The sequence below is a fragment of the Rahnella victoriana genome (genome assembly GCF_021276285.1).
GTDB lineage: Bacteria > Pseudomonadota > Gammaproteobacteria > Enterobacterales > Enterobacteriaceae > Rahnella > Rahnella victoriana.
Window position 1 is genome coordinate 691117 of sequence record NZ_CP089919.1, and the last position, 57671, is coordinate 748787.

The 57671-nt window shown below is 49.2% G+C and carries 50 protein-coding genes and 1 tRNA gene (2 of these 51 only partly in view); 15 read left to right on the top strand and 36 right to left on the bottom strand.

All coding sequences use genetic code 11. The features are described from left to right. Positions 1-418, top strand: partial view of a Holliday junction resolvase RuvX gene (gene ruvX / locus J9880_RS03370; RefSeq protein ID WP_095924798.1) — the 3' portion only. The gene continues 11 nt to the left of window position 1, outside the view; the window shows 418 of its 429 coding nt (coding positions 12-429); the start codon falls outside the window, past its left edge; the stop codon is at positions 416-418. Here the strand turns inward: ruvX and J9880_RS03375 are convergent. Continuing rightward, positions 409-1431, bottom strand: coding sequence for a type IV pilus twitching motility protein PilT (locus tag J9880_RS03375; RefSeq protein WP_095924797.1), 1023 nt, complete (start codon positions 1429-1431; stop codon positions 409-411). The two genes, ruvX and J9880_RS03375, sit on opposite strands and share 10 nt — an antisense overlap. Before the next feature lie 22 nt (positions 1432-1453). Between J9880_RS03375 and J9880_RS03380 the strand changes: the two genes are divergently transcribed. The 6 genes from J9880_RS03380 (at position 1454) to hemW (ending at position 5692) form a co-directional block, all read left to right on the top strand. After that, on the top strand, positions 1454-2173 hold the full coding sequence (locus tag J9880_RS03380; protein WP_119826910.1) for a YggS family pyridoxal phosphate-dependent enzyme: 720 nt from the start codon (positions 1454-1456) through the stop codon (positions 2171-2173). A 71-nt stretch (positions 2174-2244) separates the two neighbouring features. Next, a complete protein-coding gene (gene proC / locus J9880_RS03385; RefSeq protein WP_119826912.1) occupies positions 2245-3066 on the top strand; it encodes a pyrroline-5-carboxylate reductase in 822 nt (273 codons plus the stop codon). 22 nt (positions 3067-3088) lie between these two features. Next, the gene (locus J9880_RS03390; protein WP_095924794.1) at positions 3089-3643 is read left to right on the top strand and encodes a YggT family protein; all 555 of its coding nucleotides are present in this window, start codon (positions 3089-3091) and stop codon (positions 3641-3643) included. Next, positions 3628-3933 carry a DUF167 family protein YggU gene (yggU, locus tag J9880_RS03395; RefSeq protein WP_095924793.1) on the top strand — a complete coding sequence of 102 codons (306 nt, stop codon included), beginning with the start codon at positions 3628-3630 and terminating at the stop codon, positions 3931-3933. The genes J9880_RS03390 and yggU overlap by 16 nt, the downstream gene beginning before the upstream one ends. A gap of 21 nt (positions 3934-3954) precedes the next feature. After that, complete coding sequence (locus J9880_RS03400) at positions 3955-4563, top strand: XTP/dITP diphosphatase (RefSeq protein ID WP_131694117.1); 609 nt, start codon at positions 3955-3957, stop codon at positions 4561-4563. Continuing rightward, on the top strand, positions 4556-5692 hold the full coding sequence (hemW, locus tag J9880_RS03405; protein ID WP_131694118.1) for a radical SAM family heme chaperone HemW: 1137 nt from the start codon (positions 4556-4558) through the stop codon (positions 5690-5692). The genes J9880_RS03400 and hemW overlap by 8 nt, the downstream gene beginning before the upstream one ends. A 59-nt stretch (positions 5693-5751) precedes the next feature. Here hemW and J9880_RS03410 read toward each other — a convergent pair whose 3' ends face one another. From J9880_RS03410 to trmB, 4 genes are all read right to left on the bottom strand, one after another. Next, complete coding sequence (locus J9880_RS03410; protein WP_095924790.1) at positions 5752-6486, bottom strand: YggN family protein; 735 nt, start codon at positions 6484-6486, stop codon at positions 5752-5754. Between the two features lie 24 nt (positions 6487-6510). Further along, positions 6511-7437 carry a glutaminase B gene (gene glsB / locus J9880_RS03415; RefSeq protein WP_095924789.1) on the bottom strand — a complete coding sequence of 309 codons (927 nt, stop codon included), beginning with the start codon at positions 7435-7437 and terminating at the stop codon, positions 6511-6513. 75 nt (positions 7438-7512) lie between these two features. Beyond that, positions 7513-7839 (bottom strand): YggL family protein, encoded by a 327-nt coding sequence (locus J9880_RS03420; protein WP_095924788.1) that lies wholly within the window; start codon positions 7837-7839, stop codon positions 7513-7515. Next, positions 7839-8558 carry a tRNA (guanosine(46)-N7)-methyltransferase TrmB gene (trmB, locus tag J9880_RS03425; protein WP_232770073.1) on the bottom strand — a complete coding sequence of 240 codons (720 nt, stop codon included), beginning with the start codon at positions 8556-8558 and terminating at the stop codon, positions 7839-7841. Before trmB ends, J9880_RS03420 begins: the two co-directional genes overlap by 1 nt. A 223-nt stretch (positions 8559-8781) precedes the next feature. Between trmB and mutY the strand changes: the two genes are divergently transcribed. From mutY to mltC, 3 genes are all read left to right on the top strand, one after another. Further along, complete coding sequence (gene mutY / locus J9880_RS03430) at positions 8782-9858, top strand: A/G-specific adenine glycosylase (protein ID WP_131694119.1); 1077 nt, start codon at positions 8782-8784, stop codon at positions 9856-9858. Positions 9859-9893: 35 nt separating this feature from the next. Continuing rightward, positions 9894-10166 carry an oxidative damage protection protein gene (locus J9880_RS03435; RefSeq protein WP_095924785.1) on the top strand — a complete coding sequence of 91 codons (273 nt, stop codon included), beginning with the start codon at positions 9894-9896 and terminating at the stop codon, positions 10164-10166. A gap of 83 nt (positions 10167-10249) precedes the next feature. Further along, on the top strand, positions 10250-11329 hold the full coding sequence (gene mltC / locus J9880_RS03440) for a membrane-bound lytic murein transglycosylase MltC (protein WP_095924784.1): 1080 nt from the start codon (positions 10250-10252) through the stop codon (positions 11327-11329). A 66-nt stretch (positions 11330-11395) separates the two neighbouring features. Here the strand turns inward: mltC and J9880_RS03445 are convergent, their stop codons facing one another. The 4 genes from J9880_RS03445 to speF form a co-directional block, all read right to left on the bottom strand. Further along, entirely contained in the window at positions 11396-13549 is a 2154-nt protein-coding gene (locus tag J9880_RS03445) for a polysaccharide biosynthesis tyrosine autokinase (RefSeq protein WP_232770074.1), read from the bottom strand. Further along, positions 13539-13991 carry an arsenate reductase/protein-tyrosine-phosphatase family protein gene (locus J9880_RS03450; protein WP_119826920.1) on the bottom strand — a complete coding sequence of 151 codons (453 nt, stop codon included), beginning with the start codon at positions 13989-13991 and terminating at the stop codon, positions 13539-13541. The genes J9880_RS03445 and J9880_RS03450 overlap by 11 nt, the downstream gene beginning before the upstream one ends. An 11-nt stretch (positions 13992-14002) precedes the next feature. Beyond that, on the bottom strand, positions 14003-15142 hold the full coding sequence (locus tag J9880_RS03455; RefSeq protein WP_131694121.1) for a polysaccharide export protein: 1140 nt from the start codon (positions 15140-15142) through the stop codon (positions 14003-14005). 332 nt (positions 15143-15474) lie between these two features. Then, positions 15475-17637 (bottom strand): ornithine decarboxylase SpeF, encoded by a 2163-nt coding sequence (speF, locus tag J9880_RS03460; RefSeq protein ID WP_095924774.1) that lies wholly within the window; start codon positions 17635-17637, stop codon positions 15475-15477. A 659-nt stretch (positions 17638-18296) separates the two neighbouring features. On the opposite strand from speF, the gene J9880_RS03465 reads away from it, so the two are divergent. Further along, positions 18297-18372, top strand: a tRNA-Phe gene (locus tag J9880_RS03465). Positions 18373-18721: 349 nt separating this feature from the next. Here the strand turns inward: J9880_RS03465 and J9880_RS03470 are convergent. The 23 genes from J9880_RS03470 to J9880_RS03580 form a co-directional block, all read right to left on the bottom strand. Then, positions 18722-19816: a GDP-mannose 4,6-dehydratase gene (locus J9880_RS03470; protein WP_232770075.1), complete on the bottom strand. Its 1095-nt coding sequence runs from the start codon at positions 19814-19816 to the stop codon at positions 18722-18724. Positions 19817-19906: 90 nt separating this feature from the next. Next, complete coding sequence (locus J9880_RS03475) at positions 19907-21061, bottom strand: glycosyltransferase family 4 protein (protein WP_232770076.1); 1155 nt, start codon at positions 21059-21061, stop codon at positions 19907-19909. Between the two features lie 205 nt (positions 21062-21266). Next, positions 21267-22643, bottom strand: a complete 1377-nt coding sequence (cpsG, locus tag J9880_RS03480) for a phosphomannomutase CpsG (protein WP_232770077.1) — start codon at positions 22641-22643, stop codon at positions 21267-21269. 14 nt (positions 22644-22657) lie between these two features. After that, positions 22658-24079, bottom strand: coding sequence for a mannose-1-phosphate guanylyltransferase/mannose-6-phosphate isomerase (locus J9880_RS03485; RefSeq protein ID WP_119826930.1), 1422 nt, complete (start codon positions 24077-24079; stop codon positions 22658-22660). Between the two features lie 118 nt (positions 24080-24197). Further along, on the bottom strand, positions 24198-25187 hold the full coding sequence (locus tag J9880_RS03490; protein ID WP_232770078.1) for a glycosyltransferase family 2 protein: 990 nt from the start codon (positions 25185-25187) through the stop codon (positions 24198-24200). 8 nt (positions 25188-25195) lie between these two features. Beyond that, a complete protein-coding gene (locus J9880_RS03495; protein ID WP_232770079.1) occupies positions 25196-26659 on the bottom strand; it encodes a lipopolysaccharide biosynthesis protein in 1464 nt (487 codons plus the stop codon). Between the two features lie 18 nt (positions 26660-26677). Next, complete coding sequence (locus tag J9880_RS03500) at positions 26678-27694, bottom strand: polysaccharide pyruvyl transferase family protein (RefSeq protein ID WP_119826942.1); 1017 nt, start codon at positions 27692-27694, stop codon at positions 26678-26680. Positions 27695-27698: 4 nt separating this feature from the next. Further along, positions 27699-28937 (bottom strand): glycosyltransferase, encoded by a 1239-nt coding sequence (locus J9880_RS03505; RefSeq protein ID WP_232770080.1) that lies wholly within the window; start codon positions 28935-28937, stop codon positions 27699-27701. A 47-nt stretch (positions 28938-28984) separates the two neighbouring features. Further along, entirely contained in the window at positions 28985-30007 is a 1023-nt protein-coding gene (locus tag J9880_RS03510; RefSeq protein ID WP_232770081.1) for a glycoside hydrolase family protein, read from the bottom strand. Between the two features lie 85 nt (positions 30008-30092). After that, the gene (locus J9880_RS03515; RefSeq protein ID WP_232770082.1) at positions 30093-31280 is read right to left on the bottom strand and encodes an O-antigen ligase family protein; all 1188 of its coding nucleotides are present in this window, start codon (positions 31278-31280) and stop codon (positions 30093-30095) included. 136 nt (positions 31281-31416) lie between these two features. After that, the gene (locus tag J9880_RS03520) at positions 31417-32406 is read right to left on the bottom strand and encodes a glycosyltransferase family 4 protein (protein WP_232770083.1); all 990 of its coding nucleotides are present in this window, start codon (positions 32404-32406) and stop codon (positions 31417-31419) included. A 13-nt stretch (positions 32407-32419) separates the two neighbouring features. Then, positions 32420-33577 (bottom strand): glycosyltransferase, encoded by a 1158-nt coding sequence (locus J9880_RS03525; protein WP_232770084.1) that lies wholly within the window; start codon positions 33575-33577, stop codon positions 32420-32422. Between the two features lie 99 nt (positions 33578-33676). Then, complete coding sequence (locus tag J9880_RS03530) at positions 33677-35845, bottom strand: polysaccharide biosynthesis tyrosine autokinase (protein WP_232770085.1); 2169 nt, start codon at positions 35843-35845, stop codon at positions 33677-33679. 18 nt (positions 35846-35863) lie between these two features. Beyond that, entirely contained in the window at positions 35864-36298 is a 435-nt protein-coding gene (locus tag J9880_RS03535) for an arsenate reductase/protein-tyrosine-phosphatase family protein (protein ID WP_232770086.1), read from the bottom strand. A gap of 2 nt (positions 36299-36300) precedes the next feature. Beyond that, positions 36301-37434, bottom strand: coding sequence for a polysaccharide export protein (locus J9880_RS03540; protein ID WP_232770087.1), 1134 nt, complete (start codon positions 37432-37434; stop codon positions 36301-36303). Positions 37435-37531: 97 nt separating this feature from the next. Continuing rightward, on the bottom strand, positions 37532-38962 hold the full coding sequence (wbaP, locus tag J9880_RS03545) for an undecaprenyl-phosphate galactose phosphotransferase WbaP (RefSeq protein ID WP_095924757.1): 1431 nt from the start codon (positions 38960-38962) through the stop codon (positions 37532-37534). Positions 38963-39134: 172 nt separating this feature from the next. Continuing rightward, positions 39135-41225, bottom strand: coding sequence for a YjbH domain-containing protein (locus tag J9880_RS03550; RefSeq protein WP_232770088.1), 2091 nt, complete (start codon positions 41223-41225; stop codon positions 39135-39137). Next, positions 41225-41977, bottom strand: a complete 753-nt coding sequence (locus J9880_RS03555) for a capsule biosynthesis GfcC family protein (RefSeq protein WP_232770089.1) — start codon at positions 41975-41977, stop codon at positions 41225-41227. Before J9880_RS03555 ends, J9880_RS03550 begins: the two co-directional genes overlap by 1 nt. Further along, a complete protein-coding gene (locus J9880_RS03560) occupies positions 41974-42630 on the bottom strand; it encodes a YjbF family lipoprotein (protein WP_119826959.1) in 657 nt (218 codons plus the stop codon). The genes J9880_RS03555 and J9880_RS03560 overlap by 4 nt, the downstream gene beginning before the upstream one ends. A gap of 74 nt (positions 42631-42704) precedes the next feature. Beyond that, entirely contained in the window at positions 42705-42920 is a 216-nt protein-coding gene (locus J9880_RS03565) for a hypothetical protein (RefSeq protein WP_095924753.1), read from the bottom strand. A gap of 286 nt (positions 42921-43206) precedes the next feature. Further along, positions 43207-43893, bottom strand: a complete 687-nt coding sequence (locus tag J9880_RS03570) for an EAL domain-containing protein (protein ID WP_232770090.1) — start codon at positions 43891-43893, stop codon at positions 43207-43209. Positions 43894-43977: 84 nt separating this feature from the next. Continuing rightward, entirely contained in the window at positions 43978-44601 is a 624-nt protein-coding gene (locus J9880_RS03575) for a helix-turn-helix domain-containing protein (RefSeq protein ID WP_232770091.1), read from the bottom strand. 934 nt (positions 44602-45535) lie between these two features. After that, the gene (locus J9880_RS03580) at positions 45536-48250 is read right to left on the bottom strand and encodes a cation-transporting P-type ATPase (RefSeq protein ID WP_232770092.1); all 2715 of its coding nucleotides are present in this window, start codon (positions 48248-48250) and stop codon (positions 45536-45538) included. 291 nt (positions 48251-48541) lie between these two features. On the opposite strand from J9880_RS03580, the gene J9880_RS03585 reads away from it, so the two are divergent. Genes J9880_RS03585 through J9880_RS03595 form a run of 3 tightly spaced genes read left to right on the top strand, consistent with a single transcriptional unit; the run spans position 48542 to position 53663 of the window. Then, on the top strand, positions 48542-49636 hold the full coding sequence (locus tag J9880_RS03585) for an efflux RND transporter periplasmic adaptor subunit (RefSeq protein ID WP_095925283.1): 1095 nt from the start codon (positions 48542-48544) through the stop codon (positions 49634-49636). Beyond that, positions 49636-52701 (top strand): efflux RND transporter permease subunit, encoded by a 3066-nt coding sequence (locus J9880_RS03590; protein ID WP_232770093.1) that lies wholly within the window; start codon positions 49636-49638, stop codon positions 52699-52701. Before J9880_RS03585 ends, J9880_RS03590 begins: the two co-directional genes overlap by 1 nt. Next, complete coding sequence (locus tag J9880_RS03595; protein ID WP_131694420.1) at positions 52698-53663, top strand: acyltransferase; 966 nt, start codon at positions 52698-52700, stop codon at positions 53661-53663. Before J9880_RS03590 ends, J9880_RS03595 begins: the two co-directional genes overlap by 4 nt. A gap of 52 nt (positions 53664-53715) precedes the next feature. Here J9880_RS03595 and J9880_RS03600 read toward each other — a convergent pair whose 3' ends face one another. Both J9880_RS03600 and J9880_RS03605 read right to left on the bottom strand, forming a co-directional pair. Further along, positions 53716-53970, bottom strand: a complete 255-nt coding sequence (locus J9880_RS03600; protein WP_131694419.1) for a hypothetical protein — start codon at positions 53968-53970, stop codon at positions 53716-53718. Positions 53971-54104: 134 nt separating this feature from the next. Next, a complete protein-coding gene (locus J9880_RS03605; protein WP_095924744.1) occupies positions 54105-55466 on the bottom strand; it encodes an APC family permease in 1362 nt (453 codons plus the stop codon). A gap of 608 nt (positions 55467-56074) precedes the next feature. Here J9880_RS03605 and J9880_RS03610 point away from each other — a divergent pair. Next, the gene (locus J9880_RS03610) at positions 56075-56890 is read left to right on the top strand and encodes a helix-turn-helix transcriptional regulator (protein WP_232770094.1); all 816 of its coding nucleotides are present in this window, start codon (positions 56075-56077) and stop codon (positions 56888-56890) included. Here J9880_RS03610 and J9880_RS03615 read toward each other — a convergent pair. Together J9880_RS03615 and J9880_RS03620 are read right to left on the bottom strand one after the other, a co-directional pair. Then, a complete protein-coding gene (locus J9880_RS03615; RefSeq protein ID WP_095924742.1) occupies positions 56880-57515 on the bottom strand; it encodes a LysE family translocator in 636 nt (211 codons plus the stop codon). The genes J9880_RS03610 and J9880_RS03615 overlap by 11 nt on opposite strands. Beyond that, positions 57512-57671, bottom strand: the 3' end of a protein-coding gene (locus J9880_RS03620; RefSeq protein ID WP_232770095.1) for a hypothetical protein. It continues 1133 nt past the right edge of the window; only the last 160 of its 1293 coding nucleotides appear in the window; its start codon lies beyond the right edge, outside the window — the gene reads right to left on this strand; the stop codon is at positions 57512-57514. The genes J9880_RS03615 and J9880_RS03620 overlap by 4 nt, the downstream gene beginning before the upstream one ends.

A 57671-nucleotide genomic window follows, 5' to 3' on the forward strand; every position in this document is an offset into this window, starting at 1 on the left:
CACGGTTTTCGCGTTTGATTTCGGCACTAAAAGTATCGGCCTTGCCATCGGTCAGGAAGTGACCGGCACCGCCCGCCCGCTGACCTCGTTCAAAGCGCAGGACGGCACGCCGGACTGGCAGAAGATCGAAAAATTGCTGAAAGAGTGGCAACCGGATCTGGTGGTCGTCGGCCTGCCGCTGAACATGGACGGCACCGAGCAACCACTGACCGCCCGCGCCCGCAAGTTTGCCAACCGTCTGCATGGCCGGTTCGGCGTTCAGGTTGAACTGCACGACGAGCGCCTGAGCACTGTTGAAGCGCGTGCGGATTTGTTCGATCGCGGCGGTTTCCGTGCTCTGGACAAAGGCAGCGTCGATGCCGCCTCCGCCGTCATTATTCTGGAAAGCTGGTTTGAGAAACAATGGAGTCAGTCCTGATCGGCGGCCAGTAATCCGGCGTTTTGCCGCTGCTGGCGGCTTTGGGCGAATGTCTGCATTCCGGCCTGCGTGCCGGTTTGCAGGATATCCGCCAGCTGATGTGTCTTGCCTTCGCGAATCAAATTGCACACCGCAGGCGTGGACGTCAGCACTTCAAACAGCGCCACTCTGCCCGCTTTTTTACCCTCCTTTGTTTGCGTCACGGCCAGTTTTTGCGCCACCACCGCGCGCAGGCTGCCCGCCAGTTGCGCGCGGACAAACGCCTTCTCTTCTGCCGGAAACACATCCACAAGCCGGTCAATCGCCTGCGTGGCATTGCGGGTATGCAGCGTCGCCAGCACCAGATGGCCGGTTTCCGCCGCCGTCAGCGCCAGCCGGATGCTTTCGGTATCGCGTAATTCCCCCAGCAATAAGACATCCGGATCCTCGCGCAAGGCACCGCGTACTGCCTCGCCAAACGAACGGGTATGCAGACCGAGTTCCCGCTGCTGGATCAGGCACTTGCGGCTGAGATGAATCAGCTCAATCGGATCTTCCAGCGTAATAATATGCCGCGCCGTATGCCGGTTGAGATGATCGATCAGCGCCGCCAGCGTGGTGGATTTCCCGCTGCCTGTCGCGCCGGTGACCAGAATCAGCCCGTCGTCCTGCATGATGATTTGCTGCAGGCAATCCGGTGCCAGCAGGCTCTCCAGCGCCGGACAGCTGGCGGGGACCGGCCTGAGCGCCGCCGACAACCCGTGCAGTTGCTGAAAGACGTTGAGCCGCATCCGCACGCCGTCGCCGAACGTCAGGGCTTTATCGACCTGCCCGGACTGCTGTAATACCTCCCGCTGCGCAGCATCCAGCCACAAACAACTCAGTGTTTGCATCTGCGAAGCTTTCACCACCGGCAGGTCATCGCAGCGGCAAAGTTCGCCGTCAATGCGTAACATTGGCGGATAGCCGGTACAAAGGTGCAGATCAGAGGCATTTTGCTTTACACTACGCCCCACGAATCCATCAATATCCATGTTGAAATCCTCCTGAGTCCTTATGAGCCTTAGTCAGCAAAACGCTATTGCACAGAACTTACAGAATGTCCGCGAGAAAATCGCAGCCGCTGCACAGCGTTGCGGCAGGCCTTCAGAAGAAATTACGTTGCTTGCAGTCAGCAAAACAAAACCTGCGAGCGCGATCGAAGAAGCTATCGCTGCCGGGCAACGGGCGTTTGGCGAAAACTATGTTCAGGAAGGCGTCGATAAGATTGCTCACTTTGCCGGGCATCAGCCTGCGCTGACCTGGCATTTCATCGGGCCGCTGCAATCGAATAAAAGCCGTCTGGTGGCGGAAAATTTTGACTGGTGCCATACCCTCGACCGCCTGAAAATCGCCCAGCGACTGAATGAGCAGCGCCCGGCCGGTTTAGCGCCGTTGCAGGTGCTGATTCAGGTCAATATCAGCGATGAAGCCAGCAAATCCGGTATTGCCGTGGGCGAGGTCGCCGAACTGGCTACGCACATTATGGCGATGCCAAACCTGACGCTGCGTGGTCTGATGGCGATCCCGGCTGTGGAGACAGATTACCCGCGCCAGCTCGACGTATTCAGTCAGATGCGTGATGCGCTGAAAGCATTGCAAGGTATTTGTCCGCAGGCGGATACGCTGTCGATGGGCATGACCGACGACATGCCCGCCGCCATTGCCGCAGGCAGTACCCTGGTTCGTATCGGCACCGCCATTTTCGGCGCCCGTGATTACAGCGCAAAACAGTAACCCTTTTTATCCGGTTTACTGCTTTACTCTTGAGTGGCTCAGTTCAGCCCCCATTTAAGCAAGGAGCATCCATGCAACACCGCAAAATTTGTTTTATCGGCGCCGGTAACATGGCGGGCGCTATCGTTTCCGGTCTGGTCGAAAGCGGCTATCCGGCAAATCTGATCAGCGTTTGTGCCCCTTCCACCACGCATCGTGATGCGCTGGCTGAAAAATACGGTGTACACAGCAGCAGCGATAACAGCGGCTGTGCGAAAGACGCCGATGTGGTGGTTTTATCCGTAAAACCGCAGATGATGGCGGATGTATGTAAAGCACTGCAAAAAGACGTGGATTTTGGCCGCAAGCTGGTACTGTCGATTGCCGCAGGCGTCAGCGTCGCCCGTTTCTGCGAACTGCTGGGCGATAATCTGAACATCGTCCGCATTATGCCGAACACGCCGTCCCTTGTCGGACAAGGCATGAGCGGGTTGTTTGCGCCTGCTCAGGTATCGCAGGCAGATCGCGATTACAGCGGTGAACTGATGAGCGCGGTAGGTAAAATCTGCTGGGTTGAGAGTGAAGAAGGCATTAACCATGTGATCGCCGCCGCAGGCAGCGCACCGGCGTATTTCTTCCTGTTTATGGAAGCGATGCAGGCTGAAGCGCAGCGTCTGGGTTTCAGCGCAGAAACCGCACGGATGCTGGTTGAACAAGCCGCCAGCGGGGCCAGCGCCCTGGTTGCCGCCAGCCCGGACACGCCATTGTCACAACTTCGTGAGAATGTGACGTCCAAAGGCGGCACAACCTTTGAAGCACTGAAGTTTTTCACCGACCATAAATTACCGGAGATTGTCTCCGGCGCCATGCAGGCCGCCATTACCCGCGCGCAGGAAATGGAAAAACTGTTCTAATTAAAAATATTAAAGGTAACAAATGTTAACGCTGACTTTTCTGGTTAAAACCCTCATTGATCTCTACGTGATGGTTCTGCTGCTGCGCATCTGGATGCAGTGGGCACGTACAGATTTTTATAACCCGTTCTCACAATTTGTGGTGAAAATCACGCAGCCGGTGATCGGACCGCTGCGCCGGATTATTCCGCCACTGGGGCCCATTGACAGCGCGAGTTTGTTGCTGGCGTTTATCCTCTGCACGATTAAATTCCCGCTGCTGTTGCTTATCCAGAGCGGCGCACTGTTTATCGGCCTGAGCAGTCTGCTGATTGGCCTGATCGGGCTGGTGAAAGCCGCCGGTTATCTGGTGTTCTGGCTGGTGATTATCCGTTCCCTGATGAGCTGGGTGAGCCAGGGCCGCGGCCCGATGGATTACCTGTTGATGCAGCTGACCGAGCCACTGATGGCGCCAATCCGCCGCATTCTTCCGGCCATGGGCGGTATTGATTTTTCGGCGATGGTGGTCATTCTTATCCTGTATATGCTGAATTATCTCGGCATGGATCTGCTGGGTGCGTTGTGGTATCAGCTTTAACCCCGGCGTTCTGGCACGGCGATACGCTGGTTTTGCGGCTGGTGATCCAGCCCAAAGCCAGCCGCGACAGCCTGGTGGGTTTGCATGGCGACGAACTGAAAGTCGCCATCACTGCCCCGCCGGTGGACGGTCAGGCGAACACGCATCTGGTGAAATTTCTCGCAAAACAGTTTAAAGTCGCCAAAAGTCAGGTCAGCATTGAAAAGGGCGAGCTGGGCCGCCATAAACAAGTCCGCATTACCCATCCGCAAAATATCCCGACTGAGGTCGCGGTACTGCTCGCTGAATAACGTTTAAGTCAGGACTCTCCCATGCAGAAAGTCGTATTAGCTACCGGCAATGCCGGTAAAGTGCGTGAGCTCGCACATCTTCTGGCCGGTTTCGGGCTGGATGTGGTCGCACAAACTGAACTCGGCGTAGAATCCGCCGAAGAAACCGGGCTGACGTTCATTGAGAACGCCATCCTGAAAGCCCGCCATGCGGCAGCCGTGACTGGTTTGCCCGCCATTGCCGATGATTCCGGTCTGGCCGTCGATTTTCTCGGGGGTGCACCGGGGATTTATTCTGCACGCTACGCCGGTGCTGACGCCTCTGATCAGGAAAATCTTGATAAGCTGCTGGTCGCACTGAAAGACGTGCCTCAGGGACAACGCGGCGCGCAATTTCATTGTGTGCTGGTGTATATGCGCCATGCGGAAGATCCGACCCCGCTGGTTTGCCACGGCACTTGGGCAGGCGAAATCACCTTTGCCGAAGCAGGTGAAGGCGGCTTCGGTTATGACCCGATTTTCTACGTCCCGCAACTGGGCAAAACCGCCGCAGAACTGACCCGCGAAGAAAAAAGCGCGGTATCTCACCGTGGACTGGCGCTGAAATTGTTGCTGGCCGCGATGAAAGAGGCTGCACAGAACAATGCGTAAGTTGCCGCCGCTGAGTCTCTACATTCATATTCCGTGGTGCGTGCAAAAATGCCCCTACTGCGATTTCAACTCGCACGCGTTAAAGGGTGAAGTGCCGCATGACGATTATGTCGCGCATCTGCTGGCCGATCTGGATGCCGATTTGCATCTGGCGGGCGGACGCAGCGTGGGGACGATTTTTATCGGCGGCGGAACCCCCAGCCTGCTGAGCAGTGAAGCGATGCAAACCCTGCTCGACGGGGTCCGTGCACGTTTGCCGCTTGATGCTGACGCTGAAATCACCATGGAAGCCAACCCCGGTACCGTCGAAGCAGACCGCTTCAGCGGCTATCAGCGTGCCGGTGTGAACCGTATCTCCATTGGCGTGCAAAGTTTCGATGCACAGAAACTGGAGCGTCTGGGACGCATTCACGGCCCGGAAGAAGCAAAGCGCGCGGCGCATCTGGCCACCGGCCTGAACCTGCGCAGCTTCAATCTGGATCTGATGCATGGTTTGCCGGATCAGACACTGGAAGAAGCACTGGACGATTTGCGTCAGGCCATCGCGCTGAATCCGCCGCACTTATCGTGGTATCAGCTGACCATCGAGCCAAATACCCTGTACGCCTCGCGTCCGCCAACCTTGCCGGACGACGACGCGCTGTGGGATATTTTCGAGCAAGGCGATCAGCTGCTGACCGCCGCCGGTTATCAGCAATACGAAACGTCTGCGTATGCCAAACCGGGTTATCAGTGTCAGCACAATCTGAACTACTGGCGCTTCGGCGATTATCTGGGCATCGGTTGTGGCGCGCATGGCAAACTGACGCAGCCCGACGGGCAAATCCTGCGCACCGTCAAAACCAAACATCCGCGCGGTTATATGCAGGGGCGCTACATGGATAAACAGCATCCGGTCGAAACCGAAGATTTGCCGTTTGAGTTCTTCATGAACCGTTTCCGCCTGCTGGAAGCAGCCCCGCGCGAAGAGTTTGGTTTGTATACCGGACTGGATGAAAGCGTGATCCGAGCGCAGCTTGACCAAGCCATCGCCAAAGACTATCTGCTGGAAACCGGGACGCACTGGCAGATCACCGGTAAAGGTAAACTGTTCCTGAATTCGCTGCTGGAGCTTTTTTTGGCAGAGTAAGGTTTAGGGGCAAAAAAAAACCGCGTAATCGCGGTTTTTTTGTTTCTGTCATTTAGCGGTTACTGTTTCAAATCCGCCAGTAACGCTTTGTGTTGGGTATCCAGCGCGGTCACGCGCTTGCAGACGTCATCGCCAAAGGCTTTGAACTCTTTTTCCTGCCTGTTCCACTCTTCCTGAACCGCCTGTTGCAGACCGCCCAGATTGCCCATCATCGCCTGTAACGGGTTACCGCCGCTGGCAGCTTGTTTGAGGCCCATCTCGTTGATGCTGTCCTGCATCACGCCGCCCATGGTTTGTTCCATCAGCTTCTGACCGTTCTGTTTAACCTGATCCACCGCTTTATGGTGGAAGGTCAGACCGTCGGCGCGGTGCTCAATGATCAGGTTCATCTGTTGCTTGAGTTGCTTGTCGAGCGTGACCAGGCGGTTACGCACGTTGCTGTCGCTGCCGAGTTTTTCGACAATGACACGGTCAACCGCCACGCGGCCTTTTTCGAGATGCGCCGTCGCGCCCTGATCGATCCACGGCAGGTCGCGGCGCAAACCGGCCTGATAATCGATCGCTTCCTGACGCTGTTTGGCGCTCAGGGTCATGTCTTTACCGTTGAGGGTGACGTTGCCGTTGGGCGTAATCAGTAAATCACCGCTGTTCCCCACCACCTGCACGGTCTGCGGTTTGATGATCACGTCATCCTTCGGGTTTACGCCGCACTGGTAATCAGCCTGCGCACTCCATGCGGTCAGCGCCAGCAGCGCGGCCAGTCCGGTTTTTACCACTCCAGTTTTCACTAACATGTACTCTCCCTTAAGACAGCAAACTTAAAAAATTGAACGGCCAATACGTTGCGCCAGCAATTCTAAGGCAGCAATACCTGCCAAAGAGTTCCCTGCCGCATCGAGTTCCGGCGACCATACCGCGATACACATCTCGCCCGGTACCACGGCAATGATACCGCCACCGACGCCAGATTTACCCGGCATCCCGACGCGGTAAGCGAATTCACCGGCGCCGTCGTACATGCCGCTGGTCACCATCATCGCATTAATCTGCCGGGCCTGACGGGCATCGATGAGCGGTGTCTCGCTGCCGAGCGGATGGCCTTTGTTGGCAAGATAAACAAACGTCCGCGCCAGTTCTTCACAACTCATCCGCAGTGCACAGTAGTGGAAATAAGTATGCAAAACGGTGATGACGTCGTTGTCGAAATTTCCGAAAGACTTCATCAGATAGGCAATCGCCGCATTGCGGTCAGAATGGTCGAACTCTGAACGGGCAACGTGCCGATCGTAGTTGAGATCTGCCGATCCGGCCAGCTGACGCACCACTTCCAGCATTCTCTGTTTCGGTGCCGAGAGCCGGGTTTGCAGCATATCGCAGACCACCAGCGCGCCCGGATTGATGAACGGGTTACGCGGTTTTCCCTGCTCAAGCTCAAGCTGAACCAGTGAATTGAACGGCTGGCCGGACGGCTCTTTGCCGACGCGCTGCCAGATTTCGCTTTCCTGATAACGGGTCAGTGCCAGCGTCAGGCTGAGCACTTTGGAGATCGACTGGATCGAGAAACGCATGTCGGCATCACCGGCACGAAAGATCTCCCCTTTCGTGGTACACACGGCAATCCCTAAATGATCGGGGCTGACTTCCGCCAGCGCAGGAATGTAATCGGCAACCTTGCCGCGGCCAATCAGCGGCCTGACCTGCGCCAGAATATCTTCCAGCAAACTGTTATCAAGTTCGGTGCCCAACGTCCTGCCTCCAGATGTAACAAAGGTGCCGGAAAGGCACCTTTAAAAGATTCAGAATTTATCTGACCGGTGAAATCAATCCCACCAGATATCGAACAACTCTGAAACTTCCACGTCTTCCATTTTCTGGTCTTCCAACCATTTTTTGACCTGCGCGCGCTGTTCATCAGTGCAGTGACCGATGTCCTGACGGCAAACCAGACCTTCCCATTGCAGATAGCCACTGCCGTCGAAGGCCAGTTTGTTTGGCTCGATCACACCGTCAATGAATTTATCCAGTGATTCGTCAATGGTTTCGACCGCGGTACCTTCCGGGAAACGCCATTTTACAGAGAAGCCCAGTTCCTGGAACTCGGCAATGTGTAACTTCTTACGTAAACGACGACTGCGATTTGTAGCCATTATTGCTTCCTCTCAAACATCAGATCCCATACGCCGTGGCCTAAACGCTGGCCACGCATTTCGAACTTGGTCACCGGGCGGGATTCAGGACGCGGAACATAATTGCCTTCCTGCGACAGATTCGCCCAGCTTTCTAAACAGGCCATCACTTCCAGCATGTGCTCTGCATACGGCTCCCAGTCGGTCGCCATGTGGAAAACACCGCCCACTTTCAGTTTTTTGCGCAGCTTCTCTACGAATTCCGGCTGCACGATGCGGCGCTTATTATGACGCGCTTTGTGCCACGGGTCAGGAAAGAATAGCTGCACCATATCGAGCGAGCCATCCGGGATCATTTTTTCCAGCACTTCGACCGCATCGTGACACATCACGCGCAGGTTGCTGACGCCCTCTTCGTGCGCCGTCGCCAGACAGGCACCGACGCCCGGCGAGTGGACTTCAATCCCGATAAAGTTTTGCTCCGGGTTCTGCTTCGCCATGGTGACCAGCGATGTGCCCATCCCGAAACCGATTTCCAGCACCACAGGCGCTGAGCGACCAAACAAGGCATCAATGTTCAGGGTTTCAGCCTGAAACTCCACGCCCATCACCGGCCAGAAGTTGTCCAGCGCAAATTGCTGACCTTTCGTCAGACGGCCCTGACGGCGGACAAAACTGCGAATACGGCGCATCGCGCGACCGTTCTCGTCGAACTCCGGTGAAATGACGTCGTTTTTCATGGTGTTTCCACTCCGATTGGCAAGACGCGGTACCCGCGCGCGGATGCCTGTGCTTTGGTCACTAAATATAAGGAAAGGCGCATTATCCAAACTTACTCCCGATTAGCAAGGCTTGCGGGCAGGAAATCGGTCAATACAGTGCGGAAAGTTCCGGTTTACAGCCAGACGGCAACTGTGATGTGATCAGCCCCGTCTCTTAACCCTGCCGGACTGTCATTTACCCATGTTGGAAGCCCCTGGTTTTATGGAAGCAAAACGTTTTTCACCGCTGGTACTCGACTGGTATCAACGCTATGGCCGTAAAACACTGCCGTGGCAAATCGCGAAAACACCTTATAAAGTCTGGCTTTCGGAAGTGATGTTGCAGCAAACGCAGGTAGCGACTGTTATCCCGTATTTTGAACGTTTTATGCAACGCTTCCCGACGGTGTCCGACCTCGCGGCGGCTCCGCTCGATGAAGTTCTTCATCTGTGGACCGGCCTCGGCTATTACGCCCGCGCGCGCAATCTGCATAAAGCGGCGCAGGTGATTGCCAGCGAGCACGGCGGCGTGTTTCCGACCACCTTTGATCAGATCCTCGCCCTGCCGGGCATTGGCCGTTCGACGGCGGGTGCGGTTTTGTCGCTGGCACTCAATCAGCACTACCCTATTTTAGACGGCAATGTGAAACGCGTGCTGGCCCGCTGTTATGCCGTTGATGGCTGGCCGGGTGAGAAGAAAACTGAAAACAGGCTGTGGGCCATCAGCGAAGAGGTGACGCCCGCAGAAGGCGTGGCACAGTTTAATCAGGCGATGATGGATCTGGGCGCGATGGTCTGTACGCGCAGCAAACCCAAATGCGAACTGTGCCCGGTAAAATCCGGCTGTGAAGCTTACGCACAGCATAGCTGGGCAAAATACCCCGGCAAAAAACCGAAGAAAACCCTGCCGGAAAAAACCGCCTTTATGCTGATGATCCAGCAGGAAGATAAAGTCTGGCTGGAGCAGCGTCCACCGGTCGGTTTGTGGGGCGGATTGTTCTGCTTCCCGCAATACACCACCGAGGAAGAGCTGTCGCTCGGGCTGCAAAAATACGGTGTTACGCAAAATGCGTTGCAGCAGCAGACCGCTTTTCGTCACACTTTCAGCCATTTCCATCTGGATATCGTCCCGATGTGGTTAAATCTGCGAACAACGGCGGGTTGCATGGATGAAGGTGCGGGTCTCTGGTATAACTTAGCGCAACCACAATCCGTCGGGCTGGCCGCGCCGGTAGAACGCCTGCTGATGCAGTTAGCAAAACAGGCACCGGGCAAATAAAACCGCCCCAAAAGAATGATCGATAAGGAATCAGTATGAGCAGAACGATTTTTTGCACTTTTCTTAAGCGCGACGCCGAAGGGCAGGATTTCCAGCTTTACCCTGGCGAGATTGGTAAACGCATTTTCAACGAAATCTCGAAAGAAGCCTGGTCACAATGGATGGCTAAACAAACCATGCTGATCAACGAAAAGAAACTCAGCATGATGAACCCGGATGACCGCAAATTGCTGGAGCAGGAAATGGTGAATTTTCTGTTTGAAGGCCAGGATGTGCATATCGAAGGCTATACCCCGCCATCCCAATAACGCTGACTCAATAAAGCTTTATCATTAATAGCTTAGGCAGATTTTTTCGGGGATCTGCTTCTTTCACCAGAAATGGTTTCAAGATGAAGAAAATTTTAGCTTTGCTGGTTATCGCACCGATGTTGATCTCCTGCTCCGGCAGCAAGAAAGACCAGTTCAACGAAGCTTATGTTAAAGACACCAATGGGTTCGATATTTTGATGGGGCAGTTCGCCCATAACATCGAAAACATCTGGGGCATGAATGAAGTGCTGATCGCCGGTCCGAAAGACTATGTGAAATACAGCGATCAATATTACACCCGCAGCCACATCAACTTTGATGCGGGTACCATCACCCTTGAAACGATTTCCGGTACCGATCCGGCCGCCAGCCTGCGTCAGGCGATCATCAGTACCTTGCTGGTCGGCGATGATCCGGGCAACGTTGACCTCTATTCGGACGCCAATGATATTCAGATCAGCCGCGAGCCGATGTTATATGGTCAGGTTCTTGATAACACCGGACAGCCGATCCGCTGGGAAGGCCGCGCCGCCAGCTTTGCGGATTATCTGATCCAGAATAAGCTGATGCGCCGCCAGTCCGGTCTGCATGTGATTTATTCCGTCACCATCCAGATGGTGCCAAACCACCTGAATCAGCGTGCGCATAAATACCTGCCAATGATCCGTGAAGCGTCTGCTAAATATGGCGTCGATCAGTCGCTGATCCTGGCGATCATGCAAACGGAATCGGCCTTTAACCCGTATGCGGTGAGTAACGCCGATGCCCTGGGACTGATGCAGGTCGTGCAGCATTCCGCCGGGGCAGACGTCTTCAAATCTGAAGGGAAATGGGGCAAACCAAGCCGCAGCTATCTGTTTGATCCGCAGAATAATATCAATACCGGTACCGCCTATCTGGCGATGCTGCAAAACGTCTATCTGGGAAATATCAGCAACCCGACATCGCGTCGTTATGCCGTCATTACCGCCTATAACGGCGGCGCGGGCAGCGTGTTGCGCGTATTCTCCGGCAATAAAACGCAGGCGTTTAACATCATCAACAACATGGCGCCGGGCGATGTGTATACCACGCTGACAACCAAACACCCGTCCGCAGAATCGCGTCGCTACCTGTATAAGGTGAACAACACGCAGCGTAGCTATCGCCGCGTGGACTAGCCTTTGGCGAGGTCAGCAGCATAAAAAACGGAGGCTTTCGGGCCTCCGTTTTTATTGCATAATCAGTTAGTGACTTGCTGACTCATACTTATAATACGCGTACTTGCCATAATTATAATAATTTGATGTCCTGTTGATGACGGAGTTTAAAATCACGCCGCTGACACTGATATTATGCCGTGCGAATATCTGAATACTGGACTCCATTTCCCTGACCGTGCTCATCTCAAACTTAGCCACAAGCAGTGAGACACCGGCATATTTCCCTATAATGGCGGCATCCGTCACCGCAAGGATAGGCGGCACATCCAGAATAATGACATCATATTTTTTGGATGCCCATTCTAAAAGTCCGGCGCATTCTTCTCGGAGTAAAAGCTCAGAAGGATTCCGTGGGATTTTCCCACGCGTGATAATATCGAGACCTTCGACGGCCGTATTGTGTATTGCGGAGGAAAACTCCACGGTTCCGGCGAGAATATCGGACAATCCGAACTCATTCATTTTATTGAATAAGATATGTGAATAACCTCTTCGCATATCCGCATCAATATATAATACCTTTTTGCCAACCTGGGTTATCACTGCCGCCAGATTGGAGCTGATAAATGTTTTACCCACATCGGGGCTGGCACCGGAAATCATCAATACCTTGGAGCCGGCTTCGAGCATCGTAAAATGTAACGATGTCCGCAGGTTCCTTAATGCTTCTATCGCGCAATCCGCCGGATTTTCCAGCGCAAGTAATCCTCCTGTCGGCGATGATTTTGTCCCTGTATGATGCTTTTTATGTTGCCATAACGAAACAGGCACGCTGGAAAAAACATTTAATCCGATATCCTCAAGCATTTCTGCTGAATTTACCCCGCGTATCAGCGCAGTTTTAGCCAGTATAAATATCACTGATGAAACAGCACCCAAAAATGTGAAAACGAGAATAATGAGAAATTTACCAGGATTGACCGGCTTACGGGCGGTAGTGGCAGGATCAATGATATGTACGGTGCCGATGGTGCTTGCCTTACTGATATTAAGTTCCTGCTCTTTGTCCATAAGTTGCATATAGACAATTTGTCCTGACTGGACATCGCGGGTGAGCCGGAGTATTTCCTGTTGCGTCAGCGGTAATTTATCCACTTTTTTTGCCAGCGCATTTTTATCATTTTCCAGAACCTGTATTTTCTCCCGCAACGCAGAATAGGCCGGATGTTGTTTTGTATACAGTTTAGAGACTTCAGTTTCTTTTAATATGAGCTGATTAATTTGTCCGTCAAGTTGCACCATATTCTCAAGCATTGACTTGGCTTCCAGCGTCAGGTCAACAGAATTATTCATGCTTCGGTATAAATTGAGTTTTGTTTCCGCCTTATCAAGTTTCTCTCTGACCACGGGAAGTTGAGTTTTTAAAAAACCTAAACTTTTCTCTGCTTGTTCTGATTTTCTTTGAATGCTCTGTTCAGCATAGTTTTCGCTAACTTTTTGAACAATATTTTTGATTTGCTCGGGGTCAGAACCGGTAATATTGATGGTCAGCAGGCCGGTATCTTTTCCCTGATCCCGGATCTGAATGCGTTTCTGCAATTCACCGATAACTTCACTGACATCCCGTTTTTGTAATGAGAATGTATCCCCTGCCGATGATCGCAACTGAGTCACTTGCAGAGTCAATTCCGGTGTCGTAAGACGTTCCCCGACATTGCCTTGCGCAACGGCGCCCGAAGGGGTGGTCAGGCGGTATTGATTACGACCTAAGTTTTCAAGCGTGTAGATTTCCCCGGTCACGCGGTCCGTTGTCTCGAATCTTTCTACCTGCAATTTCGGCACTTCGGCTGACATTAAACGATGTAACTTATTCCCCAGAAAGGGGAAACCGTTGAACCCAATTTGGGTGTCTAAATTCAGCTGGGCGACAGTTTTTCCAATCAACGTTCTCGATGTGATTAACTGGATTTCTCTCGCGGACACAGGCGTTTCAGCGGGCAACAACTCAGAAAGCGTGCGCATCACGCTGTTGCCGTTCGCCGGTTCGACCTGAACCAAAGCATCCGCATGATATACGGGGGTAGAGAGAAAAGCATAAAGCAGGCCAGTGAAAGAAAACGCAGCTGTCACCATCACAATGGTGCGGATCCTGTCGATAAGAAAGCCCACTATCTTTCGTAAATCAAGTTCATCGCACGCGTTTTGTTTTCCAGATTTACTTTCGGATTTACCAATCATGTTTCACCTGACGTTCTAAAACAGACTTCCAGCCGATAACAGATTCTTTTATAAGAGAGAACGCATATTCAAATGCGACAGCGCTTTTACCATAAGGATCGGGAATGTCTATTTTCTGGTTCCAGTAGCCTAATAACATGGTTTTGCCTCTGACTTCTGGCAAAAAATAACTGACCGATGAGATATGTGCCTTTTCCATAATAAGAATCAGATCAGAATCATGGCACATCTCACGGGTTAATTGCCGTGCTTTATGGTTTTGCAACGAAAAACCATGTTGTTCAGAAATGCGGCTCGCCATCGCATCAGCACCGTCACCGGCCAGCGCGGAAATACCTGCGGAGTGTATTGCTTTGGCAGGAAGTAATTGCTGAAGCATGGCCTCGGCAATAGGCGAGCGACATACATTTCCGATACAGACAATTAATACGGAATTAAACATAGTCACCTTTATTACCAGTTACGAAAATAATGAGCAGTTTCCGTCATATCATGGACACCTGTAATAGTCGGCAATAACTGGCCTATCACGCGGTTCCATTTTGTGAGGGGTGCTGTCGTCACATAAACAATATCGTAAGGCCGAAGCTGGAATTCGGTGCCCAATACCAGGGCTGTCGCATCGCTGGCATTTAACTGGTAGATATTGGCGATCTTATTTTTATCGCTGTTTTTCAATGTCCGTATGACAAAGATACCCGTCGCATCCGATGTGAGCTGATCGACACCTTCGGCGTTAGACAGCGCTTCGGTCAGGGTCATGCCACTGCGATCCATACGCAACGTGGTGGGCTTCTTCACTTCGCCCATGACGAAAATTTTCAGCTCGTCATTTCGCGGGATGTACAAAATATCGCCGTCATTAAGCAGGCGGTTCTGGCGCATGTCGCCGTTTTTCATTAATGCCTGCAAGGAAATCTGCTCTTTCCCGCCAGCATGGGACAGGACAACATTATTCCAGTCTGCTTTTTCAGCTAATCCCCCTGCCAGATTGACGGCATCCATCACGGTCATCGGGACATTTGTCACAGGCAATTGGCCGGATTTAACGACTTCGCCGGTGACATAGACCTTCTGCGAGCGGAACGCAGCAACATTGACATCAACCTGAGGCGACTGGATGAACTGTGCAAGCCTGCCGGCAATGTCGCTACGAATTTGCGCTGTCGTCTTGCCTGCCACTTTTACCATGCCAATGTAGGGATAGAATATTGAACCATCCGCATTCACCCAACTCCCTGATTCTCCGGCGCTTCGATACTGGCCAGCGGGTGTAGTCAGTTCGGGATGGTCCCAGACCGTAATGGTCAATATATCTCCAACACCGATCTGGTATTGGTAATTTCTGATATGTTGATCCAGTTCATTATTTACTGTTGCAACAACCGGCCGGTAAGCCAGCGTTTCGACAAGTTTCGGTGTTATAGGATATATATCAACAGCAGAGTTAATATCAAAAGGAATACCTTTTTCTTTAATGGTATTTTTATTTGATGTTTTTAAACTTATTCCCGGAGAAAGGGTGCAACCGCTCAACGCTACGGTAGCAGTTAATAAGATCATTGCGATCTTAACTGAGACATCCTTATGCATGGATTTCCATTGTTTTATTCGAAGTGGTTAGTTTGGCAATTTATAGGAACAGAAAGTAAAAAGCAACATAAGGAAACAAAACAGAACGCTAAGTTTCACGGAAAAATAAAACACTGTGATGGATATAACAAATAGCGCGCGAAGCATATAAAAAACGAATTGATTAACTCAGCTTAAAATACCATTCAGATTAATAGCATCACTCCAGACCCAATTTATTAACACCTCATTCCTGCAACAGATTTAAAATTCATATATATCCCTATAAATAAATAAGGCAGGGTTTATAGCCCCGCCTTATTTAATTATTCGTATTTACTTACGCCAAAAAACTACTGCGCCACGACATACCCCATCACGCGCTTCCAGCCGACCGGTTTTTTCTCAATATACACACCCTGCAATTCAGGCGAGAAGCCCGGCAGCAGGTTGATCCCTTCCTCCAGCGCCATAAAGTAACGCTGTACTGCCCCGCCCCATAATTCTCCCGGCACGACACACAACACGCCCGGCGGATACGGCAGCGCGCCTTCTGCGGCGATCCTGCCCTCTGCATCTGCAATGGCGATCAGTTCGATGTTATCGCGGATAAATTCGTTGTGCGCATCCTGGGCATTCATCACCACCTGCGGGAAACTCTTCTCGCGGAACATCTCTTTTTGCAGCTCTTTGACGTCAAAACTGACGTACAGATTATGCATTTCCTGACATAACTGACGGATGGTGTAGTTGCGGTAACGATCTTCGTTTTTGCGATACACCGTCGGCAGCACTTCGCTGAGCGGCGCATCTTCTTCGATGTATTGCTCAAAGCGCACCAGTTCTTCCACCAGGAGTTGCATCTTGGCAGGCGTTTCTGCCGGGGTCAGCAGGAACAGGATAGAGTTGAGATCGCATTTCTCCGGCACGATGCCGTTTTCACGCAGATAGTTCGCCAGAATAGTCGCTGGAATGCCGAACTGCGTGTATTGACCGCTGGAAGCATCAATACCCGGCGTGGTCAGCAACAGCTTGCACGGATCGACGAAATACTGTTTTTCCGCATATCCCTCAAAGGCATGCCAGCGTTCACCCGGCACAAAGTCGAAGAAACGGACATCGTTGGCCATCTCATTCGTCTCATGATCCTGCCAGCGTTTACCGGCCACCACCGGCGGCACGAACGGCAAAATCATCGAACATTGATCGAGCAGCATTTTGCGGGTCTCGATACCCAGCTTCACGCATTCCATCCACATATGTTTTCCGCTGCCACCGGCATGGATACGCGCATTGACGTCCAGCGCGGCAAACAGCGGGTAAAACGGGCTGGTCGAGGCGTGCATCATAAAGGCATTGTTGAGCTTTTTATGGCTGCAATGGCGCTTTTGTCCCTTGATATGATTGTCTTTTTTGTGGATTTGCGAGGTCTGGGAGAACCCGGCCTGCTGCTTGTGTACCGACTGAGTGACAATAATGCCCGGATCGTTTTCATTCAGCTCCAGCAGCAACGGTGAGCATTCTTTCATCATTGGGATGAATTGCTCATAGCCGACCCATGCGGAGTCAAACAGGATGTAATCGCACAAATGACCGATTTTATCGACCACCTGACGGGCGTTGTACACGGTGCCGTCATAAGTGCCGAGCTGAATAATGGCCAGACGGAACGGGCGTTTCTCCTCTGCACGCTGTGGGGCCACTTCCCGGATTTGCTGACGCAGATACGCTTCGTCAAAGCAGGCCGCGTCTATGCCGCCGATAAAACCAAACGGGTTGCGTGCCGTTTCGAGATACACCGGCGTGGCGCCCGCCTGCAATAACGCACCGTGGTGGTTAGATTTATGATTGTTGCGGTCGAACAACACCAGATCGTCGCGGGTCAGCAGCGCATTGGTCACGACTTTATTGGCCGCAGAGGTGCCGTTGAGCACGAAATAGGTTTTGTCGGCGCTAAAGACTTTGGCGGCATATTTTTGTGCATCTTTCGCCGAGCCTTCGTGGATCAGTAAATCGCCCAGTTTGACGTCGGCATTACACATGTCGGAACGGAAAATGTTCGGGCCGTAGAAATCATAAAACTGGCGTCCGGCCGGATGGCGGCGGAAAAACTCACCGCCCTGATGCCCCGGGCAGGCAAATGTGGCGTTTTCCATCTCGACATACTTTTTCAGCGTATCGAAAAACGGCGGGAACAACGCTTCCTCATAACCCTGCGCGGCAGACTCAATCTGCGCGGCATAGAATGCCTGATTGGCATCCGACAAGGTGATCACGCCTTTCAGCGACGGTAAAAACTCAGGCGAAACCTGCTCGGTTCCCTGCACAGCGACAAACGCAGGAATGCCAAATCCCAGCGTTTCGATCTCCGCCAGTCTGCCGTGATTCAGATCGCCGACAGAAATAATGATGGCCGCCACATCGGCGTAATCCGCACGGCGCAGGTCAACGACCAGACGCGAGGTCTGGAGATAAGGCGCGACAGAGATGCTAGCTGCTAGTTTTAAGTGTTTCATTCAGACTCTCAAACGGTTAAGTAAGAGGGTGTGCCAGGAGGCACGGCAATGAGCTGGTTCTTACGTCATGAAAGGCAGTGTGCGCAGAGTCCAGCCCGGCAAATGACGTTGGCTGAGCGCGCGATCGACAATAACGGCGCGGCTCAGCCACGTCTGGCAGACAACAGTAAAATCAGAGAACCGCTCTGTTTGTGCCTCTCTGTTTTTAATAATGCCTGTCAGCGGGCAAACGATAGCCTTACCGCATGAAAGGAACTGCAAAAGGAGGAAAACTGAAATCGTGGTGTTTACAGCACCCGGAGATCATCATCAGATTGTTTTTGCACTGAACAACAGCGCGATGTGATAAACCAGCCATGCCGCAACCCTCTTGAGCTGTCGCGTGAAAACGGGATCAGAGTTGTGTAATAAATCGGCGCAATAATGGCATCTTTTACCCCCCTGTTCAACCCTGCACAGGACGGGAATTTCTGACATAATGCGGCATCCGCCAGCGCCGGAATTTCCTGCCTTTGGCGACATAATCCGGCGCTGCGCTGGCGCTTACGTAAGTTAAATCAACAAATCGTCGCAAAAAGCATCAGTCGGGTGACGAACCCCGCTGTTGTCACAAAAAGCCGTTGACGGCACAGGCCCAATACGGTTTAATGCGCCCCGTTGCCCGGATAGCTCAGTCGGTAGAGCAAGGGATTGAAAATCCCTGTGTCCTTGGTTCGATTCCGAGTCCGGGCACCATATTTAGAGAAACCCGCCTATGGCGGGTTTTTTGCTTTCTGCGCTACGGACTCTCCATCGAACGTCGTTCGATGACTCGCCTTAACAGGCTCGCCCTGCGGGCCAACGGCATAGCCGTTGTTCAAACGCCTGCGGCGTTAGTCCGAGTCCGGGCACCATATTTAGAGAAACCCGCCTATGGCGGGTTTTTTGCTTTCTGCGTTAGTCCGGGTCCGGGTACGCGATTTAAAGAAACCAGCTTAACGGCTGGTTTCTTTGCTTTCTGCCTCAAGCTGAGAGCAAAAAAAGGCCGAAGAACGTTAAACATTCTTCGGCCTTTTGGCATCCGTCAGCGAGCAGTGGTCTGAATTTATCCGTACAGTTTCAATCTTGCAGTCTGTCTGGCAGAAGCCAGATCGGCCTGAACCATCTCGATCACCAGATCCTGTAATGAGGTTTCCGGCAACCAGCCAAGCTTGCGACGCGCCTTGGCCGGATTGACCGGCACCTGCCCGACTTCGGCCGGACGCATATAACGGGGATCCACGGCGACAATCACGTCTCCGACTTTTAACGCCGCTGCGACCGGGCTGATAATCGCGGCAATCACCCCTTTTTCCTCCACTCCCTTACCGACAAACCGCAGCTTGATCCCAAGCTCGAGCGCCGCAAAGGTCACAAACTGACGGACCGTAAACTGCACGCCCGTCGCGATCACGAAGTCCTCAGGTTTATCCTGCTGCAACATCAGCCACTGCATTTTGACGTAATCCCGCGCATGTCCCCAGTCGCGCAGCGCATTGAGATTGCCCAGATACAGGCATCCCTCCAGCCCCTGCGTGATATTGGCTAAGCCACGGGTAATTTTGCGCGTCACAAAGTTTTCGCTGCGACGCGGCGACTCATGATTAAACAGAATGCCGTTGCAGGCATACATCCCGAAGGTTTCGCGATAATTCACCGCCGTCCAGAAATCACTGATCCGCGCAACAGCATCCGAAGAAGGCAGATTGAACGTCACCATTTCATTGATCGCCATCCCCTGCACCAGCCCACACAGCTCAGCCGATGACGCATGATAGTAGCGGGTGTGATGCTCCAGCCCTTCCCGGCGTATGGCTTCCAGCATTCTCAGCGCACTGATGCCCGGCACAGGATTGGCGTATTGAGAAGCGTCAGGATCCGCAGCAGAATGCGTTGTTGCATCCAGATTATAAATTTCATCGGGACGGATTCGGGCTAACAGTTCGCCGAGGCAGGAAGCATCAACCCGCTCAAAATAATGGATGTGAAGATCCGGATGATGATCGTGAATACCCTGACCGGCAACCGTCGCCGATCCCGGTGTTGCTAAGGAACAGTGCAGATGAATGCCATGGACTGTATAGCCTTTTTTGAGTAAAAGCTCAGTCAGATAAGACCCGTCCTGTCCCGTTATATTGGTAATGAGCGCGACTTTAGACATATATCCCCATTGGTGACAATTTAAAAATCACATCCGCATGAATGAATTATGAACACCCGACTAAATTAAGAAAATAATGAATAAAGTTTGCTAATAGATGACTTTCTTTCTTTCCTTAAATTCTTGCCATTTAGATTCAACATAGGCATCTAACTCATTATGAAAACGCTCTGCCGAGAATCTCATTGCATTAGCACGACAGTCATTAGGCAGGATACTCTCATGTACAAGATCGAACTGACGAATAGCCTGTATCAGGGATTCCGTTGTTTGCTTCAAAAAGAATATACCCGTCGCCTTATTCTCTCCATAAGGTCGTATGGTTTCCAGAGCACCACCTTTCCCGAAAGCAATCACCGGTGTACCACATGCCTGAGCCTCAACAGGCGTTATACCAAAATCCTCTTCAGCGGCAAAAACAAATGCTTTGGCCCGCCGCATATAATCTTGCATAACTTCATCCGACTGATAGCCTAAGATCTCGATATTTTTCCCCGCCCTGGATTTGATCTTCCCCATTTCTGAACCATCACCTATTACAACAAGTTTTTTATCTGGCATCTGGCTAAAAGCTTCAACAATTAAATCAATCCGTTTGTAGGGCACCATGCGAGAGGCTGTAAGATAAAAATCCTCCTTATTTTCACATAACGTAAACTTTTCAACTTCCACTGGTGGATATATTACATCGGCATCACGCCCGTACGCTTTTTTAATTCTTCTGCCGATGAAATGCGAATTCGCAATAAAATGATCGACTCCGTTAGATGTCCGGCTATCCCAAATTCTTATTTTATGCAAAAACCAGCGAGCAAGGCGCCCTTTCATGCCTTTATCTAAACCAGCTTCGCGAAGGTACTGATGTTGGAAATCCCATGCATAACGGATAGGAGAATGGACATAACTAATATGCAACTGATCAGGTCCGGTTAACACTCCTTTTGCAACTGCATGACTGCTAGACAAAATAATGTCATGTTTTGTCACATCTAGCTTTTCGATCGCCAATGGCATCAGCGGTAAATATTGCTGATACTTTGTCTTGGCAAAGGGTAAACGTTGAATGAATGAAGTTGTTGAGCTCTTTCCTAAAAAAAGTTCCCTGGATTCATCAGAAAGAAAATCCACGACGGAGTAAATTTCTGAATCAGGATATATTTTAATGAACTCTGCAATAACTTTTTCTGACCCTGCAAATGTCACCAGCCAATCAGCAACAATCCCTACACTCGCACTATGTGACATAATTAAACCTCATTAATTTAGTTATGAGATAGTTTTGATGATCGAATTAGCCAAAATCAATATCTCTACTCCTATCTCATACAACCTCTAAACTCATTAAGTATCAGATTAAATAATTAACCATTATGAATAACCCCACAGACTCAATGTGTAATATCCATCAAGTCAAATAACCCAGGATTTTGACATAAATTGATTAAATGAATTAATCACGTAAAATAGAGAGGATTTTTCTTGTTTGCTCTTGCATCAGTTTTGCATTAGCCCTTGATTCAACATTAAGGCGAACAACCGGCTCTGTATTTGAGCTGCGCAGATTGAAACGCCACTCATCAAATTCCAGACTAATGCCATCAGTATGATCAATTTTAACTGCCTGCCCCTCATACATGGCGAGCACCCGGGCGATCGATTCGTGGGGCTGTTGCAGGAAACTGTTAATTTCTCCGGAGGCAGGATAGGCCATTATTCTGTCATTAATCAGTTGTCGAAGGGACTTCCCTTTAACATGAAGCAACTCAGTAACTAATAACCACGGGATCATACCGCTGTCACAGTAGTAAAAATCGCGGAAATAGTGATGGGCGCTCATTTCCCCGCCATACACGGCATCTTCCTGACGCATACGCTCTTTAATAAAAGCATGCCCGGTTTTTGACATCACAGGCACGCCACCCGCGCCGGTGACAATATCAATGGTGTTCCAGCTTAAACGCGGATCATGAATGATTCGGGAACTCGGATATTTTTCAAGGAAGGCGTCCGCAAGCAATCCGACAATGTAGTAACCCTCGATAAAATGGCCCGCATCATCAAACAGGAAACATCGGTCAAAATCACCGTCAAAGGCGATTCCCATATCCGCGTTATGTTTAATGATCGCGTCCGTTGTATCCTGGCGGCATTCAGGTAGCAACGGATTAGGAATACCGTTCGGGAAAGTGCCATCAGGCTGATGATGGACTTTGATAAATTCAACCGGCGCACCGGCTTGTTTAAAACGTTGCTCTATTGCATCGATGACATGGCCTGCGGCACCGTTACCGGAGTTAACCACCAGTTTGAGCGGACGGGTAAAATTGTCTAAATTCACGTAACTCAAAAGCTTATCCACATAAGCATCCAGCACCGTGGCTTTCTCATAACTTCCGCGCCGCGCCTGGTCAACCGGTGAGAAGGTATTGGCTTCCGCCAGTGCCTGTATATCCCTCAACCCTGTGTCACCGCTGATCGGTTTAGAATCCTCACGTACCAGCTTCATGCCGTTATAATTCATCGGATTATGACTGGCCGTGACTTCAATGCCGCCATCCAGGCACAAATACGAGGTGGCAAAATAGATTTCTTCCGTGCCTGTCACACCGATATCAACAACATCGGTTCCGGCATCCTGCAATCCCCTTGCCAGTGCGAGTTTTAATGCCTCACTGGTCAGACGAACATCGCCGCCTAATACCATTTTTTTTGGCTTCAGATATTCGCCATATGCGCGGCCGATCCGGTAAGCAATTTCTTCATTTAATTCGACGTCTAATTCACCGCGGATATCGTAAGCTTTAAAACACGTTAATGTACCTGACATATTTCATCCCCAAATTAACAGCGACCATATTGGTCTTTTATACGGATAATATCGTCATCTTCCAGATAAGAACCTGATTGAATTTCCAGAAGTTCCAGTGGAATTTTCCCCGGGTTCTCTAACATATGCTGAGCACCAATAGGGATAAAGGCCGATTGATTCTCGGTAAGTAGATAATTTTTATCTTCTAAAATAATCCTTGCCGTGCCGGACAAAATTAACCAATGTTCGGAGCGATGATGATGCATTTGTAAGGAAAACTGACCTCCGGGTTTAACCGTTATACGGTTAATATGATAACGTGCTGAATTCACAACATTATCATTCCGTCCCCAGGGGCGATAAGACTCACGATGTAGCCTATATTCCCGTCGTTGACTCATTTTTAAAAACTCAACAACTTTTTTGACATCCTGTACTTGTGATTTATCAATAATTAAAACAGCATCCTTGGTGTTGACAATAACCAGGTTATCTACACCAATTGCAGCCACTAATTTCTCATCAGTATTGATATAGCAATTAGTTGCATTATGTGTAAACACGTCTCCAGAAACAGCATTGCCTTCGGTGTTTTTATTATTAACTTCCCATAATGCAGACCATGACCCGACATCATTCCAGCCTGCATCTAAAGGGACAACAATCGCATCTGTTGTTTTCTCCATAACCGCATAATCAACAGACTCATCGGGACATAGTCGAAAGGCTTCTTCATCAACTCGAATAAAATCCTGACTCTCATCGGAATGAGAAGTCTGAATTGCAGAACGACAGGCCTCAAGAATATCTGGCCGGTATTTTCCCATCTCTTCCAGAAAACGTCTGGCACTGAATAAAAACATACCACTGTTCCAGTAGTAGTCCCCAGTTTCAAGATATTGCAGAGCAGTCTGAAGATCAGGCTTTTCAACAAACCGCTGAACCTGAAATACCGGATCGTAATTACTGCTCAACTCCATACCGCGTTGAATATATCCATAACCCGTTTCAGGACCGGTGGGCACAATACCAAAAGTGACCAATTTTCCGTGTTCAGCATAAGGAACAGCATTTTTGACGGCCAGGTGAAAGGCTGCTTTATCTTCGATAACATGGTCGGCAGCAAGTACGAGCAATAAAGGATCCTCGCCCTCATTAACAGCACTCAATGCGGCAAGCGTAATAGCGGGTGCGGTATTACGACCAAAGGGTTCAAGTATAATATTATTTGAAAGCTGATTAACTTGCCTTAGCTGTTCTGCAACAAGGAACCGGTGTTCTTCATTGCAAATAACCAAGGGTTCAGCTGCTTCGAAACCTTTTAACCTGTCTACGGTTTCCTGCAACATAGATTGCTCACCATGAAGGCGAAGGAATTGTTTCGGATAGAGTTCGCGTGACATTGGCCACAGACGACTGCCAGTGCCACCAGCCATAATTACTGGAAGAATCATAGTTTTCGTCTCAATATTTAACAGAGTTGAAAGAGAGAAGGCTGCCAGATTATAAAATCCGGCAAGCAGAGGAATAATAAATACACAACTCAGTCATACATAATAATCATCACATCGACTACGCCTTGATCTTATAAAAAACCTTGAGCATATAATAAAGAAAGGAAGGAGAGATTTTTACTAGTGAAATCGCAGACAGTTTTTTAATGCTTACCGTTTTGGATAATTTAAACATATAGGCAAGATCCACCGCATCGCGGATTTTCATGACATCCCTGACCGGTGCGCCATATCTCACGGCATTTACAAACACCATTAAAATCACGCTATAACTGTGTCTGGCCCACTTTGCTTTATCCGCGTCGGAAATCATCAGCGGCGCAACCAGTGCCCGGGTTCTGTTCAGATAATCCAGCCGGTTTAATATTTTGAGGTAAGACTGTTTGGTTAATGACGAAACATGCTGAATATAGTGATACTTACGCTCATGACCAAACGCAATACTTGCGCCGTTAACAAACATCTTCATGATCACTTCATAATCTTCAAAAACCGTCAGCGAGGTATCAAATCTGATGCCCTCAAACAAATCACGCCGGAAAATCTTGTGCCACAGATAACCCGTCACCTCACCTTCCAGCATGGAGAAGACCGCCGTCTTTCCCTGTAAAACCGCAGCGGAGGAGAAATCATTCGTTTTGCCGGAAGGCTGACCCGATGGATCTTCAGAGAAATATAAACATTGTCCCATGGTGGTATTATTTTTTGTCAGCACCCCGACCAGGTAACTGACAAAGTCGGGTTCGAGATAATCATCAGAATCTAAAAAGCAGATGAATTCCCCTGAGGCGTTATCCACCAGAGTATTTCTGCCATAAGAGACACCCTGATTGGTTTTATTATGAATAACCCGGTGTTGAATATCAGTATACTCTTCGAAAAAATCGGTAATGATTTGCCGCGATGCATCCTGCGAACAGTCATCGACTATCACAATTTCCACAGGGGAATAAGTCTGGCTGGCCACGGACTGAAGTGCTTTTCTGACAAATTTCTCTGAGTTGTAAACCGGGATTAATATACTGACCAACGGTGCATTTTTATCCATGACGTCATTTATCCTCGTTGAACAATTTTTCTTGCGAGAGAAAAGATCATTGTCTTCTTACTGACGGAGGAGAAGCTAAATATTAATGCAAAATAAACCACCGCACCGATGCCGATTTTGATAATCAACCCTAACCAGTTTTCGCTCAAAATAGCGTACCGCTGCGTGAGAATTAATATCAGACACATCAGGACAGAACAAATAACCGGGGTGATAAGTTCTTTCACATATTGTCTGAAGGTTAAATTTAATAAGGTCAGTGCGCACCAGGCGGAAATGGGATAGAGCAGAACGGTTCGCAATGAGAAAACAAGCGCTGTCGCAATAAGCCCGAACCTGACGAAGAAGTAGAAGGCCACCACGTTTGTTATGGCATAAACCAGCGTCAGCCTTGCCTGCCATTCCGGCTTATCCCGCGCAAACATGACCGAGTGATTGTAATAACCGATCGAAGTGACAAAACCGACCGCGCTGACAATTTGCATAACCGGCACAGAGTTCATCCATTTATGGCCCAGCAGCAGGAAAGTAATATCATGGGACAGCGTCGCCAGGCCGACAAAAGCAGGGGCCGTCACTAACACAGTGAGATAGGTCGCCTGCAGATACTTCTTACCAAACTCGTTAATGTCGTTCTTATAACGGCTGAATGCCGGGAGTGAGACACGCATTAAAGCCGATGCCAGCACGAGATTCAGGGTGTTCACAATACGTTTCCCTGCGGAATAAATCCCTGCGGCCGCACTGCCCAAAAAGTAGGTAATAAAGAACACATCACTGTTCTGATTGGCAAAGTTCGTGATATTGCTCAGGGCCACATGCTTTGAAAATCCCAGCGATTCTTTCAGCGACGCGCGGGATATCTTCATCTTTGGCTTCCAGGGGGTGGCGACCCACAATGCCACCAGTGAAATCAAAGAGGTGACAACCTGCTGCACGACCAGACTGGCGACGGCAAAGCCGTTATAGGCCAGCACCACCCCGACGATGCCACCAATGGAAATCGAGGTCATCGACCGTATCGCTAAAGGACGAAACATCATATTATGTGTCAGCCAGGCTTCATGCGTCCGGCTCAGACCGCTGACAACAATGATCACGCCTGTACCGCGTATCACATTCGCCAGCTGCGGCACATTCATATACGCCTCAATAAAGGGTGCGGCGAAAAAAACAATCAGAAAGGCGGGTACCGATAATGAGAAACACAAAAAAAATGCAGAATTATAATCCACTGCCGATGGCGACTTTTTCCTCACGATTGACGTCGCAATACTGTCAAAAATCACACTTCTGAAAAACTGCGTCACCAATAAAGAAACACTCAACATGCCATAAATACCTGGCGTTAATATTTTCGCCAGGACAATAAATATCACAAAGGTGATGACCTGAGACGCAGTATTATCGAGAATAGACCAGATAGCACCCGAAAGAATGGTTGGCTTACGGGTATTTTCTTGAGATTTCAAGGTTATATCCTTTAAATATCACTTGCATTTTGACAGTGTATCAATGCCCGCCAGTAAACGTTCCAGGTTATGATTGAACTGATTGTCCTGACTCAGAAAACCCGGCTGCTGCCGGGCAGACATGAGTATATTGGCGGCGCTATCGATAAAACGATTATCAAGATTTAATTTAGAGGCTTGTTCGATGATCTGGATCCCTTTATTCGGGATCCGATATAAGGCAAGACGGGTCATATCATGATAATGAGACCACCATCTTTTATTCTTGAGTTCACGCTGTTTTTTAAAATAACTCACCGCATAGTTAACATCGGCATCAGGTAAATGGTATTTCTCGCCATACACATATAAACCTTTGTCACGTAAACATTCCCGCAGGGAACTGCTTCCGAGAACGGTAGGCCGGTAAGGCAGTTTGATGGTCTGCGTCCAGTCGAGCCATTTAAAAGTATTGATCTGAGAAGAGGTAATCAGAGGCACCCAGGGCACCCGCAGCGCATCCGCAATAATGGCGGCATGCATTGCATCTGCCAGCACCAGACGAGCATTTCTGATCTTTTGGATCACTGTTTTCGCATCGGACTGCGGATTGACGAACTCAACGCCCGCCTGCTGGCACACTTTCTCCCACTGGCCGGTGACCAGCGCGTGGTGATGAGGAACAAAAATCACCCCTTTGCGTTCTGCGTCTGACAGCGGCTTAAACTCTGCGAGGGTATTTAAAAGCGCAGCCCCGTCAGTGATAAATTTTTCTTTCGGCAGTCCCAAAATCTCCGCACTGAGCGGCCCCCGCACACACAGGGTTTCCCACGAACTGTCCCCAAAGCTGGCCGGCGGATAGCCATACCCCACTCCGCTGGAGAAGACATACCACTTTTTGGCAGGCGGCATGGCCGAGGTAATAATCGTGCCGATACCGGAAACCCTGACATTTTCGTTGTCGTCAAAAAAGCCGGGAAGCAATGCATCCCAAATCCATGCGTTAAGGTCGTCCCCGAAATTTCCATGCGCAGATTTATAATAGTAAATTTTCAATTTATCACCGGTTCATATTTAAAGGCGGGCTGGACAGAATAGTGAGCATTTTTGAATATGATTTTTCCTGATCAAATTCATTATCAATTTTTTGCTTCGCATTATGACAAATACCCGACAGCATGCCGGGATCCTCAATAATCTCTCGCACTACATTTGCGATGCTGGTCGCATCATTTTCATTCACAAGAAAACCGGACACCCTGTCTTCAATGAGTTCCGGGATCCCGCTGTGGAAAGTGGATATCACCGGTATCCCGATCGCCATGGCTTCCATCAGTGCCACCGGGATGCCTTCCATATCGCCATCGGCAGCGGTCACGGAAGGCAGTAAAAATACATCCGATTGATTTAAATATTCCGTGACCGTCTCTTGTGTTTGCGCCCCCAGAAAGACAATGTTGTCCCCCAGATTCAGGTTCGCGACCTGAGCTTCCAGCGTTTTTCGCAGGGGGCCATCACCAATAATGGTGTAGTGAAAATCGATATTTTGTTGCTTTAATCTCAGACAGGCGTTGATTGCCACCGAGATGCCTTTTTTTTCTGTGAGTCTGGCAATAGAGAGTAATTTTATAGATGAACTGACAACGTTTCTTTCTTTATAAATAAACTTACTGATATTCACGCCCATTCTTATCACATGCGTTTTGTTTTTAATTTTAGGCGTTGATGCTATTTTATTGGCCCATAGTTCACTAACCGGGAAAATGTAGTTAGCATCATCGAATAAGCGCTCATAATCCGACCGGAAAATATTTAAAACCCTTGTTTGGGAAATATCATTACCATGAAAAACAGCGGCAATTTTACCCTCAACAAAACCTAATCTTTTTAGTTGGTTTAACAATGCCGCCGTTGTACCAAAGTGAGCGATATTAACATCTGCCTTTATCTTTCTGTTATTCCTTGAAAGTATTCCCGGTAAAATAAGCGTCTTCGCATAATATCCATATTTTTTAAAATTCAAGCTATTAAATGCTTTTTTATTAGTCAGTGCTCCGGAGACTGCCAACACCCGGGAAAGTAACTTCTGTACTCTCCCCTCTGGTTCTTTGTCCAGCAAAAACCGTACTTTATCCAGAATACGATATTGTGTAAGTGATTTATGCTTTATATTAAAATCTCCGGGGAAAACTGACACGACTTCTACATCAATACCTTTTCTTATAAAATACGCAATTTGGTTAATAATAAATGTTTCCGAAGCCACAGGGAATTTATAAACAAAAAATGCAACTTTCATAAGTCATGCCCTTAACATACTAAAAATTATAAGCATTACAAAAAACCTTAGTGACCAGACGAAATACTTTGAGCAGCATTCTTTATAGCATCAGCCGATGCCTTTTCACTTAAGTCCCGGTTAAGGATCCCAAAATTATGTTCCCGATAATTTTTATTGTTTCCGTCGTTGATAAAATCGTACCACCACACACCCTTAATATAATTTTTCTTTTTACTGAGTAAAATATAATGATATGCGTAACTCGCAATTTCCTGTTGTGAAAGAACAGGATTTTTCTCAGTCGATGGGAAACCCATTTCAGTGATATAAAAAGGAATTTCTGATTTTCTTTTTGCGATATCCATCAACTCTTGTTGTGTTTTGTCCAACATCTTCATATTTATCTCAGGGGTAGAGGCTCTTCTGCTTCCCCATGTATAAGGATGTATAGATAAGCCATCGACATCATTGAGTATTCCTAACTTAATGAGTTCTTTTCCCCATCTGAGGTCAATATAATCCATCGGATTAAAAGAACCTGCGATAACGATAGCCTGTGGATTTTCTTTTTTAATCACCTTAGAAACCGCCCTGACTAAGCGGACATAGTTTCTTGCTGATTCGTCACTATTCGCATCGGGCACAACCCGATTAGACCATTCGTTCCACACTTCAAAAACAGTGGCCTTTCCTTTGAAATGTCTTACCGTCCATGCCGCATACCGGGAAAATGCTGAAATCTGCTCGTCGGTTACGGGTTTCCCTTTCCCATAGATTTCATTGCCATAATCAAGAATAACAATCGGGTTAACTCCATTTGCATAAGCAATATCAAGCACTTTTTCTGTCTTATTACCAGGAGCCTTATATTCTCCTTTTACTTTCTCAACTAAGCTCCATTTATAATCCGTTCTTAAAGAATTGATATTGTACTTCTTCAGCAAGGAGATAAATTCTTCAGGCGTACCATAAAAACCATCCGGATGTACACCTACACCAACATTAAATTCTTCGGCCTGAACCTTTGACATGAAGAGCAAAAGCCCAATTAAAGTTAAACTAATACGCCATCTTACTTTATTAAACATTGTGCCTGCCTATTCTGAACATTCTAAAATTTAACGTCGAATTAAAATAAAATGACAACGTCTTATAAAATATTCCATGCACTATTTATTTTTCATTATTACTAATACGCTTGAACGTAAATTTATTATGCGCCATACAGATCCCCATCAGCACCCAGTAATACGGGCGCATAAAACTAGACTCGATGATTAATATGATCATTGAGATGAGCAATGAGAAATAAATAACTGTTCCCTTAAATAACACAGCATCGCTTGAGAAGAGCAACCTGAAGTGCCATATCAACCATACAATCAATGCCAGCCAGCCACATGTCGCCGCCATTTCGACATAAAGATTAATCGCCGGAAGCCCAAATGGATTCAGGTACCAGGGGAGGGAGCTATAAAATGGATAAGTGCTTTTATTGCTTAGCGTGTACTCTGTATAAGCGCCGATACCCACTCCCCAAAAATGGTCTGTAGCCACTTTATATGCCATCTCGACTCTATACCACCGGTTACCTACGCGATCCTTCAGGCCATCAAGAATATCTCCCGACATAAATATATTCTTAAAAGTCATAGCAATTAAATCGTTATTCGTTTTGGCATAAAAATAAAGACTGACAAATCCTATAAACATTATCAGAACAGAAACAGATATTTTTAATATTTTGTTCTTACCGTGCAGAGAGATCACACAAGTACCGATAAGAAAGACCAAAAGTAAATTCGCACTTTTAGTTGTGTATATTGCAATGATACTCAAGAAAACATCAAAAATAGTCGCTTTAGGGATGATTATTTTACTGTTTTTCTGGAATACATTACATAAGAGAATTACCACGTAGGGTATCAGAGCAATAGCAAAATACGAGGGTTCATAATAAAGAAAATGCGCTCTATCTTGAAGGTGAGCGAAATACATAAGTGCGCCACAAATAATTTGAAACCTGTAAGAGTTAAAAATACCTTTCAAGGTTGCCGAGTAATCTTCTTGCGCAAGATGTTTAAATACGTATGAAATAAAAAAGAAGTTGAATATTATCCATATCAAATACCCGGCTGATTTCCCAAAAGCATAGCTATATATCACTGATGGGGCACAACATAAGAAAAAAACGACAACAAAGAAAATGTTTTTATCGATCGTCTTATTTTTTAAAATCAATGCCACGCCGTAGATAACCATGGGGATAAGTGAAACCCTGAACCCCATAAAACTTAATAAGTCTACACTGGTGCAAAGTGAAAATGCAAAGGACGTAAGTTCTACTTTATTAAACTTCATAACTTATCACTTTTATGTTTGGGCTTTACAGGTTGATCACCAAGATATCTTTTAGTATCAAAAACGGACCAACTTCATACATATCTGGCATATCATAATTATTCGTCAGTATCTTATGGATATGCCCTTCGCCTCATTATTCCTTTAAGTTATTCATTGCGCGATTAATTAAGCTCACGGTTTTATCCCAGGTGAAGTTTCCTGCCTGCTGAAGACCTTTCACTTTTAGACGGTTAACCAGAGTTTCATCCTCTATAATCACTCCGATACCTTTCGCAATATCCCCGACATCCTCAGGATTCACAAGGACAGAATAACCTTCTGCTATTTCATTAAGTGCTGTGGTATTCGATACCACGGTGGGTATTCCACATGCCATGGCTTCAATGACGGGTAAACCAAAACCTTCGTATAATGAAGGCATAAGCAATGCTGTCGCCCCCCTGTAAAATGAAGGAAGTTTTTCTTCGTCAATAAATCCTGAAAAAATCACATCATTCGAAATCCCCAGAGAGGCAATGTGTTTTCTAAGTTCCGGTGTTTCTTTACCGGTTAATAACAGCTTAATATCACCCCGATTTTTCACCATAGAAAAAGCAGTAATCAGTCTTTCTTCATTTTTATGTGCCTTTCTGTTGCTGACACAAAGAAAGTATTTGAAACCTGGATTATAAGCTTCGCCTGCTGGACAAAATTCTTTTGACACTCCGTTACCCACAACAATGACTTTCTCAGGGTTTACGTCGGCCCAGGCTACAATCCTTTTTTTTGAGAACTCGGAAACCGTGAAGACCACCAACGATTTCCTGCATGCCCTTTTCAAAACAAAATCATAATAAAGAGATTTCAGGCGACTGTCGTTCCCGCTGATATCAATGTGATTTAAATCATGCACAGTAATAACGCTGCGGCCAACAAAAAGCCAGGGGGCGTTAAATCCCGGTGTAAAATAAATAGATTTATTAAAGAACAAAAACCACGGAGTGACAAATATATCTATTGGGCTAGTGGGTTTTATGTTGATTCTGATATAAGCATTAAAACTGACCCGCTTTGTTATTTCTGATGAGAACCTGCCGATACCATGACCACCTTCCCATCTTCTGTCAAAAATCACTTTTTTCATTACTGCTCCCCGATTAAGACAATAATAAATTCCATTTATTAATGATACTTTCCGTTTCAAATTCATCTAAAACGAAATCAAATTTCAAATTATTGTCTAAATAACGCTGCATAATGGAAGTCAGTTGTTCTTCATTATCAAATAAAAAACCCTGATTATCAGCCAGCAATTCCGGGATCCCACCCACTTTCTTAGCGGCGACAGGAACCTTTCGTGCCATGCTCTCAATGATTACCCGTCCAAAAGGTTCGTTCCATTTTGAAGGCACAATAAGAAGGTCCAGACAATCAAGGAAGTCATTTGCCGGGACATTTCCCAGAAATTCCACGTTAAGTTTTTTGTTGCTGGCATCCTCAGAAAGATGGTGTATGTAATCTTTCTCACCTCCACCCGCTATTTTCAAATTAATATTTTCTGCCAGATGGTCTGGCAGACTATTTATTGCATTAAATATTAAATCTATGCCTTTAGTTTTATGAACCCGCCCTAAATAACCAAAATTTATTTTATTTTTGTAAAATCCATTATATTGCCTTTCGTGTAACACATTTTCTAAGCAAATGTTATAGATAACATGCTGCCGTGCATTACTGAAATATCCATTCCTGATATGCTCATTTAAAACAAACTGACTGATACCCACCACATCATCAACATAGTTTGAATTGGCCTTCTTCAGGATTGTCATACTCTTACATAGACCACAGGGGTTGCCACAGTTATCGTCTTTATACATATTGGCATTAACACACAATAACGTATAACTTCTTAAAATATGAACTGTGCGTATGCCTTTTTCCTTCGCAACTTTCCAGGCCAGTGAAGAGATATCTTCGATCGTGCTGGTAATGAATATATCGGGTTTGACTTGTTCTAAAATCTCAGCGAGTTTTCTGGCAAAGAAAATATTATTTGAATCTATAATATGCCAGATCATTTTCTTTACTTTAGTCACGCCTTTATTTTGCATGGACCAATACAGATTAGAAAACTTCACCCTGTTCACAGTAATGCTGTCAACTTCGTCCTGATCATCCTTATTGCTGACAGCGAGAACTTGTACCTCATAACCTAACGCAGACAATTGTTCAGTAAGCAGCTTTGTGGAAATTTCGCCACCTCCTGCAATGTCGGGGAAATACCCCCGACAAGCTACCAGAATTTTTTTCATTTTTCGGCCTGAATGTTTTATGCATTATTGTTTGAATGAACAACTTGGCATTCGTCAGTTAGAGTATCAACCGGATATGACTTATCAATGTCATGACAGTTAATCAGATTTATTATCTGAATATTCATAGCCATAATGATTATACCCATAGCCGTAATAACTGCTGGCCTTCTTGACTACCCCGTTCAGGATACAGCCTTTTATCTCAACACCGCTTTGGGAAAAACGTCTTACACTCACCTCAATTTCTTTTGGCGTATTTACCTCAAAACGGGCAACCAGAAGTGATGTACCGGCGTAGCGTCCAATGACGGCCGCATCGGTAACAGCGAGAATAGGTGCAGTATCTATTACCACAATATTGTAATGGTCCGAAGCCCATTCAACTAATTTGTGAAAACGTGCATGCATTAAAAGCTCTGCGGGATTAGGCGGGACTTTACCGCGTGAGATATAATCGAATCCTGCTCCTGGCACCGTTTTCACCCCCTGCTCTATGGTAGATTTCCCGGAAAGAATATCAGAAAGCCCATGTTCAAGGTCGCCTTTAAATAACTTATGTGCATAGCCCTTGCGTAAATCTGCATCAATAAATAGCACCCGCTGATTTCCCATCGCTAACAGCGCAGCCATATTACTGCTGACGAATGTTTTACCTGCGCCCGGACTGGCACTTGATATCATGAGCACGTTATTTTTGGCTTCCATCATAGCGAAGTGCAGGCTGGTGCGTAATCCGCGAATAGCTTCTATGGCCAGGTCAGCCGGATTTTCCTGCGCCAAAAAGAATATAGTGTCTTTACTCTTTTTGTTTTTCCCTTTTTTAATCGTTGATTTTTTCACCATCCATTCAGACAGGGGGACGCTTGCATAAACATTAATCCCCAACTCTTCCAGTTGTTCCGGAGATTCAATGCCTCTGTGAAGAAAAATTCGCAGGAAGACAATAGACAATGAAACAATCGCCCCTAATACGATCCCGATAAATATCACTAAAAGCTTGCGAGGTTTTACGGGCTTAGGTTCGGTCACCGCGCTGTCTATAATTCTGACGTTACCAATCGCGCTCGACTCTGCAATGCTCAGTTCCTGCTGTCGGTTCAGCAACTGCATATAGATTGCCTGGCCGGATTCCACATCACGACTCAGTCGAAGCACTTCCTGCTGCGTCGCTGGCATGCCTGATACGCGCTTGTTCAGTTTGGTTTTTTCTTCTTCCAATGTCTGGCGCTTTTCAATGAGTGCCTTATAGGTTGGATGCGATTTGGTGTAAAGCTGGGAAATTTCTGCTTCCCGGAATGTCAGCTCATTTAACTGATTATCGACATTAACAATCTGATCTAACGCTGATTTGGCTTCGAGTGACAGATCTACCGAATCACTTTGTTTCCTGTAATTATTTAATTTGTCTTCAGCAATATTTAAATCGCTACGGACTTTTGGTAGTTGCGTATTTAAGAACTCGAGACTTTTCGCATCCTGAGCAGCCTGACGGGCAATGTTTTGCGCGAGGTAGTTTTCACTGATGCTGTTCAGTATCGCTTTAATTAACTCAGGGTCATCACCTGTAAATGTCAAATTAAGGATGCCCGTATTCTTCCCCTGGTCTTCTGCTGAGAAAGATCCCAGTACTTTGTTAATAGCATCCAGATAAGTCAGATAACTTACCGTGAAACTTGTTCCGGGTAGCGCATCCATCTGACTGACTAACAGTGAAATTCCTTTGCTTTCGATAAGCTCGCCGACCGTACCTTTCAAATCAATATCTTTACCGGTGATATGAAAATGGTGATTATCGACAACCGTTAATGTCACTTCAGGTTTCTGACCCGCAACATTTTGCAAATACAACCGGCTGACGGTTAACTTACCTTTTGGCTGCCCGGTTAAACGCGCCCATCCTCTTCCAAAGATTGGAAAGTAATTTTGTTCAACATTGGCCTGAAGATTCAGATCCTGAACCGTTTTCCCCAATATCATTCTGGACTGTAGCAGAGCGACCTCGGGCGCAGAGTCGGGTTGGCTGTCCGGCAGCATCTGGCTGATGCTGTTTATCAGGGCGTTACCCTGCTTTTGCTCAACCTGAATCAGGGCATCAGCCTGATATATCGGTGTCGCAAATAATGCATAAATGACGGCCAGCACCGCAAAGAGCGTGGTGAGGCAAATAATGAGTTTACGGTGGTCAAGTAACTGACCAATTAACTTACCCAGTTCAATTTCACCCGAGTTTGAATTTTCCGATTTCAAAGAAATAACAGATGACATGCAATTGATTCCTAATTTTTAGCCACCCAGTTTAATTGCCCAACTCTGGCAAGCCCGGTCAATTAGCTGATATACAAAGTTGAAGGCTTCCTGGCTTTGGAGGTATGGATCGGGAATTTCTTTTTGCTGCAACCAATGCCCAAGTAATAGCGTTTTACCCCGTGCCTCTGGCGCAATACGCGTAACATATTCGATATGACGCTTTTCCATCACCAGGATCAGGTCATATTGACGTCCAAGTTGTTTGGTAAATTGCCTGCCTTTATGACCATCGAGATCGAGGTCATGAAGTTTTGCCGTCCGGATAGCCGTCTCGTCAGCGGGATAATCGACCAATGCCTTTACACCTGCTGAGTCGATTTTTTTTTCAGGTAACAACTGACGTAATCGTCGTTCAGCCATAGGTGAACGGCAAATATTACCTGTGCACAGAATCAGCAATGAATTAAACATGCTTAATTCCAGTTATGAATATAACGTGCAGTTTCGGTCATGCTGTTGACCCCATTAATGGTTGGCACCAGCTGAGAAATAACCCGATTCCAGCGAACTACCGGCGCGGCCGTCACGTACACAATATCGTAAGGCTCCAGCTGGAATTCGGTGCTCATCACCATGGCAGAGGCATCTTTCGCATTGAGCTGATAGATGTTGGCAATTTTCCCCTGTTTATTCCCTTTGATTTGCCGGATAACAAAGATACCCGACGCGTCCGACATCACCTGCGACACCCCGTCGGCATTGCCTAATGCTTCGGCCAGGGTCATGCCGCTGCGATCCATTTTCAGCGTGCTTTGTTTCCCGACTTCCCCCATCACAAATACTTTGAGGTCATCATTGCGTGGCACGTAGAGAATATCGCCCGGATAGAGCAACTGATTTTGGGTTAAATCCCCTTTCTGCATCAGCGCTTCCAGCGAGATGCGGCGGTCCTGCCCGTTGTGGGTTAGCACGACATTGCGCCAGTCCGCATCGGGAGCGAGTCCGCCTGCGGCGTTGATGGCATCAATGACCGTGAGAGGGATATTGGTGATCGGCTGCTGGCTGGATTTCACCACTTCGCCACTGACATACACTTTTTGCGAGCGGAACGACGCGACGCTGACATCCACCTGCGGGCTTTCAATATAGGTGGCCAGACGACGGCTGATTTCCTCACGAACCTGAGAAACGGTTTTCCCGGCGACAGCCACTTTGCCGATGTAAGGGTAGAATATCGTGCCGTCGGTATTCACCCAGTTACCGGTGTCGCTGGCGCTGCGGTACTGACCGGCGGGGGTGGTCAGTTCAGGATGATCCCAGACCGTGACCATCAGAACATCGCCGGAACCAATACGGTATTGATAGTTTTGCAGTTGGCTATCCAGTTGGGGATTTGGACGCGCCTGAGCCGTTACCGGACGCAGTTGATCAACCAGTCCCGGTGTCATGGGATACACGCTGACGAGTTTATCAAGGTCATAATTGCTGTCCGTGGGTTGGACAACATCTTTCCCTCCGGTACTCAACGACTGGCCGGGGATCACCGTACACCCGCTGAGTAACAAAGCCCCGAATAATGCAGAAATCTTAAACGTATTATTTTTCATAAAATCCATATCATGTGGTTCAACAGAAATTGATGTTGGCCATGACGCTAACGGTTAGCAGCCAATACATGAGAGTGATGCATTATTGAAATGTCTGTTAATAAGCACCGTCTTTTCTAAGCACTACGCTTATTGTTTTGAATAAAATGGCAATATCATTCCACATTGACCAGTTTTTCACATACCAGGCGTCAAGATAAACGCGGGTCTCGTAATCAACATCGCTGCGACCACTCACCTGCCATAATCCCGTCATTCCGGGTTTGCTCAGCAAGTAATAATCCACCTCATCACTGTAGCGCTCGAGTTCAGCGTTAATAATGGGTCTCGGCCCGACCAGACTCATTTCTCCTTTTAATACGTTAAATAATTGCGGTAACTCATCCATACTGGTTTTACGCAGTAAATGTCCGATGCGGGTAATACGCGGATCATTTTTCAGTTTAAATGTCTCATCCCATTCGGCACGTGCTTCGGGATTATTCAACAGCAATGCCTCCAGCACTTCTTTCGAATTGATCACCATCGAACGAAACTTCAGGCATTTAAAAGGACGCCCCCCTTTACCAATACGTTCATGACCATAAATCGCCGGACCGCCGTCTTTTTTCACCTTGTAGCTGATATACAGCAACAGTGGCGACAGCAGCGTAATAATCGCCAGCGAGGCGACCACATCAAAGACCCGTTTAAGCACGCGGGAGGACCATTTCGCCAGGTTCTGATGAACGCGCAAGATCATCACTTCGTGGCTGAAAATAAACGACATGTCCGTGCTGTCGAGCGGCATACCCCGCAGCGTCGGGATCACCGAAACGTAACGGTAGCCATTGATCATAAAGACCCGCAGCCAGTAGTTACGGATATCACTCTGGTGTGATTCCACGGCGACGATAAACTGCGTTTTCCTGTCGCACGGGCTTAACAGCCACAGGTCTTCACAGAAGATCACCGGAATACCGTCAATATGATCGCCCGGTTTATCCGTCGGTTCGCTGGAGACAAAGCCGGTGACATTCAGACCGAGGTTCTTCTCACTTTTAATGGCTTTGAAGGCTTCATGGGCATTTTTACCGGTACCGATAATAATGGCGTCGCGTTGCCATATTCCGAGCAGCGTTAATATTCTCTTGGTCATCATTCGCGCACAAGGTACAAGAATAAGTACCAGCACCCAGGTGAGGATCCACATATAACGGGAGAAATTCCATTCGGCGAATGCCATCACCGCGATCTCGATCACGGCAAATATCACCAGCGTGCGTAATATTTCTTTCAGTTCAAACCAGAATGTTTTGCGATAATAATAATGCCGCAAACGCATGGAGAACCAGGCCACACAGCAAAATGCCAATGTCCAGTGCAACAAAATAAGCGCAGTAATATGTTCAGCAGGGATATATTCTTCAAACCCTCTGGACGTCAAACTAAGAAAGAGTTTGGCGAGATAAATGGAAAGGGTAAAACTGATAAAGTCCGAAAGAGCAAGGAACAGGCTTGAGTAAAAATTTCTGGTGAGAAATGTCATATTTCCCTCACAACAAGTATCGAAAATAGTTATTACCTGAAAAGACATCAGGACAACAGGTTTATAATAATGGACTACAGAAAGCACCCTCTGACCGTCGTGACGGTCAGAAACAAAAAGTGAAATGAGAATTTCCGTAAGCCCGTCAACCGGTGACGGGCTCAAAGGGGGATTAAGGCAACTGCGGTGTATCTCTGTCTGATGTAATTCCGTATAAGCCGTACTGCCTGCCCAGCATCTGTCCACCGTCACGCGTCAGTGGTGTCCAGCTGATGGTTGGCGTACTGCGTGTTGGTCTGACGGTTAACAAATCCAGCGGAACCGAGATATAGAAGCCCTTGGTGAAGGAACCTTCACCATACTCGTCTTTAGAAACGTTGGTCAGCGTGGCATACGCGCCCACCGTCACGCCGCTGTCAAAGCGTTTGGAAAGATCCAGCGTGCCGCCTTTATCTTTTGCCAGATACTGACCCACGCTCATTTTGACCAGCACGTTATCCATAAACTCCGGCCGCCAGTAGGCGGTCAGGTTGCCGGTCGCCGCTTTATAATTCGTGAAACGCATCATGTCATCCCAGTCGCGCTGTTTGACATAATTGGCATCAATACCGAATGCCCAGTCAGAATCCAGTGGCCGGTAAAGCACTTCTCCCCCTGCGCCGCCGTACATCATTTCCAGATAGCCGCCGTAGAGTTGTCCGTAGAAACCGTTACCCAAATACCGGAAGTAGTTCGCCTGCAGGTTATTCACATACACATCGTTCTCAACGTATTCGCGGATATGAGTCCGCACGCGCGGCAGCGAAGAATCGTTACTGACGCCGTTATACCTGAACTTATCGTAGTTATTGGCGATATTCGCGAACACACCGCCGTCGATCAGCAGATGATCCGTCAGCCAGTAGTTGGCATCCGCCAGCGCACCGACCTGGTACATATAGAAGCTTTCCGGGCCGCCGACGGACTGTCTCAGCACCGGTGACAGGCTGTAATTAAAACGCTCCCTGCCGATGAAGAACCCCTGCCCGATGTCCGTGACAGGTTCAACCCGTTGCTGCGCAAGGGGCTGCTCATGACCCAGCGGATAACCCTGTTGCTGCTGACGCAAAGCCGCCACCGGCGTTTTGGTCGTCACCATCGGCATACCAAAGCGGTTCTGGGTGACTTCCAGCGTATCGACATTGGCAGGCAGGTTATTGAGCATAATGACATTCGCGCGGTCTACGCCCCGGGTGGTGTCGCGGTATTTATCCTGCTGCCCCGTCACGTTCAGGGTGTTATCGCGCATGTCGATACGCGGTTCGCTGAACCCGGCATTGCCTTTCAGGTCTGCCAGCTGACCGGCCGCCACACTGTAATTGACGATACCGGCACTTTGTTGCTGCGGCGCATACGCCGGTACCGGTTCATCAATCTGATGAGGCACCCAGTCGTTCAGGTTATTGCGCAGGGTGAAACCGAACATAAAGGTATTGCCGCGCTCATAGCTGGCATTGACATCCATCCAGCTGGTCAGGCGATACACCGCGCCGACGTTAATTTTACTGTTCTGTTTCAGCGCACCGGCAAAATCATCCTGATAATTATTGCCGTCATATTCCACTTTCAGGCGCAGTGGCTGCCAGGGAGTCTGGTATTCGACACCGCCAAACAGCCCCGCCGGACCATGAAACATATCGTCCAGTGAAATATCGCCGGTGGAGTGACTGGTCGCGCGGGTACAGTACTTATCACTGGCTTTACAGAACGGGTTGGTGATGTTGCCGCTGTTCCCGAGATACCCCCAGCCCATGCCCAGTGTGAAATCGAAAGGCCCGGCAGCTTTGCTGGCGACCAGATACTCACTGTCAAACAGGCCGGTTCCGCCGATGTCACGTTTACCGACTGACACCTGTGGCAGATAGTAACCCTCTTCCCACAGCCTTAACTTCACATCGAAAGACTTGTCTTTGTAGGTCTGACTGCCGCTGAAGTTGGGATCATTACTGTAGAGCCGGTTACGCACATCGGTGTAACGCAGCGTGGTCTCCAGCCAGGGAAACAGTGCCATCGACAGCGAGTAAAAACGGTAAACATCGTTATCGCGGTAGTTGGCGCTGAACTCCCCTTCGCGGGGGATACGCGCCGTCGGGGTTTGTAACAGACCCGCACCGCCGAAATCGGACTGCGACGGGCCAAGAGGTTCATCATAGGTTTGGGCACCGGCGGTCTGCGCGCAAACCACGGATACAGCCATCAGGCTGAGAAGCGTTTTAGATTTCATCAGTCAGGGATCCGGAGCGCCAAAACAGAGACGATGTTCTGATTAAGGTTTTTATACTGGCGCGGCAGCGTCCAGTGAGAAAAACCGACCCAAATGATACTGCCCGGCTGGGCTTCAACGTGGCGATAATTCCAGTACGCGACCGGCGCGATGCGGACGGTTCCATCAGGATCAATCACCACGGCTTCATTCAGGTTGGCACCAGAAAGAAACTGATGGTTCGCAAGGTATTCACGAACCGTACGTCCGGCGACCCAGGGTTGTTTCCCCGCATCGCCCACGGCGCCCACCAGTAACACCGTGTCGGGGCGGGTGGCGGTATAAACGCGGTATTCCCCTTCTAACCGGCGGTTTGCCGCATCGTTGTTGAGGATCAGATCCGCATCCATCGGGGTAAACTGCCGCCCCGTCACCCGCAGCCCTTTCAGCTGCGCGATAACATGGTTAATGGTCCGCTGAGTGTCACCGCTTTCGGTGGCGGCCCAGGCTTTCAGCTGGTTGATTATCTGTAAAGCGTGTTGCTGCGCGAGCTGCGTGGCGGCAGGTTCGGCTATTACCGTACCCGGTGCCCATGACTGGCGAAGCAAACGGGATTCGGCCATCAGCTGACGCATATCTTTGACATCGTTCAGGACCTGTTCTGGCTGCGCTTGTGACGCCCCATAAATGGCCACGTTGCCCCCGGCGATGCCGCTGAAAGACGTCAGTCCCAGCCACATTCCCAGCACGGGAAGAATCATTGTTATTTTCATACTGGCGGGATCCCCGCATTGGCAGGCTTGAGCAGTGTCATACTCACCGGCATAGCGGCACCCAAGGTCTGATTGCTTTTAATCACCAACCCGCTCTGCGGATCGACCCAGAAGGTGTTATGCCAGCGATGACCGTTAGCCTGCAGCGTAAGATCTTCACGCCATACCTGACAGGCGATCACCCTTCCGGACACATTCAGGGTTTCATCGTCCTGACGGCTAAAGCGGGATTCGACCACGGATGACAGTGGCTGTTTGTTTTCTGTCCAGCGCATCAGGCGTGTCCAGCGTGCACCTTCGTGCAGGTTGCCGGCATGCAGCAGCGGATCCTGTTGCAGGTTGGTCACTTCCAGCAGGTCGCCCTGCGAATACCCCGTTGATCTGACCAGACGGCCATTTTGGGTGACAAAGACCACCTGGTCGCCGGTGCTCCATTTTTCAAACCCATCCTGAAGATACCCCACCACAAAAATTTGGGCCGAGGTCGGCAGGGTCAGATAAATACTGCCATAAGGAATTTCAGCCACTCTTTGCGGTGACACCACCACATCCTGAGGCCCCATAACAGCAACTTTGAAGGTATCAACCAGACTGGTTTGCGAAGGGGAACAGCCTTGTAACAAAAGACAAACAAACAATAAGGAATAGCGCACGGGTGATTCCCTATATCTTTATTTTAATTTTGGAAAATAACCACACGGCTGTGTGGTTATAATTAAGCTAATAATTAGCGAGCGGTAGTGGTGGTAGTGGAGGTATTGGTGTTGCTGTTACCATTACTATCATCGTTACCTTCAGCAATCAGGGCCGCGGCTAATATCACACCACCGGCACCGACGACTGTCGCTACTGTTGCGCCTGTGCTGAGCGAAGCAGCAGATGCAGTATTCGAAAATACCTGCAACATCATCAGGGCAATAATAGAAAGTATAAATTTCTTCATAATTACTCCTCTTCAATTGATAGACAAATTGTTCACCCGATAATTAACGGGCACTTTGAGTATATCAACAGAAAATAATAATTCCGCAAAATTTAACCCCGCCGAATTTTAGCTATGCTACCGCCCCTGGTTTACGGCCACCAATTTGCCAGAATAAAAAACTAATAATATTTGACACGGGAATCCCTCGCCATAATATTTCAGGCGATAAATCCCCGGGGCGTTAAAGTGACAGTGTCAATCAGCGCATTACGCTATTCACATCGTCCTTTTCATCATCCGCCGATTAAAAAAAAGACTGAACGAGTTCTTCCTGACTGTAGGGAAGCCATAACATTCCTTGCATAGCCTGAATAGGACTGCCGCTTAAATACTCAATATGCTGAGAATTTTCCACGCCATTCATGATAACGCCGGAACAATAAGGACTGACATGATCGATGACTTTACGTAACGATTGAGTTCCCTGGTGTTGCCAAAAAAAGACTTTGCTGATTTTTATATATTCAAATCTTTCGCTCATCACAAGCGACAGACTGGTGTTGCCTGCCCCAAAGTTATCCAGCCATAAAGGGCAGCATGCGGATAAAGACTGTATGACCGGACGTTCCTGTCCGGCTTCGAATTCCGGAAAATTCTCATTCAATTCCAGTCTTATATATTTGTGCTGTTGCAGTACCTTTTGTATCGAGGGATTGTTAGCAATATGAACAGCAATCTCATAGTCCACGTTTATCGATAATAAAAAATGATTACCGGTAAACAGACTTTCATGGACACACGCTAACGTAACCTGATCAAAAAATATCTTCACCTTCTCTTCAGAAGTAAGAGGCATCACGTAACTGTCTGAATCACTGTGATTTTCAGTTCTGGTTGTTTTATTCACCAGCTCAAAACCCAGTATTATCCCCGAGACCGACACTATGGGTTCATAGAGGTAGCCCGGATAGCTTCTTTTGACCGATCGCATCTCTTACCCCTGAAAAAAAAATAGCAACAGCCTGGTTTTCCTGCGAAACGCTCAGCAGGTCCGGCTTAAAAAAGCATTATTTACTTAACTGACAATTCTGTTACCCACGGCATGTTTGTGTAAAAAGAACAAAGCTGAGCTGCTACTGGCATCCACGCCAATTTTTCTCAGTGAATTACATTTATGGACACTAATTGTCTTCACGCTGAGCTTCAGGATGTTTGAAATGCTGGTTACAGAAAGACCAGACATCATCATCACCAGCACCTTTTCTTCCATCTTGGTAATATTATAATTAAACGATTCCTTGTTAATCGCACTGCCCTGAAGTTGGATAAATTTTTCGACAGCACTGACCACCTCGGTCAGATCGTTCTTCTTTTTAAGAAACTTAAACTCTTTTTTGAGTAAAAGTTCGAGCATGAGCATATCAATCGCTGAAGATACAATCAGAATTCTCTCAGGATCTAATATATTCAGATTTTCTCTCAAAAACTCATAGCACCTGTGAAAGCCACCTCCTGATGGATCAATAATCAGATAATCTTTTGCAAACAAGGTCACCCCGTCATTCTGGTCATAAGAGATGACACCGTTAACGTAAGGTAGCTTCTTGGAGATTATTTCTTTCAACGCCAGCTTAGTAAATTGGCACTCACTCCAGATTATTACCCGAGGCATTGGGCCGCCTAAATTGTGTGGTTTCAAAAACGCTCAAATTCTGCCTCGTCAAACCGGGGAAGAATAAAGCACTCTCATAACGATATAAGAAAAACGAATGTTTAATTCGCTCTACATCATATTTAAACCTTTCCAGTAACTGTATGTAGAGTAATACGCAGCCGAAACTCTTCAAATCGTTTTTCTCGCTCATAATTACGCGCAACAATAGGTTTCACCGATCGATTTACACTTTCTTATCGTTAAATGTGTGACTGTTTTCTAGGCGCATTCTTACACAAATTCCTAATAAACCATCAAAGTGTGAGCTATACGACGCTTTTGACTTTAATCACGCCTAAAATCTAAGAACTATCTCATCAAGAACTCCTCTCATTTGAACAATTTATTTAACACACTTAATTATCTGAATCTTTACATTAAAACAGGATATTTCACTTTTTTAAGTGTGATTTTAGATTTAGCTTTTTACAAAAACCAAACATTATTGTTTCGGCTTTGAGTCATTTTCCTAAAAACAGCTTAAGAAAACTAAACTATTGGTTTTTTATACGCATTTATGTATGCCCCCTAACATTTTCATTTAACCATAAGAAGCCACAGATCATTCCTAACCCTGGCTGAAAACCCATTAATGGCTTTAAATTCAGACAAATAATGGTAATTATCTGATTTTACAAGCCAATGAATACCAAGACCATTCTTAAAGAAATGCAGGAAAAAGGTTAAATAAAAGTGACAATGAGGGGAGAAGTGAAGGCGACTGGTTAAATAGTGTCTAAAACCCTACGGAATATTCTGATAAGTTTTTATCCGATAATTAAAACAGCGGTTTAATAAAGACGTAAAAAAACCCGCCTTGCGGCGGGTTCTGTTTATTTAATCAACGGCGTTATGTTCAGGTCATGACCGCTTTTCATTTTCTCCGGCACAAAAAACACCCGCGCCGGGGCGTTTCCTTTTACGCCGTCTTGCGCCAGCTTCGGGTCAGCACTTTTTCTATCTCGACAATCACGAACAGGGCGACACCGATCAGCAGGCCGATGATCCAGTAGATAAACGGCAGGGGCCGCGTGCCGAACAGCGTGTTCATCAGCGGCACATAGATAATGATGGCCTGCAGCGCGAACAGCACCACGGTGACAATCCAGATGCCTTTGTTTTGCAGCAGACCACGGCTGAGAGAGAAATTATCCGAATCACGGCAGTTAATCATGTAGACCCACTGCGCGGTCACCAGCGTCTGCAACAGCACGGTACGTATAAATTCCGGTTCGTAACCACGCGGTTGCAGCCAGGCTTCCAGCAGGAAGGCGCTGATGGAAATCAGCAGGCCCACAAAGGCCACACGCCAGATGGCGTATTTATCCATGACATGCGCGCTGACGTTACGCGGCGGACGACGCATCACGCGGCTTTCGGCTTTCTCAAATGCAAGTCCGAAGGAGAGCGTCGCGGAAGTCGCCATGTTCATCCATAAGATCTGCACGGGGGTAAGCGGCAGCAGATTGCCCATCAGAATGGCGATGATGATCAGCAACCCCTGCGCCAGGTTGGTCGGCATAATAAACAGGATGGTTTTTTTCAGGTTGTCGTAAACCCGCCGCCCTTCCCTGACCGCGTTGGCGATGGTGGCAAAGTTGTCATCCACCAGGATCATATCGGCAGATTCTTTCGTCACTTCCGTGCCTTTGATCCCCATGGCGATACCGACGTTGGCCTGTTTCAGCGCCGGGGCATCGTTCACGCCGTCGCCGGTCATGCCGACAATTTCGCCGGTATCCTGCAGGGCTTTCACCAGACGTAATTTATGTTCCGGACTGGTACGGGCAAAAATATCGAACTGCACGGCTGCGGTTCTCAGTTGCGCGTCATCCATATGCTCCAGTTCATAACCGGTGATGGAGTTTTCGCTGTTGCCGATGCCGAGCATTTTACCGATGGCCATCGCGGTTTCCTGATGGTCACCGGTGATCATCTTGACGCGGATCCCGGCCTGCTGGCATTCGCCAATCGCCACAATCGCTTCCGGACGCGGCGGATCCATCATGCCCGCAATACCAATCAGCACCATGCCGTGACTGAGTTCCGGATGGTCCAGGGCGGCAACCGGTTGATCGACCGGCTTCCAGGCCGCCGCCACCATGCGCAGCCCTTCGCTGGCATATTGGGTGATCGCCGATTCCCAATAGGCATGATCCAGTGGCACCGCGCCTTCCGGTGTCTGCTGAAACTGACAGAGTTTGAGCAGCACGTCCGGCGCGCCGGTCAGCATGATCTGCGACTGGCCGTTTTTCTCGCCGGCCACCGCCATATATTTGTAAAGCGAATCGAACGGGATTTTACTGCTGAGGCTGAACGCCAGTTCCGGCAGATGCGCCTTGGCGGCCAGCACTTTCAGCGCCCCTTCGGTCGGACCGCCGGTAATGCCCCAGTGACCCTGCGCGTCCTGCTTCAGCGTACTGTCGTTACAGATATCCACGGTACGCAGAAACTGAGTCAGCAGCGGTGACGAATCCGCAGGTTGCGGTGTCGCCGCACCGGCGGGGGTAAAGCTGCCCATCGGTTCGTAGCTGTTGCCTTCTACCGTCCAGACATTATCCGCCAGAATGACCGCTTTCACGGTCATCTCATTCATGGTCAGCGTGCCGGTCTTATCCGAACAAATCACTGACATCGCGCCCAGCGTTTCCACGGTCGGCAGTTTGCGGATAATGGCTTTCGAGCGCGCCATGGCCTGCACGCCGAGGGAGAGAATAATAGAAATGATCGCCGGTAACCCTTCCGGCACCGCCGCCACCGCCAGACTGATAACCGACAGCAGCAGTTCGCCAAACGGAATATCGCGCAGCAGATAGCCGAAAATCAGCAACGCCACCATCATGAACAGAATAATGATGAAAATGGATTTGCCGAGTTTGTCGATCTGCACCAGCAGCGGCGTTTTGTTGTCTTCTATAGAAGAAAGCATTTCATTGATGTGACCGAGTTCCGTCTGGCCGCCGGTCGCAAACACCACGCCGCTGGCGGTACCGGAACTGACGGTGGTGCCTGAAAACGCCAGATTTTTGCGATCACCGATGGATTTCTCGCCTTCCAGCGAGTCGGTCTTTTTCGATACGACGGTGGATTCACCGGTGAGAATGGCCTCTTCGACCCGCAGGTTATGCACATCGATCAGCCGTAAATCGGCAGGGATTTTATCGCCAGGGCGCAACAGCACAATATCCCCCGGTACGATCTCGTCGGTAGCCACGGTAACCTGCTGGCCGCCGCGTAATACCAGCGCCTCACTGGAAAGCATATTCTGGATGCTCTTCAATGATTTCTCAGCATTATTTTCCTGAATGAAGCCAATCAGGGCATTGATTACCGCCACGCCTAATATCACCAGCGTATCAACCCAGTGCCCCATAATCGCGGTGATCACCGCGGCGGCAAGCAATATATAAATCAGGATATCTTTAAAGTGGGAGATAAACTTAATAAATAAAGACTTACCTTCTTTTTGCGGCAGGACATTCGGACCGTAATGTTTTAATTTGTTTTGTGCGTCTTCGGGAGATAGCCCGTCTGGCCCGGACTGCAACCCTGCCAGACTTTCTTCTACACTTTGCTGATACCACAGTTTTTCTGTTGTTAATGTATTCACAGAATGTGGCGCTGGGTTATTCATGATGCCTGACTCCTTGACCCCTGAAATGGTTCATAAATGAAGCGGGTAATGAATGAATTGTCATGATGTTTTCTGGCAAGATGCTTAAAGCTGTATAAACTATAATATACCGTGTTAAATAGTGTTAATTCCCTGCTTTAAAAAAACAATTACATAAACAAAAACAAGAAGTCGCTTAATAGTCTCACTGAAAATACGTCAAAGCAGAATATAGCGGTGCCTGACACTAAAGCCCCTGAGTATTCTGCCGGTATTTATTATTTCGCGCGTGGTTTGCATGAGGGAAGTATGTTGAACATCCGTTTTTCTCCCGCTCTGTTACTTTCGTTCCTTCTGTTCCTGTTAAGTGCCTGCGATCAGAAAACCGCAGACGCCCCTGTTCCGCCACGTCAGGTTAAAATCGCCACCGCCGAAGCGGCCAGTCCGCTCAGCACCCGCGTTTTTCCGGCCCGTATTCTGGCGGGGGATAATACCGACATCGCTTTCAAGCGCGCAGGCCAGTTACAGACGCTGGATGTGCGTGAAGGCGAAGCGGTAAAACAAGGGCAAATCCTCGCCCGCCTGACCAATAATGATGCCCGTCAGCGACTTAATGATCGCCAGAGCGCCGCCACGCTGGCGCAGCGCCAGTTCGAACGTTATCAGACGCTGGCACGGCGCAACGTGGTGTCGCAGGCGGAACTGGAAGTGCACAAAGCCAGCCGGGATTCCGCCGCCGCCGCGCTGAAAATCGCGCAGGAAGAACTCAATGACCTGAACCTGACCGCGCCATTCAGCGGAGTGATTGCCCGGCTTTCCGTGCGCAATCATCAGGTGGTGGCCGCCGGTCAGCCGGTGGCGACTATCAGCCGTGCCGATGTGCTGGATGTGATATTCAGCGTGCCGGAAAACCTGTTTACCAGCCTTGATATGCGTAATGCCGGTTATCAGCCACGGGTGCGCATCAATAACCTGCCCGACCGCGAATTCACCGCCACCTATAAAGAACACACCGCCAGCAGTGAAGCCAATTCGCTGACCTGGCAGGTGACGCTGACCATGCCGCGTCCGGAAAACTTCCCGGCCGTGGCCGGGTTAAGCGGCACGGTGACGGTCAATCCGGCCAATCTCGCCACGGCAACACCGGCAGAGACGCTGGTGATCCCGGTTGAAGCAGTGTTTAACCCGGACAGCAGTCAGCGCAACGACGCGCACGTCTGGCTGGTCGCCGGTGAGGGCGACACCCTGCACGTCGAAGACCGCAAAGTCACCGTCGGCGAGCTGACCTCGCAAGGCATTGAAATCACCGCCGGACTGCAAAAAGGCGACAGAGTGGTTGCCGCAGGCGTGGGCGAACTGCACGCTCAGCAGCCGGTTCGCATCTGGGTCAGGGAACGGGGACTGTAATGAGCATTAATGACAGTTTTATCAATAACCCGACGCGCGTCTGGCTGGTGATCCTGCTGCTCGGGGTGGGCGGGCTGATTGCGTTATTCAATATCGGCAGGCTGGAAGATCCGGCATTTACCATCAAAACCGCCGTGGTGTCGGTGCAATATCCCGGTGCCTCTTCCCAGCAGGTCGAGGAAGAAGTCACGTTGCCGCTGGAAAATGCCCTGCAACGCCTGCCCTACGTCGATAATATTTCGTCAATTTCCGCCGTCGGCTTATCGCAAATCACCGTCAATATTGACTCCCGCTATCACTCGTCTGAACTGCCACAAATCTGGGATGAACTGCGCCGCCGCGTCAACGACGCCACGTTGCAGTTTCCGCCCGGTGTCAGCCCGCCGTTTGTGAATGACGATTTCGGGGATGTGTACGGTTATTTTTTCTCGATCTACGGCGACAATTTTACCAACCCGGAACTGCGTAAATACGCCGAACAGTTGCGCAGGGAACTGGTGCTGGTGCCCGGCGTGGGGAAAGTCGCCATCGGCGGCATCATTCCTGAACAGGTGAATATCGAGATTTCCCGCGCCAAAATGGCAGCCTACGGCGTCACCCTGCCGCGCCTTGCCGACGTTCTGAACCGGCAGAATCTGGTGTCCGACGCGGGCAGCATGACGGTCGGCAGCGAGTCGATCCGTCTGCATCCGAGCGGCGGATTTCAAAACATTGATGAGCTGAATAATGTGCTGATCAGTCCCGCCGGATCCACCCACAGCATTTACCTGCGCGATATCGCCACCGTATCGCAGGGCGTGAGCGATCATCCGGGCAATATTTACCACGCCAATGGCCGCGACGCGCTGACCCTCGGCGTCTCGTATATTCCCGGCGTCAATGTCATGAATATCGGCCACGCGATCGAAGCGCGGATGCAGCAACTTTCAGCCGATAAACCGGCGGGGATCCAGCTGAAAGTCTTCTATGATCAGGCCGCTGAAGTGAAGAAATCCGTTGACGGCTTTATCATTAACTTCCTGATGGCGCTGGCGATTGTGGTCGGCGTATTGCTGATCTTCATGGGGCTGCGCAGCGGCATTATCATTGCCGTGTCGCTGGCGCTGAACGTGCTCGGCACCTTGCTGATCATGTCTTTGTTTGGCATCGAACTTCAGCGGATCTCCCTCGGTGCGCTGATCATTGCGCTCAGTATGCTGGTGGATAACGCGATCGTGGTGGTGGAAGGCGTGCTGATTTCCCGCCAGCAGGGTAACCCGCTGATGAACGCCATCTCGCACATCATTAAACGTTCCGCCCTGCCGTTACTGGGCGCGACGGTGATCGCCATTCTGGCGTTTGCGCCGATTGGTCTCTCGCAGGATTCCACCGGCGAATACTGTAAATCGCTGTTCCAGGTGCTGCTGATTTCGCTGATGCTCAGCTGGGTGACCGCGCTGACGCTGACGCCGGTGCTGGTAAAATGGGCGTTCGCCAATATGAAAGTGGCGGAGAAAAAACCCGACGGACAGACCGACCCTTACGGCGGCTGGATATTTCGCGTCTACCGGCGTGTCCTGTCCGCGTTACTGGCGCGACAGACCGTGACACTGACCGTGCTGGCGGCGTTGCTGGTGGCCTCCGTCTGGGGATTCGGCTTCGTGCGTCAGAACTTTTTCCCGTCGTCCAATACACCGATTTTCTTCGTCGATTTGTGGATGCCCTACGGCACCGACATCAATTACACCGCGCGCATTGCCGGGGAAATCGAGAAAAAGATCAACCATCAGGACGGCGTGGAAAACACCGTCACCACCGTCGGTCAGGGCGGAATGCGCTTTATCCTCACTTATAACGGCCAGCGCCAGTATTCCAACTACGCGCAGATCATGGTGCGTATGGATGATCAGCGGAAAATCGCCGGCCTGATTGAACGCACTGAACAGGATATTGCGCAGCATTATCCCGAAGTGAATGCGCGGCTTAAACGCATCATGTTTGGCCCGTCCGGCGACAGCGCGATTGAAGTGCGCATCAAAGGATCGGATCCGGATACTCTGCGGCGGATCGCCAGTCAGGTGGATAAAATTATTCTTGATGACGGGTCGGCAGACGGCGTGCGCAACGACTGGCAGGATCGCAGCAAAATGGTGCGGCCGGTGTTCTCGCCTTACCTCGGACGCGAACTGGGCGTTGACCGGGGGGATGTAGACAGCGCCTTGCAGATGAATTTCAGCGGCAGCACCGTCGGGATTTTCCGTGACGGCTCGACGCTGATGCCGGTGGTTCTGCGTCCTCCGGCGGCGGAACGGCTGGATGTCGATCACATGGCGAACATCATGGTGTGGAGCCAGACGCGCCAGCAATTTATCCCGCTGAGTAACGTGGTCAGTGATTTTAAAGTCGAATGGGAAGATCCGCTGATCATGCGCCGTGACCGCATGCGGATGCTCACCGTGCAGACCGATCCGGATCCGGCCAGCGGCGAGACGTCCGGCGATATGCTGGCGCGTATCCGGCCGCAGATTGAGGCGCTGACCCTGCCGCACGGCTACAGCATTGAATGGGGCGGCGACGCGGAAAATTCCGCCGAGGCGCAGCAGGGCTTGTTCACCACGCTGCCGATCGGCTTCCTGATGATGTTTATCATCACCGTCCTGATGTTCAGTTCGGTGAAAAATGCCATCGCCATCTGGCTGACCGTGCCGCTGGCACTGATCGGCGTCACCTTTGGTTTCCTGCTGACCGGGATCCCGTTTGGATTTATGGCGCTGATTGGTCTGCTCAGTCTGAGCGGGATGTTAATCCGCAACGGCATCGTGCTGGTCGAGGAGATCGGCCAGCAGAAAAAAGAGAAAAACCAGACCGAAGCCATTATCTACGCCGCCACCTCGCGCCTGCGGCCGATCCTGCTGACCGCCTTCACCACGGTGCTGGGACTTGCGCCATTGTTGCTGGATGTCTTTTTCCAGAGCATGGCCGTGGTTATTATGTTCGGGCTGGGATTTGCCACAGTGCTGACGCTTCTGGTTCTGCCTGTGATTTACAACTGTTTCCATCGTGAAGGACAACGACGCGCACAATGAACACAACGGGACTGAACATTATTAAAACGCTCGGCTGCCTGACCGCCGTGACCTTTTTTACCGTTTATAACACCTACGATAATTACAATTACAATCACGACAGTATTCTGGCGTTTCTGACCTTTATTTCCACCATCGCCACGCCGCTGTTTTTCGTGGTGACCGGCTATATGGATGCCGGTTCGCAGCACACATCAGAATGGCAACTGAAGAAAATACGCGGCATCCTGACCATCTTCATTTTCTGGTTTTCCATTTATTACTTATGGAGTCCCTATCAGAAAGGCTATCTGATCCAGCCGTGGTTTATGTTTTCACTGGTGATCATTTACACCTTTCATCCGGTGGTCGACTGGCTGGCAAAAAGGCGCATTGTTCTGGCGATGCTGATCGCCGGGCTGCTGATTTTCTCGTATGCCTACGATCTGCTGGCGATCTATTACACGGAGAGTAAAAGTTTTTCGACGCCCGCACAGTTCCGTATCTGGACATGGATCCTGTTTTACCTAACCGGTCAGTTGCTGTATGACCCGGTGGTTTCCGCGCTGTATGGCCGCCCGCGGGTGGCAAAAATCGCCGCCATCGCCATTCCCTTTGTGTATGTTTTCACCTGGTATTACGAAAAGTATTTCTTCTTTTCCATCTTCAACGTCGAGCGCAACAGCTTTATCCTGACCGGCTCGCAGGTTTATATTCTGGTGGTATTGATCATTATCGCGGCCAACGGCGTCAAACAGGATGCCACGCGTTTGCCGGTCGGCGAGATGGTCAGCTCACTGGGTAAAACCATGACCGGCGTGTATATCCTGCACTACACCGTGTTCAATTTATTGATCCAGTGGATCCCGATCAATTCCCTGACCGCCAAACTGTTCGTCATCCTGCTGACCTTCCTGCTTTCAGTGCTGTCTTCCATGTTGCTGCTGAAGAATAAAATAACGAAGAAGCTGATTACGTTTTGATAAAGCATTAACAAACCCGCCTTGCGGTTGAGGGCAAACAAAAAAGGGTGCGTTAATTATTATGCTTATCTTTATGTGTAAGCTTATCAATCGCTTTAGAGAGTAAATAGAGAAACACCAGCCATAGCCCCATAGAGATAAACTTCATCGGCCAGGGTTCAAAAAGCATGATGCAAAGTATTGAGCCAATAACGATCAGCGGGCCGATAAGTGCTTCAAAAGCATGATGAAGAGTAAAGGTGAGGATCGTAGAGGCGATACGGAGTAAGCCGCGGATAAAGCGTATAAAACTGTTATTACGCGGCATTGAGTTTCTTCTCCACGCTACCCATTATTTTCCTGAATGTGGATCCGCCCTGGGTCAGCCTGACATGTATGGCATCAACAAAAATGGCTCCCGCAGGATAATGCCGCAGGAGCCATTTTTAGAGCAACAACGCGTTACGCCACGTCTTCGTATTGCGGTACCGGATTGCGGAAACTTTTGGTCATGCAGGCCAGATAGATAAAGCCGATTGCGCCCCAGATTAGCCCGAGCACCATCGATCCTTCTTCCAGATTCACCCACAAAGCGCCGACGGTCAGCGCGCCACACAGCGGCAGCAGCAGATACTGGATATGGTCGAGCAGCGTTTTGTTGCGCTTCTCGCGGATCCAGAACTGCGAAATCACCGACAGGTTCACGAAGGTAAAGGCCACCAGCGCACCGAAGTTAATCAGCGCCGTGGCGGTAACCAGATCAAAGTTAATCGCCATCAGGGCAATCGCACCGACCAGCAGCACGTTGAAAGACGGCGTACGCCATTTCGGATGGATATAGCCGAAGAAACGTTTCGGGAATACACCGTCGCGCCCCATCACATACATCAGGCGGGAAACGCCCGCGTGCGCCGCCATGCCGGAGGCCAGCACGGTGATGCTGGAGAAAATCAGCGCGCCAAACTGGAACGCCCTGCCCGCCACCTGCAACATGATTTCCGGCTGTGAGGCATCCGGATCTTTAAAGCTGGAGATATCCGGGAAATACAGTTGCAGGAAATAGGTCGCGGCAATAAATATCACACCGCCGATTAAGGCCGTCAGGAATATCGCCCGCGGGATCACCCGTTCTGCGTCTTTGGTTTCTTCCGATAAATTACTGATACCGTCAAAACCGGTAAATGAGAAACACAGAATGGTCGCGCCGGTAATCATCGGCACGGTATGGGCATTTTCACCCCAGAATGGTTTGGTGCTGGTCAGCGTGCCGTAACCGGTGCCGTGATCAACGCCATAAATCACCATGCCGGTGATCACCGTGATCAGCACAATCTGCAGCACCACCACCAGCGTATTAATGTTGGCGACGGTTTTGATGCTGCGCAAATTTGACAGCGTCATAAAGCCAACCAGCACGACCACAAATATCCACGACGGCACCGACGGCACCAGCGCTTCAAAATAGATTTTCGCCAGCAGGATGTTGATCATCGGCGCGAACAGATAATCGAGCAGCGACGACCAGCCGACCATAAAACCCACCACCGGATGAATGGCTTTTTGCGCGTAGGTATAGGCGGAACCTGCCGAAGGATAGCGGCGTACCAGCTTGCCGTAACTCAGGGCGGTAAACAGCACGGCGATCAGCGCAAAGGCATACGCCGTCGGCACATGGCCGTCAGTCAGGCCGGAGACAATACCGAACGTATCGAACAGTGTCATGGGTTGCATATAGGCCAGACCTATCATGACAACCGGAATCAGCGTAAGACTTTTACGTAATTCCACGCGGGAAGAGGACCCTGTGACGAGATTATCCGACATGATGTTGATGTCCCATGACGGAATTCGCCGCATAAAAAGAGTGCTGCACCATTGATGTTTCCTCGCGACATGTCTGTCGGTATTTAAAGTAAATATCTATCCGGTACTGTGCCCGGCCTCTGTTTTTGAATGTTTTCTTGTACGAAGAAAGGCTTCGTCAATGAAGTAATAGCGGGTAATTCCCCGTTTTGCGGGGCGCATATTTTGCCTTATTAAGTAGGGAATTGACAAGCCAGGTAAGAATAAATGCAGGCAATAAATAAAATAGTCAGCAAAAACGAGCACGTATTGCCAAAAAGGTTTCGTGATCGTTTTGTTAATTGTTTTTATCCTGTAAAACAAAAATGAATGAGCCGTCATTCCCGTTATAAAATATCGGTAATGCGTTTCTGAAAATAACGACTGCGCCTGTTATTTAACATTCAGAGCGTGCCCCGATCTTTACCTGCGTCAGCATTGCCTTATGGGCAAATTCTGAAAATCCCAGCCTGTTGAGTTGAAGATGAATTTTCCTCGCTTTTGTTGTTAACATTTTGTGCTATAAATTTTACATAAGAAAAACCTATGCAGTCCCTTTTTCAGCGCAGCAATGATTTTCGGGGTGTAATGTGTCTCTTTCTATTTCTGAATGGACGATGGCAAATGACATTGAATGCTCGCATCTGACCGCGAGCAATTCCTCATTCCCGCGTCACACGCATGACGAATATGTCATCAGCGCCAACCTGAGCGGCACGGAAGAAATCTGGCTGCACGGCAAAACCGGGCTGGTGCGCGGCGGTGACATCACCATTTATAATCCGGGTACCATTCAGTCTTCGCTGTTCGGTAAGGACAAAGTGGAATTCCTCAGCGTGCATATTCCGCAGTCTTTACTGCGTCAGGTGTCGGTCGATCACAATCTGCGTTCCGATCACTGCGCGCCGGTGCTCACCGAAGGCGTGCTCAGCAATCCGGCATTGTTTTCCGCGCTGTGTCATTACAAACGCACGCTGAACGATGACGATCAGGAGCAGAATCTGTTGTGGCTGCTGGGTGCATTGCTGGAAGAACCGGCGAGGGAGCAGGAACAGTCTTTGCGGCCAATTACGCTGGCGCTGGATTTTATGCGCGACCATCTGACGCGGAAAATCCATCTCGACACGCTGGCGCAAATCAGCGGACTGAGCAAATTCCACTTTGTCCGCCTTTTCCGCCAGCATATCGGTATGCCGCCGCTGCAATACCATATGCAACTGCGTTTACTGGAAGCCCGTAATCAGCTGCGCAAAAACAATAACGCGCTGGATGTGGCGATCAGTCTCGGCTTTTACGATCAGAGCCACTTTATTAATACTTTCCGTAAAATGATGGGGATCACGCCCCACCTCTATTCCCTGTCGCTCCACGCCTCGTCATCCCTGAGCCAGCCGGTTATACGATGAACTCGCGGTAACCGGTGATCACCACGTACAACGCAAAGTACGAGAAGATCACCGCCGAAGCCACGTAGGAGTATTTTAGCATTTTGGTGCCGAGCATTTTGCCGCCGAGGCTGCCCACCGAACAGATCACCACGGTCCAGAACACTCCGGCGATAAAGAAGCCGCTGAGGAACCACGACGCCACCACCGGCCCGCCCTGTCCCATACGGGAAATCAGCGCGCCGCCGACCGCCGCAAACCACAAAATGGCGGTCGGAGACGACATGGCCAGCAGGACGCCGCGACCGAAATTGCGGATCACCGAACGCGGCTGCGCGTTGTCACCGGTTTGCAGATCTTCCGCCGGTGCCAGCGCCGCACGGATCATTTTGTAGGTAAACCACATCAGCATCAGCGAGCCACCGACCCACAGCACCCAGCGCACACTCTGGTATTGCAGCAAAATCGTCATCCCGGCCAGCGCCAGCACCGCATAGATCAGATCGCCGATGCAGGTGCCAATCCCCAGCCAGAAACCGTGAAAATACCCCCGTTGCATCGCCAGCGTCATCATGGCGATGTTGGCAATCCCTATATCCAGACACAGCGACAGGCTGAGCAAAAATCCATTTGAAAACGGCATCATAACGGGACTCTCTTAATTAACTGGTTGTATTCAATCATGTCGTTGGTGGTGCCAAGGCGGGCCATCAGGATCGCCACATCTTCCGGGTTGTTGTGCGGGCAATGTTGCAGCATGAACGCCTGCGCGCGATCCGCATCGCCGCCCAGCAGTTCCTCA

Bases quoted from the DNA above. Each gene is read 5' to 3' on its own strand.
- J9880_RS03375 (WP_095924797.1), bottom strand. From the start codon at position 1,431: ATGGATATTGATGGATTCGTGGGGCGTAGTGTAAAGCAAAATGCCTCT.
- J9880_RS03380 (WP_119826910.1), top strand. From the start codon at position 1,454: ATGAGCCTTAGTCAGCAAAACGCTATTGCACAGAACTTACAGAATGTC.
- proC (WP_119826912.1), top strand. From the start codon at position 2,245: ATGCAACACCGCAAAATTTGTTTTATCGGCGCCGGTAACATGGCGGGC.
- J9880_RS03390 (WP_095924794.1), top strand. From the start codon at position 3,089: ATGTTAACGCTGACTTTTCTGGTTAAAACCCTCATTGATCTCTACGTG.
- J9880_RS03400 (WP_131694117.1), top strand. From the start codon at position 3,955: ATGCAGAAAGTCGTATTAGCTACCGGCAATGCCGGTAAAGTGCGTGAG.
- hemW (WP_131694118.1), top strand. From the start codon at position 4,556: ATGCGTAAGTTGCCGCCGCTGAGTCTCTACATTCATATTCCGTGGTGC.
- J9880_RS03410 (WP_095924790.1), bottom strand. From the start codon at position 6,486: ATGTTAGTGAAAACTGGAGTGGTAAAAACCGGACTGGCCGCGCTGCTG.
- J9880_RS03420 (WP_095924788.1), bottom strand. From the start codon at position 7,839: ATGGCTACAAATCGCAGTCGTCGTTTACGTAAGAAGTTACACATTGCC.
- trmB (WP_232770073.1), bottom strand. From the start codon at position 8,558: ATGAAAAACGACGTCATTTCACCGGAGTTCGACGAGAACGGTCGCGCG.
- mutY (WP_131694119.1), top strand. From the start codon at position 8,782: ATGTTGGAAGCCCCTGGTTTTATGGAAGCAAAACGTTTTTCACCGCTG.
- J9880_RS03435 (WP_095924785.1), top strand. From the start codon at position 9,894: ATGAGCAGAACGATTTTTTGCACTTTTCTTAAGCGCGACGCCGAAGGG.
- mltC (WP_095924784.1), top strand. From the start codon at position 10,250: ATGAAGAAAATTTTAGCTTTGCTGGTTATCGCACCGATGTTGATCTCC.
- J9880_RS03445 (WP_232770074.1), bottom strand. From the start codon at position 13,549: ATGATTGGTAAATCCGAAAGTAAATCTGGAAAACAAAACGCGTGCGAT.
- J9880_RS03450 (WP_119826920.1), bottom strand. From the start codon at position 13,991: ATGTTTAATTCCGTATTAATTGTCTGTATCGGAAATGTATGTCGCTCG.
- J9880_RS03455 (WP_131694121.1), bottom strand. From the start codon at position 15,142: ATGCATAAGGATGTCTCAGTTAAGATCGCAATGATCTTATTAACTGCT.
- speF (WP_095924774.1), bottom strand. From the start codon at position 17,637: ATGAAACACTTAAAACTAGCAGCTAGCATCTCTGTCGCGCCTTATCTC.
- J9880_RS03470 (WP_232770075.1), bottom strand. From the start codon at position 19,816: ATGTCTAAAGTCGCGCTCATTACCAATATAACGGGACAGGACGGGTCT.
- J9880_RS03475 (WP_232770076.1), bottom strand. From the start codon at position 21,061: ATGTCACATAGTGCGAGTGTAGGGATTGTTGCTGATTGGCTGGTGACA.
- cpsG (WP_232770077.1), bottom strand. From the start codon at position 22,643: ATGTCAGGTACATTAACGTGTTTTAAAGCTTACGATATCCGCGGTGAA.
- J9880_RS03485 (WP_119826930.1), bottom strand. From the start codon at position 24,079: ATGATTCTTCCAGTAATTATGGCTGGTGGCACTGGCAGTCGTCTGTGG.
- J9880_RS03490 (WP_232770078.1), bottom strand. From the start codon at position 25,187: ATGGATAAAAATGCACCGTTGGTCAGTATATTAATCCCGGTTTACAAC.
- J9880_RS03505 (WP_232770080.1), bottom strand. From the start codon at position 28,937: ATGAAAGTTGCATTTTTTGTTTATAAATTCCCTGTGGCTTCGGAAACA.
- J9880_RS03510 (WP_232770081.1), bottom strand. From the start codon at position 30,007: ATGTTTAATAAAGTAAGATGGCGTATTAGTTTAACTTTAATTGGGCTT.
- J9880_RS03515 (WP_232770082.1), bottom strand. From the start codon at position 31,280: ATGAAGTTTAATAAAGTAGAACTTACGTCCTTTGCATTTTCACTTTGC.
- J9880_RS03520 (WP_232770083.1), bottom strand. From the start codon at position 32,406: ATGAAAAAAGTGATTTTTGACAGAAGATGGGAAGGTGGTCATGGTATC.
- J9880_RS03525 (WP_232770084.1), bottom strand. From the start codon at position 33,577: ATGAAAAAAATTCTGGTAGCTTGTCGGGGGTATTTCCCCGACATTGCA.
- J9880_RS03530 (WP_232770085.1), bottom strand. From the start codon at position 35,845: ATGTCATCTGTTATTTCTTTGAAATCGGAAAATTCAAACTCGGGTGAA.
- J9880_RS03535 (WP_232770086.1), bottom strand. From the start codon at position 36,298: ATGTTTAATTCATTGCTGATTCTGTGCACAGGTAATATTTGCCGTTCA.
- J9880_RS03540 (WP_232770087.1), bottom strand. From the start codon at position 37,434: ATGAAAAATAATACGTTTAAGATTTCTGCATTATTCGGGGCTTTGTTA.
- wbaP (WP_095924757.1), bottom strand. From the start codon at position 38,962: ATGACATTTCTCACCAGAAATTTTTACTCAAGCCTGTTCCTTGCTCTT.
- J9880_RS03550 (WP_232770088.1), bottom strand. From the start codon at position 41,225: ATGAAATCTAAAACGCTTCTCAGCCTGATGGCTGTATCCGTGGTTTGC.
- J9880_RS03555 (WP_232770089.1), bottom strand. From the start codon at position 41,977: ATGAAAATAACAATGATTCTTCCCGTGCTGGGAATGTGGCTGGGACTG.
- J9880_RS03565 (WP_095924753.1), bottom strand. From the start codon at position 42,920: ATGAAGAAATTTATACTTTCTATTATTGCCCTGATGATGTTGCAGGTA.
- J9880_RS03570 (WP_232770090.1), bottom strand. From the start codon at position 43,893: ATGCGATCGGTCAAAAGAAGCTATCCGGGCTACCTCTATGAACCCATA.
- J9880_RS03580 (WP_232770092.1), bottom strand. From the start codon at position 48,250: ATGAATAACCCAGCGCCACATTCTGTGAATACATTAACAACAGAAAAA.
- J9880_RS03590 (WP_232770093.1), top strand. From the start codon at position 49,636: ATGAGCATTAATGACAGTTTTATCAATAACCCGACGCGCGTCTGGCTG.
- J9880_RS03595 (WP_131694420.1), top strand. From the start codon at position 52,698: ATGAACACAACGGGACTGAACATTATTAAAACGCTCGGCTGCCTGACC.
- J9880_RS03600 (WP_131694419.1), bottom strand. From the start codon at position 53,970: ATGCCGCGTAATAACAGTTTTATACGCTTTATCCGCGGCTTACTCCGT.
- J9880_RS03605 (WP_095924744.1), bottom strand. From the start codon at position 55,466: ATGTCGGATAATCTCGTCACAGGGTCCTCTTCCCGCGTGGAATTACGT.
- J9880_RS03615 (WP_095924742.1), bottom strand. From the start codon at position 57,515: ATGATGCCGTTTTCAAATGGATTTTTGCTCAGCCTGTCGCTGTGTCTG.